This is a genomic window from Pollutimonas subterranea, assembly GCF_002849655.1.
GTDB lineage: Bacteria > Pseudomonadota > Gammaproteobacteria > Burkholderiales > Burkholderiaceae_B > Pollutimonas > Pollutimonas subterranea.
The window spans coordinates 115343-156889 of record NZ_PDNW01000012.1 but is presented as its reverse complement, the minus strand read 5'-3'; the positions used below and the strand labels follow the sequence as shown (position 1 = coordinate 156889).

The window sequence follows — 41547 nt, the reverse complement described above, 5'->3', positions numbered from 1 at the left end:
GTAGGGGAAATTGCGTCCGCAGCGCTGAAAATCTCCTCCAACGCCGCCCCCAAGCAGACCGGCGCAGCACTCGGTCAGATCAAGGCGCAAAAATCACTCCCGCAAGCCTCATGGTGAAAAGTCCGGGTTAGGTCATCTTTCGAAGTGCCACCCGTTTCTCCAGGCTTACCGGCCGGGCGTCCACCGCCACCTACGTCGTTATCAGGGACTTTGCTGATTTCCCCAGGTGGCTCGCGTTTCAGAGGGTCGGTGTCCGGTATTGGCTTTGTCATCACTATCTCCTGGGGGATGATGGCGTGGCTGCTGCCATCGCCATGTCTGGAATGCAAAAAACCTCTGGAGAGCGCATGTGTCGCGTCCTGCTGCTTTTCATCTCGGGCGGAATTGGTTGGCCTTGGCCGGGATCGTCCGGATCTGGGGAGTTTGTGCCCGGCAGGTCGGGATTCTCTGGGTTGGGCAAAGGCTGCCCTGGCTTTGGTGGCACGCCGATGTCCGGATTTTGCGGGTGGTCTGGGCGATGATTGGCGAGCGGTTGCATGGAATCCTCCTTTGCGGTGCCTGCCGGCCGCGGGCTGAGGTCACCATTAAATATTACTTAATGGTTATTCAGCAAGGCGCGTACCTACAAGAAGGGGCTTATGAAGAGGCCGCGGCCGCTACATGGCCAGGACGACGTTGGTGGCTTGGGCCGCACGAATGAGCCCACCAACATTGCCGTTTCGGCCAAAAAAACCCCATCCCTTGGCTCCGGTACCCTCCCGCTTAGCAAGATAAATTCTCAGTTTTCTAAAAGATGTCACTATTCGGTATAGGACTACGGATCTTTCACGATCGGCAGTCCGGGCGGGTACTGGTTCCCCGTAGCCCTCTTTATACAGAACAAAGGAGTTGCCATGGCCGCTGCACAACCAAAAGTCAACTGGAAGACAACGATACTGATGCCGGTATTTATACCGTCAGTCATCCTTATTCTGCTGCTGGTGGTGGCAACTGTTAGCAATCCGGAGGGGGCTGGCAATGTGTTTTCCGCCACCTTAGCCTACGTCACGCGCAACTTTGGCTGGTTTTACATGTTGTCGGTTGCGGTCTTTCTGGTATTCATCGTACTGGTCGCGACCACCAAATGGGGCAACATCAAGCTGGGGCCGGATCATTCCGAACCTCAATATAGTTTTGTCTCCTGGTTCGCAATGCTATTTTCGGCTGGCTACGGCATTGCGCTGCTATTTTTTGGTGTGGCCGAACCGGTATTGCACTATGCCATGCCTCCCCAAGGCGCCGGGCAAACGCTTGACGCTGCGAAGCAGGCCATGCAAATTACATTTTTTCACTGGGGCTTTCACATCTGGGCGATTTATGGTCTGGTAGGACTCGTGCTGGCGTATTTTGCGTTTCGCCACGGCCTGCCGCTGTCGATGCGGTCTGCGCTCTATCCTTTGATCGGAAAGCGCATCCACGGGCCCATTGGCCACACCGTCGACATTGTTGCCATCCTGGGTACTATGTTCGGCTTGGCCACCTCGCTGGGGCTGTCGGTTATGCAGATCAACACAGGTCTGAACTATCTGTGGCCATCGATTCCTATTAACAACACCGTCCAAGTTATCGCCATTGCAGCCATCACAGGCTTGGCGCTGTTTTCGGTGGTGGCCGGTCTGGACAAAGGCGTGAAGAACCTGTCCATCTTGAACATGGTGCTGGCGACAGCGTTGATGCTGTTTGTGTTCATCGTGGGGCCAACTCTTTTCATTCTCGAAACGTTTTTGCAGAACACCGGCGCGTACCTGAATAATATTATCGAACGCACGTTCAATCTGCAGGCGTATACGCGCAGCGATTGGATAGGCAACTGGACACTGTTCATTTTCGGATGGACGATCGCATGGTCGCCTTTCGTCGGTCTGTTTATCGCCAAGATCAGCCGTGGTCGCACAATTCGTCAGTTCGTGTTTGGCGTCATGCTGGTTCCCACGATCTTCACCTTCTTCTGGTTCTCGGTGTTCGGCGAAACAGCACTCTACGCGATTATGAACCAGGGCTACACCTCTCTAATTTCTGAAGTACAGAACAACAACGCCATTGCACTGTTCAAGTTGCTGGAACATCTGCCGTTAACTTCGATTGTCTCCTTCCTCACGGTGATATTGATCATCACTTTTTTTGTCACGTCATCTGACTCGGCATCCTTGGTTATTGACTCACTGGCGGCAGGTGGTATTGCTAATACACCAGCAACTCAACGCGCCTTCTGGGCCATTCTGGAGGGTGTCGTAGCTGCTGTGCTGTTACTGGCGGGAGGCCTGCACGCGCTGCAAAGCATGACTATCATCAGTGCGCTACCGTTCTCGATCATTCTGCTTATTTCTGCGGTCGGAATGTGGCGTGCATTGGCAATCGAAACGCACCGTGACAAAAGCCTGGAGCAACAAAAACAGCATCGCCCGACAGGTGGGCCGGTCAATGCCTGGAAAAAGCGTTTGGCTGGAATTGTGGACTACCCCGACCTCAATCACGTAAAGACCTATATCACTGAAGATGTAATGAGCACCATGAAACGCCTGGCACAAGGCCTGGATGAACAGGGCTGGCCCGCCAAGGCAGTGTTGGAAAGCGATTCATGTCGTGCCTACCTCGAAGTCGAAGTGCATAAGCCAGATCAACTAGACTTTTTATATGAAGTGCGCCTGCGCGACTACGAGATGCCCGCCTTCGCATCGCCCAGTTTTGGAAGCTCGAACAATGTAGACGGCATCGGCAGTACAGATGCCGCGACCCACGAGTCAAGCGCGCTTTACTATCGCGCAGAGGTGTTTTTACAGCGTGGCGGACTCGAGTATGACGTCTATGGTTACACACAGCAGGAACTGATCAGCGATATCCTGGATCATTTCGAAAGATATCTCAGCTTTCTACAGATCTCACCCGGTGTGCTGCCATGGAAGATGGCTGAACATGATGAAATGCTGCACGAAAAGCCCGATGACGAGGCGGCTGCTCAAACTTCAAAAAGGTGACGCCGTAGGAGTGGGGGCTCGCACGCAAGGCATGACCTGTTCATTGGACGCCAGCTCCCTGTTCGTGCAGCCCGAACACCTGCACCGAAGTGCGCTGCAGGTCTGTTACTTGCTGAATGCACGGCTTACTATCGCTTTATGTCAGAAAGGGTTAGTGCCGATGTCATCAGGAGGCGCAGGAGAAAACGTTGCGCACCGAGGCTTGTGCTTATGCGCGCATTCTGAGGTACTCGACCGTACAGGAGCACTGTCATGATGCCCAGGTGGCGTTGGTTGCTTTTGCAGTTCAGCCGGAAATTATGGTTGCGAGCGTCTTTTTTTGTTGTTGCGGGGGTTGTGTCGGCCGTCGCCAGTCTTATTCTGGCCCCTTACATTCCCTACGACTTTCCAGGAAAGATAGGCAGTGACGCGGTCGTCGACGTGCTTAAGATCATGGCTTCAAGCATGTTAGCGGTGACGACTTTCTCATTGGGGGTCATGGTTCAGGCATATTCTGCCGCTACCAACAATGTCACCCCGCGTGCAACCAAGCTGATTATGGAGGATCACACCACTCAGAACGTCTTGGGTACCTTCATTGGATCTTTCCTGTTCAGTCTGGTGGGAATCATTGCGTTGAGCACCGGTTACTTTGGTGTGCAGGCCCGGCTGATTTTGTTCGGTGTCACCATATTGGTGGTCGCGCTAATCGTGATCACATTGTTGCGCTGGATAGAATATTTGTCTCGACTTGGAAGGGTGGCAGAGACGTCGCAACGAGTTGAGGAAGCGGTTCTGAACGCTTTGAATGACCGCATTGATGCTCCTTGCCTGGGCGGGCGTCCCTTGCAGGATCCACACTGTTTGCCGCCAGAAGCCTATTTGGTGAAGGCTTCCAGAACCGGATATGTACAGCACCTCGACATAAAGGCTCTGCAGATTTGCGCAGACGAACAGCAAGCCGAAATTTTCGTTATTGCATTGCCGGGAACGTTTATTCATTCAGGCAAATTGATAGCTGCGGTCGTGCCGGGGCCCGATGGACAGCGTGTCTCGTCGGAGAAGATAGAAGAGGCCTATACCGTGGGGAATGAGCGTTCTTTTGATCAGGATCCTCGTTTCGGCCTTTCGGTATTGACTGAGATCGGCTCGCGGGCACTGTCTCCCGCCCTCAATGACTCGGGTACTGCCATAGACATCATAGGCAGATTGACCCGCGTGCTCATGGCGTGGGCGGGACGGGATCGTGGAATCGCGGCAGACCACATACTTTACCAGCGAGTATATGTCCCGCCACTTCGGGACGAAGATCTTCTGGACGATGCATTCCGACCGTTGATACGGGACGGCGTTGCTCTATTGGAAATCCAGTTGCGTCTTCAGAAGGCGTTAGCGGCATTAGCTTCAATAACCAATGGGGAACTTCGCGCGGCAGCATCCCGATTGGCCCTCACCGCGCATGAAGCCGCTTCGAGTGCGATGGTGCTGCCTGAGGACACGGAAAGGCTACGGGTGGAATACCGGGCGGTGTGGCAACCCGCCGAACGGACGCCCAATAAGTCGAGTACTGCTTGACAGGTTGAGTCGGTGGGTCGTTGTCCGTATTCTTTGAGTGTCGATCCCCCTTTAATGGGGAAGAGCCAAAAAAAAACCCAACCGATTAAGGTTGGGTTTTGAATACTGGTGGAGTCGGCGGGAATTGAACCCGCGTCCGCAAGCCCTCTGCAGGCAGTTCTACATGCTTATTCGGTTCATTTTGAGTTTTAACCTTGGATCATGCCAACCGACAGGCCCTTCCTTGGCGATTCACATTAATTTAAGATCAGGCTGAGTGACCCAACAAGATCCGATTCTTTGTAAATGACGCTGCTGTAGGTTTTACCCTACCTAACCCAAAGACAAATTAGTGCAGCGGCTTACCGCACTAGGCGGCTAAAGCGAAACGCTCGTCGTTGGCGTTTGTAGTGTTCCAGTGGATTTACGAGCTTACTGGTGCTCGGCATGCCCTACTCTGTTTCGCGACCCACGTCGAAGCCGGATCGACCCCAGAAGACTAATTGTACAGTTATTTCTAGCCAGTGACCAGCGTGATGACGATGGTAAAATTGCCGATGGCCTGTTTGAGCACTTTTTAGCCACATTGAGCCAAGCCCTGACGCTATTTCAGTGTGTTGTCGGCCGTCAAGCGCGCAAGAATGACACGGCCAGGCAAGTGAGTGACACGTTTATCTATGCGAGCCGCAGGCTTGTTTCTGGAGTTGTAATGAGTCGTAGCCTCATGAGGAAAAATCCGCTAGTGCAGTTCGCCAGCAGCGGCAGACTGGTGACGCAAATCCTGGTGGGATTGGTATTGGGGGTGCTACTGGCATACTTTTTCCCTGCCGCCGCCAAATACGTCGAATTGCTGGGCCAGTTGTTCATCAATGCGTTGAAATCGGTCGCTCCCATTCTGGTGTTTGTATTGGTGGCGGCATCTATCGCCAATCACAAGCGAGGCGAAAAAACCCGTATCGGGTCGATCCTGATCTTGTACATCTTCGGCACTTTCGCAGCGGCCCTGGTGGCGGTGATTGCCAGTTTCCTGTTTCCGTTGACGCTACAGTTAAAAACCGAGGTCGGTGAGCTGAGTCCGCCGGGCAGCATTGCGGATGTGCTCACCACCTTGCTCATGAACATCGTGGACAATCCCATCCGGGCATTGGCCAACGGTAACTATATCGGCATTCTGGCTTGGGCGATCGCATTGGGGATTGCCTTGCGCCATGCGCATGGCGCCACCAAGAACGTTATTGCCGACTTGTCGCTGAGCATATCCTTTATCGTTAAAATCGTTATCCGGATGGCACCTATCGGCATTTTTGGGCTGGTGGCTTCTACGATCGCCAATACCGGCTTTGGCGCGTTGCTGGATTATGCACGGCTGCTGGCGCTGTTGCTGGGATGCATGGTTTTCGTGGCGCTGGTCGTCAACCCCCTGATCGTCTTTGCCAAGCTGCGTCGCAATCCTTATCCTCTTGTGTTCACCTGCCTGCGTGAAAGCGGAATAACGGCGTTTTTCACACGCAGCTCCGCCGCCAACATTCCCGTCAATATGGCCTTGTGCAAGCGCCTGGGCCTGAACGAAGATACGTATTCGGTTTCCATACCGCTGGGCGCCACCATAAATATGGCCGGAGCGGCCGTTACCATTACGGTGCTCACGCTTGCGGCGGTGAACACGCTGGGTATCGTGGTGGATTTGCCAACGGCGCTTTTGCTAAGCGTTGTCGCAGCCGTCTGCGCATGTGGCGCATCGGGCGTGGCTGGCGGCTCATTGTTGCTGATACCGCTGGCATGCAGCCTGTTCGGGATTTCCGACGACCTTGCCATTCAGGTCGTGGGCGTCGGGTTCATAATCGGGGTACTTCAAGACTCGGCCGAGACCGCCTTGAACTCGTCCACCGATGTGCTATTTACTGCGGCAGGTTCGTACTCTTCCAAAGATGAACCTGTCACGGTAACCCAGTCCTGATGACTTCCAGCCAGGGCGGCCGTCGGCAGCCGTTGATGCTATGCCTTGCCTATTGGACAGCCCACTGCTGAATGGCCGGCCAAATGTCATGCGGCGATTCGGCTATGGCGTCGGCCTGCCATGTTTTGAGGGCGGTTTCCTTGCCGCAATATCCGTAGGCCGCCACAATGGTCGCCATGCCTGCCGCCTTTCCGGCGATGATATCGCGCTCGTCATCGCCCACGTAAATGCAGTCGGCCGGTGCGAAGCCGGCTTCCTTGGCGGCGTGAAGCAGCGGCGCCGGGTGTGGTTTGGCGTGAGTGGTGGTGTCGCCGCCCACGGTAACCGCGCATTCGGTAAACAGGCCCAGGTGCACCACTAGTGGTATCGCCAGATATTCCATCTTGTTGGTGACGATCCCCCAGGCGTAGCCTTTATCTTTCAATGTGGCAAGAAGCTCTTTCACCCCGGCGAAGAGGGTAGTGAGGGTGGTCATGTCTTGCTCGTAGTCTTCCAGGAATTGCTGGCGACAGGTCTCGTAGTCCGGGTCGCCAGGGCCGATATCGAGCGCCAGCTTGAGCAAGCCACGCGCGCCGTGCGAAGCATAAGGCCGGAATGTCTCGTAGGGCAGGGGAGGGAGCCCTTTACGCTTACGCTGTTTATTGGCGGCTGCAGCCAGATCCAGAGCGGTATCGGCCAGTGTTCCGTCGAAATCGAACAAGACAAGTTTTTGCATAAGGATCAGTTTTCGCGGCGGCTGGCCATGAGGTAATTGACGGAGGTATCTCGGGATATCTTGTAGAGGTCGGTGATGGGGTTGTACTCGAGGCCGGCCAGGTCGGTAGTAGACAGGCCGGCCTGTCGAACCGCAGCGGCAAGCTCGCTGGGTTTGATGAAGTTTTCGTAGCTATGCGTACCGCGCGGGAGTAGTCTTAACAGGTATTCGGCACCCACGATTGCAAACAGGAAAGACTTCGGATTGCGATTGAGCGTGGAAAAGAAAACCCATCCGCCTGGTTTCACCAAGGTGGCGCAAGCATGAACGATGGATGCCGGGTCGGGCACGTGTTCAAGCATTTCCATGCAGGTGACGATATCGAATTCACCGGCGTGCTCGGCGGCCATTTGTTCAGCGCTGATGGCCTGGTAGGTAACCGGTATGCCTGATTCCAGCCCGTGCAGTCGTGCCACCGTCAGTGATTTCTCCGCCAGATCAATGCCTGTAACCTGGGCTCCCGCCTTGGCCATGCTTTCGGCCAGGATGCCACCTCCACAACCAACATCCAGCACCTTTCTGTCATTCAGTGCGCCGGTATGCTGCTGAATCCAGTCCAGACGTAGCGGGTTTATGGCATGCAGGGGTTTGAATTCGCTTTCGGGATCCCACCAGCGCGATGCCAGTGCACTGAACTTATCGAGTTCGGCCTGGTCTACGTTGGGAGCGTGTGTTGTTGAAGAGCTTGCAGTGGCGTTCATGAGCAATCCGAAGCGTGCATTAAAAAGGTTGGACAGCGGCGGCGCTGGCATGCGGACAGGCGGCCGCAATGAATAAGGGCTCCGCAGTAATGCGGAGCCCTTATTGTAGCGTTTAACGCCAGCAAGTATTACACAGAGGTATTACTTACGGACGCCAACGATTTCGATCTCTACGCGACGGTTCTGTGCGCGGCCTTCACGAGTCTTGTTGTCGGCAACAGGGCTGGATTCGCCTTTGCCTTCAGCATAGATACGGTCGGCAGGAATGCCTTTGGTAACCAGGTAGTTCTTGACCGTGTTGGCACGGCGCTCGGACAAGCCTTGGTTGTACTTCTCGGTACCGATGGAGTCGGTGTGGCCAGTTGCGATCAGTGTTTCCAGATTGATCGTGTCGGCTTGTGCAGCGACTTGATCAAGAATCTGGCGACCTTCCGGTTTCAGTGTGGCTTTGTCGAAATCGAAGAAGGTGTCAGCATTCAACACAACTTTGGTTGAGGTAGGAGCAACCACTGGAGCCTGAGCTTGCGCAACTGGTACGCCGTCGCAACCGGGGATACCGGTAGCTGGGGTCCAGAAATTGTCACGCCAGCACAATTCGTTAGTGCCGTTTTTCCAAACGTCGCCAAACGGATTTTGCCAGTTATCGACAGTTTGCGCAGATACTGCACCAGAAGCCGAAGTGGCTGCAATGGCGAGTGCTAGTGCGATTTTGGAGGGTTTGTTCATGTTTCTCCTCGTTGAGCTTAATGCTGGTAAGTGACCGCAGCGAACCCCCGCCGCATATCAAGAAAACGGAGCCAGTATAGCAACGCTATGGGTTAATAGTATTGCGCTGGGTTTCATGCGTGTTAGGGCGAATCTTACGGCATTTCTGGGCGGTTAGTTAAGCCTGCGCTACGCATAAGGCTCAGATATCGGGATTTCTACGCTATCTCCCCTTTTAATGTTGGTTTTTGCCAACATTGCCTGGGGCGCGGGCACATTGCGACCGCTATATGCTGCAAGCATCAATTTTTGACAAATGAGAGTCTGGCGGACATTGCATTGTCACTAAGGCGTAGCCATAGGCGCAAGTGTTAGAATTTCCCATTCGCCCGTCATCGGTCCAGTTTCACGATTTTTAAGTTTTAGACAATCTATGGATTCCTTTGCCAAGGAGACCCTTCCAATATCGTTGGAAGAGGAAATGCGCCGCAGTTATCTTGATTACGCGATGAGCGTGATTGTGGGGCGAGCCCTTCCGGACGTCCGGGATGGTTTGAAGCCGGTGCACCGGCGCGTGTTGTTCGCCATGCACGAACTTAACAATGACTGGAACCGGGCCTATAAGAAGTCGGCGCGTATCGTCGGTGACGTAATCGGTAAGTATCACCCTCATGGCGACTCCGCCGTCTACGACACTATTGTGCGCATGGCCCAGGACTTCTCGCTGCGCTACATGCTTGTCGACGGCCAGGGTAACTTCGGTTCCATCGACGGCGATAACGCGGCGGCGATGCGCTACACCGAAATCCGCCTGGCCAAGATCGCACACGAACTTCTTGCCGATATCGACCAGGAAACCGTCGATTTCGGCCCTAACTACGATGGCAGCGAACAAGAGCCACTGTTGTTGCCGTCGCGTTTGCCTAATCTATTGGTCAATGGCAGTTCGGGCATTGCCGTGGGCATGGCGACCAATATTCCTCCGCACAATTTGTCCGAGGTAATAGAAGGGTGTCTGTATTGCCTTCGCAATCCGGCCTGCACAATAGACGAGCTCATTGAACTGATACCCGCGCCCGATTTCCCCACGGGCGGCATCATCTACGGCATGTCCGGGGTGCGCGAAGGCTATCGGACCGGCCGCGGCCGCGTCATCATGCGCGCCAAGACACATTTCGAAGACATGGAAAAGGGCAACCGCCAATCCATTGTCATCGATGCCCTTCCTTACCAGGTCAACAAGAAGACCTTGCAGGAGCGCATTGCCGAGCTGGTCAATGAAAAGAAAATCGAAGGCATTTCCGATATTCGCGACGAGTCCGACAAAGACGGCATGCGCCTGGTCATTGAACTCAAGCGTGGCGAGGTGCCGGAAGTCATACTGAATAATCTGTACAAGCACACGCAGCTTCAGGACACCTTTGGCATGAATATGGTGTCGCTGGTCGATGGCCAGCCGCGCCTGCTTAACTTGAAGCAAATGGTGGAGTACTTCCTGTTCCACCGCCGCGAGGTTGTCACACGGCGCACTATTTTCCAGTTGCGCAAGGCACGAGAGCGCGGCCACGTGCTGGAAGGCCTGGCCGTGGCATTGGCCAATATCGATGACTTCATCGCCATCATCAAGGCTGCGCCTACGCCACCGGTGGCACGCCAGGACCTTATGGCGCGTACTTGGGATTCCTCGTTGGTGCGAGAAATGTTGTCGCGCGCGGACCAAGGCGACACCCCGGGCGGCCAGGCAGCGTATCGGCCTGAAACGCTGCCCGACGGGTTCGGTCTGCAGGCCGACGGTTTCTATCGTCTCAGCGATGTGCAGGCCCAGGAAATCCTGAACATGCGGCTGCAGCGCTTGACCGGCCTTGAGCAGGACAAGATCGTAGCCGAGTACAAAGACATCATGGCGACGATCGCCGATCTGCTCGATATCCTGGCCCGTCCCGAGCGCGTTACCACCATCATCAGTGATGAACTGATTGCCATCAGGCTCGAGTTCTCGACCAACACCAAGGATTCCCGTCGCTCCGAGATCGAGCACAACGCGACCGAGCTCGACACCGAAGACCTGATCACCCCGATGGACATGGTGGTCACCTTGTCGCAGTCGGGATACATCAAGAGTCAGCCCTTGTCCGAATACCGTTCGCAAAAACGCGGCGGCCGGGGCAAGCAGGCAACCACCATGAAAGAGAACGACTGGATAGACCAGCTGTTCATTGCCAATACGCATGACTATCTGCTTTGCTTCTCCGACCGCGGACGTCTCTATTGGCTCAAAGTCTGGGAAGTTCCGCAAGGCTCGCGGGGTTCCCGCGGCCGTCCCATCGTCAATATGTTCCCCTTGGTCGACGGCGAGAAAATCACGGTGGTCCTGGCTGTCAAGGAATTCAGCGATGATCACTACGTGTTCATGGCAACGTCGCGCGGTACGGTCAAGAAGACACCTCTGTCCGATTTCTCCAATCCTCGCAAGGCAGGCATTATTGCTGTCGCCCTGGACGATGGCGACTATCTGATCGGCGCAGACCTTACCGATGGCAAGCACGACGTCATGCTCTTTTCGGATTCGGGCAAGGCCGTGCGTTTCGACGAAAACGATGTGCGGCCAATGGGACGCACCGCACGCGGCGTGCGGGGCATGATGCTGGAAGAAAGCCAGTCGGTCATTGCCATGCTGGTGGCGGGTGATGAAACGCAAAGCGTGCTCACGGCTACCGAGAACGGCTTCGGCAAACGGACGTCCATTACGGAATACACCCGTCATGGCCGCGGCACCAAGGGCATGATCGCCATCCAGACTTCCGCCCGCAATGGCAAGGTGGTCGGGGCCGTGCTGGTTGAACCATCCGACGAAATCATGCTGATTACTACTGGTGGCGTGCTGGTCCGTACCCGTGTCTCCGAAATTCGTGAAATGGGCCGTGCCACGCAAGGCGTGACCCTTATCAGCGTCGACGACAACACCGTATTGCAAGGTGTGCGACGTGTTGTTGAAAGCGACGCCGATACGGACGACGAATCGGCGGATCTCGATGATGCTGATGTGGTCAACGGTACGCCAGGCGGCGAGCCGGCTGCCACCGGCGATGCGGCGGCTGACGATGTCGGCGCTGATGCCGATGAATCAGGCGATTCCGATTCGAATGATGACAACGAGACCAAGGACGACAATTGATGCGCCCGTGGAATTTTTCGGCAGGCCCGTCGGCCTTGCCGCTGGAAGTGCTGCAGCAAGCGGCTGCGGAAATGACCGATTGGCATGGCAGCGGCATGTCGGTCATGGAAATGAGCCATCGGGGCAAGCAGTTTACCCAGATACGCGACGAAGCCGAGGCCGACCTGCGCGAGCTGCTGGCCATACCCGAAGACTACGAAGTCTTGTTCATGCAGGGTGGGGCAACCGCCGAGAATGCGATTGTGCCTTTGAACCTGATAGGCCGGGGCAAAACGGGCAAGGCCGACTATCTGCTTTCAGGCATTTGGTCCAACAAGTCCCACAAGGAAGCGCAGCGCTATGGCGATATTGCCGTAGCGGCTTCCAGCGGTAGCGAAACAGCGCTGGATGGCGCGACGCAAGCGCCATGGACCTGGTTTCCGGGCATCGATACATGGAAAGTCCGACCCGACGCGTCCTACCTGCATTTGTGCAGCAACGAAACCATAGGCGGTGTCGAGTTTTCCGACTGGCCTGACATGGCCTCGGTGGGCGCGCCCGATGTCCCATTGGTGGTCGATGCCTCTTCGCACTTTCTGTCCCGCTCCATCGACTTTTCCAGGGCGGCCATTGTGTATGCGGGCGCCCAGAAGAATGCGGGACCGGCAGGCGTGACCATGGTCATCGTTCGCAAAGACCTCCTGGGGCATGCCTTGCCTGTTTGTCCTTCCGCCTTTGACTACAGTAATGTCGCGGCCGCGGATTCCATGTTCAATACGCCGCCGACCTATGCCATATACGTGGCCGGGCTCGTATTCAAGTGGCTGAAGAAGCAAGGCGGTGTGGCGGCCATGGAGTCAGTCAACGTCGCCAAGGCACAGGCGCTGTACTCGTATCTGGATACCGCGGACTTTTATCTGAGCACCGTGCACGCCGCATCTCGTTCACGCATGAACGTCCCGTTTTTCCTGCGCGACGAGTCTTTGAACAGCGAATTCCTGGCCCAGGCGGATGCCGCGGGGCTGATGCAGCTCAAGGGGCACAAGAGTGTCGGGGGCATGCGTGCTTCCATTTATAACGCGGTTCCCATGGAAGGCGTTCAAGCCCTCATTTCATTCATGCAGAATTTTGCCCAACGACATGGATAATTCCTTACAAGCCCGTTTGTTGCCTTTGCGCCAGCAGATCGATTCGCTGGATGAGCAAATCCTGGATCTGCTGAACCAGCGTGCCAGGGCGGCGCAGGAAGTCGGCAAGATCAAGGAAGATTTTGATCTTGAAGGACCGGTACTCAAGCCTGAGCGCGAGGCGATGGTTATCCGCCGTCTGCAGGCACTGAACAAGGGGCCGTTCACCGAGCAGGCCATCGATGCGGTCTGGACCCAGGTTATTTCCACCTGTCGCGGGCTCGAAAGCGTACTTACGGTCGCGTATCTGGGGCCGCAAGGTTCGTTTTCCGAGCAGGCAGCGCTTGAGCACTTCGGCCACGCGGTGACCCGCTTGCGATGCGATTCCTTCGATGAGGTCTTTCGTGCTGTCGAGGCGGGCCAGGCAGACGTAGGCATGGTGCCGGTCGAGAACTCCACCGAAGGCGCCGTCAACCGCACGCTCGATCTTTTGTTGAATTCGCCCTTGAAAGTGCTGGGCGAGCGTTCCATAAAAATCCATCACAATCTGATGTCGCGATCGGGTTCGCTCGAAGGCGTCACGCGCGTCATGGCGCATCCCCAGGCGTTGGCGCAGTGCCAGGCATGGTTGACGCAACACTATCCCAAGCTCGCGCGCGACGCCGCCTCCAGTAATGGCGAAGCGGCTCGCATCGCGTCGCAGGACGCGACGGTGGCGGCCATTGCCGGCGCCGGCGCCGCGCAGGCGTGGGACCTGCAGATAGTGGCTTCGGGCATACAGGACGATCCGCAGAACCGGACCCGTTTCCTCGCCGTCGGCGCTATCGAGACGCTGCCCAGCGATAAGGACAAAACCAGCATTATCCTGGCGGTCCCGAATCGTGCGGGCGCGGTGTACGACATGCTTGCGCCGCTGGCGGCCAACAAAGTCTCCATGACGCGCCTTGAGTCCAGGCCGGCGCGCACTGGCCAATGGGAATACTACTTTTACGTTGACTTGCAAGGCCATCGCAATGAGCCGGCAGTGGCCCAGGCTTTGTCCGACCTGAAGAAGCAGGTCGCCTTTTTCAAAGTTCTGGGTTCATATCCCAGCCAGTAAAGGCCTTCGCATGATTATTGACATCCTCCATCGCGCAGGCGAACTGTCGGTCGGCAAGGTCTTTCAGCGCTCATGAGTGCTGCTTCCGTCGTCCATGCCGCGCCGTTGGTTCCTGTGCTCGCTATTGTGGGCGTCGGCCTTATCGGCGGCTCGTTCGCGGCGGCACTGCGCGATGGTGGCGCTGTAGGCCGTGTGCTTGGCGTTGGCCGTCAACCTTCATCGCTGGCGCGAGCCCGTGAGCTGGGACTGATCGATGAGGCCGTCACGCTGGAGCAGGCCGCGCAGCAGGCAGACATTATTTTTCTCTCCACGCCCGTCGGCGCTACCGAGACTATCCTGTCACGCCTGAAGCCTACTCTGCGCCCTGGCACCATTGTGACCGATGCCGGCAGCACCAAAGCTGACGTGGTCGAGGCGGCCCGGGCCGCCTTGGGCGGGCATATCGGGCAATTCATACCTGGCCATCCGATAGCGGGCGCCGAAAGCACGGGTCCGGAAGCCGCCGATGCTTCCCTTTATCGGGGCCGCACGGTAGTACTGACTCCGTTGGATGAAAATACGAGCGAGGCAAAAACCCGGCTCACACGGATATGGGAGTCTTGCGGTGCCCGAGTCATGGTCATGGACCCGCAGGTGCACGACACGGTACTGGCATCGGTAAGCCACGTGCCGCATCTGCTTTCTTCTGTGTTCATGTGGCAGGTTGCCACGGCGCACGACTCCGATATACGCATGGCGCTGGCGGGTAGCGGTTTCCGGGATTTCACACGGATCGCCGCGGGCTCGCCTGAAGTCTGGCGCGATATATTCCTTGCAAACCGTTCCGCCGTACTGGCTGAACTGCAAGAGGTCAAGGCGGCATTGAACCGGGCGGAACAGGCGCTGCAGGATGCCGATGGCGAGGAACTTGAAAATTTTCTGGAACGCGCGGCGCTGGCCCGACGATTCTGGGGCAGCAGGAGTGGTTTGACATGACAAGTCCGAGTTTGCATCTGACACCGGTCACACTGGCAACGGGTCGGCTGAATTTGCCGGGATCGAAAAGTATTTCGAACCGCGTTCTCTTGCTGGCGGCGCTGGCTGAGGGGACCAGTCAATTGAACGGCCTGCTCGACTCCGACGATACGCGCGTTATGTTGGCCGCTTTGCGCCAGTTGGGCGTCGAGGTCAAGGAAACGGGCTTGGCCCAGATAGAGGTTCAAGGCGGCAGTCCTTTTCCTGTTGGGCAGGCTGATCTGTTCCTGGGCAATGCCGGCACCGCATTCCGGCCACTGACCGCGGCCCTGGCGCTGATGGGCGGCCAATACCGCTTGTCGGGGGTAGCACGCATGCATGAAAGGCCCATCGGCGATCTCGTCGATGCCTTGCTCAGCCTTGGCGCCGATGTCCAATACGAGGGAAACGTCGGCTATCCGCCGTTGCGAATCGGACAAGGCACGATTGATGGTGGCAAACCGGTGGCGGTCAAAGGCTCGGTATCCAGTCAGTTCCTGACGGCACTGCTGCTTGCCGCCCCTTTATATGCCGCCCAGGCATCCGACGACATGCACATCGACGTGGAAGGCGAGCTGATTTCCAAGCCTTACATCCTGATCACGCTGAACCTGATGGCGCAATTCGGCGTGCAAGTTCAACGGCAGGACTGGGCCCGGTTCACCATTCCGGCGGGCTCGCGATATCGGGCACCCGGCCGGGTGGAGATCGAAGGAGATGCCTCCACGGCCTCGTATTTCATGGCGCTTGGCGCCATAGGCGGTGGGCCCATCCATATCAACGGCGCGGGTTCGCAAAGCATACAGGGCGATATGGCATTTGCCGATGTTATCGAAGCCATGGGCGCCACAGTTGTTCGCCACCCACAGTCGATCGAAGTTCGAGGCGTCCACGTGGCGCGCGGCGACAAGCTCAAGGCTTTCGACCGTGATTTCAATCTTATACCTGATGCGGCCATGACTGCAGCGATGCTGGCCTTGTATGCCGACGGCCCTTGCACGCTGCGCAATATTGGCAGCTGGCGCGTCAAGGAGACCGACCGGATTCACGCCATGCATACCGAGCTGGAGAAGCTGGGCGCCTCGGTGGAGTCGGGTGCCGACTGGATACGGGTCCACCCCATGGAGCCGACGCGCTGGAGGTCTGCCAGTATCGAAACCTATGACGATCATCGCATGGCCATGTGTTTCGCAATGGCGGCTTTCGGTCCGGTCCCGGTCACCATCCTCGATCCCGGCTGCGTCAGCAAGACATTCCCGGAATTTTTCTCCGTCTTCCACGATTTGGTACAGGCATGAGTACATCGTCGACCCGCATCCCGGTCATCACCATCGATGGCCCTACGGCTTCCGGCAAGGGCACGATTGCCCATCGTGTGGCCGAGGCCCTGGGCTGGGCTGTCCTGGACAGCGGCGCGCTATACCGGCTGACCGCGCTTGCGGTCCAGCAACAAGGGGTTGATCCCGACGACGAGATTGCCGTGGCGCAGGTTGCGCAGGGCCTGGATGTTGCCTTCCAGGGCGACCAGGTAATATTGTCCGGAATCGACGTAGCCAGCCTGATCCGGCAGGAAAGCGTCGGGAACCTGGCCTCGAAGATTGCGGCCTACCCGCCATTGCGGCAGGCCTTGCTCGATCGCCAGCGGGCATTCCGCCTTGCACCTGGGCTGGTGGCCGATGGGCGCGATATGGGCACCGTCGTCTTTCCCGATGCGCCTCTGAAAATATTTTTGGAAGCCGACGTCCGTGCCCGCGCGGAAAGGCGTTGTAAGCAGTTGAAGGAAAAGGGGTTTTCTGCTAACCTTATGCGCTTGTTGGAAGACATGCGGGAGCGCGACGAGCGCGACCGCACACGGGCCAATGCGCCGCTAGTCGCGGCGCCTGATGCCAAAACGATCGATTCGTCAGCATTAAGTATCGATGAAACGGTCAATGTAGTGCTCGATCACTGGTCGAGTTTGGGGTTCCCGGCAGCACAATAGCAGCATTGCCATATCTGCGGCCTGGAATTATTTTTTACTCCACTGGGGTCTTTTGCCCTGGTGTGTTTTTAACAGCCATCCTGGCTTATGGATTTCATTTAATGTCCACCATTCCCACCTCTGCCGCCGCCGGCGGTGAAAGCTTTGCAGACCTTTTTGCCGAAAGTATCAAGAACCAGGACATGAAGTCCGGTGAGGTCATTTCCGCAGAGGTCGTACGCATCGATCACAATTTTGTGGTGGTCAATGCCGGCCTCAAGTCCGAGGCATTGATCCCTCTTGAAGAATTCCTGAACGACCAAGGCGAGCTCGAAGTCCAACCTGGCGATTTTGTATCCGTTGCCATTGATTCGCTCGAAAACGGTTATGGCGACACCATCCTGTCGCGTGACCGCGCCAAGCGCCTTTCGGCCTGGCTGCAACTTGAACAAGCCCTCGAATCGGGTGAAATGGTTACCGGCACCATCACTGGCAAGGTAAAAGGCGGCCTGACGGTCATGACCAACGGCATCCGCGCGTTCCTTCCTGGTTCGCTGGTTGACCTGCGTCCCGTTAAGGACACCACGCCCTACGAGGGCAAGACCATGGAATTCAAGGTCATCAAGCTCGACCGCAAGCGCAACAACGTTGTGTTGTCGCGTCGCTCGGTGCTTGAAGCCAGCATGGGCGAAGAGCGTCAGAAACTGCTCGAAACCCTCAGCGAAGGCGCTGTGGTCAAGGGCGTAGTCAAGAACATCACCGACTACGGCGCTTTCGTCGACCTCGGCGGTATCGATGGCTTGCTGCACATCACCGACATGGCATGGCGCCGTGTTCGCCACCCTTCGGAAGTTCTGCAGGTAGGCCAGGAAGTCGAAGCCAAGGTACTCAAGTTCGATCAAGAAAAGAGCCGTGTCTCGCTGGGCGTCAAGCAGCTGGGCGAAGACCCATGGGTCGGTCTTGCTCGTCGCTACCCGCAAGGTACGCGTTTGTTCGGCAAGGTCACGAACCTCACCGATTACGGTGCATTCGTTGAAGTCGAAGCCGGTATCGAAGGCCTCGTGCACGTTTCCGAAATGGACTGGACCAACAAGAACGTCGATCCACGCAAGGTTGTCACCTTGGGCGAAGAAGTCGAAGTCATGGTCCTGGAAATCGACGAAGACCGTCGCCGTATCTCCCTGGGCATGAAGCAGTGCCGTGCCAATCCTTGGGAAGAGTTCTCCATCAACTTCAAGCGCGGCGACAAAGTTCGTGGCGCCATCAAGTCCATTACCGACTTCGGCGTGTTTGTCGGCTTGCCGGGTGGCATCGACGGCCTGGTTCACCTGTCCGACTTGTCCTGGACTGAAACTGGTGAAGAAGCGGTTCGCAACTTCAAGAAGGGCGACGAAATCGACGCCGTGGTTCTGGGTATCGACACCGACAAAGAGCGCATCTCGCTGGGCATCAAGCAGCTTGAAGGCGATCCGTTCAACAACTTCGTGGCCACTTACGACAAGGGCGCCGTTGTTCCTGGCGTGGTCAAGTCGGTTGAAGCCAAGGGTGCAGTTGTAACGCTGTCGCTGGATGTTGAAGGCTACCTGCGTGCCTCCGAGATCTCCACGGGCCGCGTCGAAGATGCAACAACGGCGCTCAAGGCTGGTGAAAACATCGAAACCATGATCGTCAATATCGACCGCAAGACACGTTCGATTCAATTGTCGATCAAGGCTCGCGATACAGCCGATACCGCTGAGACCATCCAGCGCATGTCGGATGCCAGCGCTTCGTCGGGTACGACCAACTTGGGAGCCTTGCTCAAAGCCAAGCTTGACCAAGCACGCGACGACGGTTAATTGATGTGACCAAGTCTGAACTGATAGCGATCCTTGCTAATCGTTACCCGCAATTGGCTGTACGCGACACGGATTACGCTGTCAAGACAGTGCTCGAAGCGATGACCCAGGCTTTGGCCGGGGGTCAGCGCATCGAGATTCGGGGTTTCGGAAGCTTTTCCTTGTCCGAACGGTCGCCGCGCGTAGGCCGCAATCCGAAGTCTGGTGAAAAAGTGTTGGTGCCTGGAAAACAGGTGCCGCACTTCAAGGCCGGCAAAGAGTTGCGGGAACGCGTGGACTCTGCCTACGACGAAGAAGTCAAGGCGGCAGCAAACGAATCGTCCGTGGCGTTAGGGCAGTTCGATACGCGCATCATGCACGGGTAGATCGGTTTAGTCGGTTTGCATTACGCAATTCGACCGGCATTTACGGGCTCTCAATTTCGAGAGCCCGTTTTTTATGGGTCGCCACCGGGCATTGCCTTCGATTCCCCTTACAATTGTCAAAATCCCGGTTTATTGGAGTGTTCGTTATGCGCTATCTCGTTTGGATATTGCGGCTGGTGGTATTTGTTGTCGTTCTAATGTTCGCGCTCAAAAATACGGGGCCTGTGGACGTCAATTTCTTTGCTGATCATGTTGTGACGGGTGTGCCGCTGATCGTGGTGATGCTGTCTGTATTCGTGTTGGGCGTGGTGCTTGGCCTATTGATCGCGGCGCCCTCCATCATGCGCCGCCGTCGCGAAGCCAATAAGCTTCGGCGCGACGTGGCACGCCTGGAAGACAAGTTGAAGTATCCCAATGTTCCCGGTGAAGCCGTGGCCCCTGAAACGGTCGCGCCCCTGGCACCTCTCTAAACTACCGAGGTTGTGAATAGTGGATTTCGAACCCTGGTGGTTGATTTTTCTGCCCTTGCTCTTTGCGCTCGGCTGGATCGCGGCGCGTGTCGACATCCGGCAAATGCTGTCCGAGACCCGCAGCCTGCCGAACTCTTATTTCAAGGGCCTGAATTTCCTGCTCAATGAAGAGCCTGACCGCGCTATCGATGCCTTCGTCGAGGTAGCCAAACTGGATCCCGAGACAACGGAATTGCATTTTGCGTTGGGTAGCCTGTTTCGCCGCCGGGGCGAGATGGAGCGTGCCATACGGGTGCACCAAAGCCTGCTGTCGCGGGCCGATCTCGCGCAAGCCGATCGGGAAAACGCCCAGCATGAACTGGCGCAGGATTTTCTTAAGGCCGGAATGCTGGATCGGGCCGAGCAGGCTTTTGAACAGGTTCTCGACAGCCGTTTTGCGGTGCCTGCCGTCAGGGCGTTGATCCGGATCTATGAGTCCGAACACGATTGGCCTCGTGCCATCGAAGCGGTGAAGCGGCTGCGCGCGCTGGTGGATGAGCCTGTGCCGCAGTTGGTCCACTATCAGTGCGAGCGAGCAGTCGCTGCCATGGCCATGAAGCCGCCCGATATTCCCGCCGCCGAAGAAGCGCTCGACGCGGCGGACAACGCGGCGGTCGCGTTGGGTGGGAAAGTCAGTGGTCAGGCCTCGGAGGCGCGCATTGCCATGGAGCGAGCGCATCTGGCGAGACTCAGCAATAAGCCCGAGCGCGAGCGCAGCTACCTGGTCTCGATCTTGAACATTGCGCCGGAATATGCCAGCCTGGTGGCGGCCGAGATACTGGAAAGCTATCGACGCGTCGGCCAGCAGGCCGAAGGTTTGCAGTTGCTGCGCAACCACTATATGCGTTATCCCTCCCTGGATACATTCAACGTGGTATTTCGCGAGCTTCGTGCGCAGGAAGGGCATAGGCTGGCCTGGACATTCGCGCGCGAGGCCTTGCGCGCGCATCCTTCCTTGCTGGGCCTGGATCGCCTGCTTGAGGCAGAGCTTGCCAGCAGCGGCTCACCGGACCAGCGCGCGGCATTGCCGGGGCTCGATGCCGGCGCTTCGTCAGCGGGGGAAGCGCTCGCTTCATTGGTTCCCGCCAACGAAATTGCAGCGGGTGCCGATCTTAGCTTGCTGCGTTCCCTTATTCATAAACATACTCAGCGTCTCGACCGCTACTCATGCCGGGTATGCGGCTTCGAAGCGCGCAATTTCTATTGGCAATGCCCAGGGTGCAACTCTTGGGAAACCTACGAGCCGCGTCGCCTGGAGGAAACGAAATGACGCCATTTCCCGTACAGGCGGCAAGCCGTGTAAAAATTCTGGTGGCCGGCGACGTCATGCTGGATCGCTACTGGTTCGGCGAGGTCGAGCGGATTTCACCGGAGGCGCCGGTGCCGGTTGTGCGCGTTGCCCGGCGCGAAGACCGTCTGGGTGGCGCAGCCAACGTGGCGCGCAATATCGTAGCCTTGGGTGCCCAGGCCAGCCTGCTGGGCCTGGTTGGTAACGACGAAGCAGGCAACAAGGTCCAGGCGCTGGTCCACGAGGCCGGCATTCGTCCTTGCCTGGTCATCGATCGCCAGGCGCCGACAACCCTTAAAATGCGCGTCCTGGGACGGCAGCAACAATTGCTTCGGGTTGATTTCGAGGAAGCTCCCGGCACGCAAGGTGTCGCTGATTTCGATGCGCGGGCACGCGAGATCATAGGCCAGCACGATATCCTGGTTTTGTCTGATTACGCCAAGGGCGCGCTGTCGCAGGTCGGCTCGCTGATACGCATGGCACGCGAAGCCGGTATTCCGGTTCTGGTCGACCCCAAGGGCCATTTGTATCAACGTTATAGCGGTGCGACCATGATTACCCCGAATCGCGCCGAGATGCAGGAGGCCGTTGGTCGTTGGCATTCTGAGCAGGAGCTCGAGGATCGCGCCCAGAAGCTGCGGGCCGAACTGAATCTCGAAGCCTTGCTGGTGACCCGGTCTGAACAGGGAATGACCTTGTTTACCGACCATGGGCGTCAGCATACCGATGCGCATGCCCATGAAGTGTTTGACGTATCCGGTGCCGGTGATACGGTATTGGCCACGCTGGCCGTTACCCGGGCGGCAGGACTTGCCTGGTTCGATGCCGTCCTGTGGGCCAATCGAGCGGGTGGTGTCGTGGTGGGCAAGCTGGGTACATCAATCGTTACCGCGGAGGAATTAGCATGCTAGTAGTGACCGGAGGAGCCGGCTTCATCGGAAGCAATCTCGTACGCGGTTTGAACCGCCGCGGCCATACCGATATTCTCGTGGTCGACGACCTGACCGAAGGCGACAAGTTCGTGAATCTGGTCAAAGGGCAGATCGCCGACTACATGCACAAGGACGAATTCCGCAGGCGTATTGCGCAAGGCCAGCTGGGCAAGGTCGAGGCCATCCTGCATCAGGGGGCATGTTCAGACACGACTGAGCGCAACGGCCATTACATGCTCGATAACAATTATCGGGTCACACTGGAATTGTTCGAATATTGCCAGGCAGGCAAGATTCCGATGCTGTATGCATCATCGGCCGCGGTCTATGGTGCGGGGCCTGTATATGCGGAAGACATCCAGTACGAATCGCCGCTGAACGTCTACGGTTATTCCAAATTCCTGTTCGACCAGGTGTTGCGCCGCCATTTGCCGTCACTGACGGCGCCGGTCGTGGGTCTACGCTATTTCAATGTCTACGGACCGCAGGAGCAGCACAAAGGCCGCATGGCTTCCGTGGCGTTTCATAACATGAACCAGTTCAAGGCCGAAGGCCATGTGCGCCTGTTCGGCGGCTGGGACGGGTATGTCGATGGCGGCCAGTCGCGCGATTTCATCTATGTGGACGACGTCGTCGACGTGAACCTGTTCTTTCTTGATCACCCGGAAAAATCCGGCGTGTTCAACTGTGGTACGGGCAGGGCACAGCCATTCAACGACGTGGCGCGAACGGTGGTCAATACAATGCGTGCCCATGCCGGCATGCCCGAGTTGACACTGGAAGAGCTGGTGTCGCAAGGCCTGCTGCGGTATATCCCGTTCCCGGACGACCTCAAGGGACGCTACCAGAGCCATACCGAGGCCGACCTGAGTCAACTGCGCGCCGCGGGCTACGATAGGCCATTCAGCAATGTGCAGACAGGCGTTGCCGCCTATGTGAATACCCTGTTGGCCCGCTAGGACCATAGCGTGCCGGGTAGCTCTACGCATGGACTATATGCAGCTGGCCGGCTGTCCGTGAGTTCATAATGCAAGGATCATTGCAGTTCTGATAATTTTCTCGGAGACTGCAATGAATCCTTTCACCCACTCCACGGTGGCGCGTCCCCTGGCGCATGGCGAGCCGGACTCTCCTGGAGCAATGGCTGCGCCACCCTCGCTCGCTGCGGGCGCCCGCCAAACCAGGCGCCGATCATTGGTCGGATTGACACTGGGCGCCATGAGTCTCGCCACCGGCCTGGGGCTGCCCGCGGCAGGCGCATTGCCGGCAGCAACGAGCGTCTTTCTGGCGCGTGCCGGTCTCCTGGCCGGTTCCGCAGCGCCGGGGCTTGCTCTGGCCATCGACGTCAATAACGCGACTCAGCAACAGTTGCAGGATGTGCGTGGCATCGGCCCCCGGACGGCGCAAGTCATCATCGATGAACGCAAGCGCGGTGGCCGGTACGAGTCCTTCGAAGATCTGTCCGATCGCGTCAAGGGCATAGGGCCCAAAAAGGCGGCGTCTTTGAAAGCTGCCGGGCTGACTTTGGGCGGCAATGCAACGGGTGGGCTGCAAGGTGTGCCGCAGAACTCGTCGCAGAAGAAATGAGCAAGGCGTGGGCTTTTATTCAATGGCAAGCATGATCGGTGTATTATTTCGAGCATGAAATCGTATTCCACTATCGAAGACACCATAGGCGCGACGCCCCTGGTTCGCCTGCAACGTATCCCTGGCGAGGCTGGCGAGCAACGCGGCAACGTCATTCTGGCAAAGCTGGAAGGAAACAATCCGGCCGGCTCGGTCAAGGACCGCGCCGCCAGCGCCATGATCCGGAAAGCTGAAGAGCGCGGCGACATCAAGCCGGGCGACACGCTTATCGAGGCGACCAGCGGCAATACAGGTATCGCCCTGGCCATGGTGGCAGCAATTCGCGGTTATAAAATGATCCTGATCATGCCCGATAACCTGTCGGTTGAGCGGCGCGCCGCCATGGCCGCATACGGCGCCCAATTCATCCTGACGCCCGCCAATCAGGGGGGAATGGAATACGCGCGCGACCTGGCCAATACGATGCAGGCCGAAGGCAAGGGCAAGGTTCTTGATCAGTTCGCCAATGCCGATAACCCAAACGCTCATTTCGAGACCACGGGTCCCGAGTTGTGGCAGCAAACCGAAGGGCGGATAAGCCATTTTGTCAGCGCCATGGGCACCACCGGTACGATCATGGGCGTGGCGGCATATTTGCGTACGCAAAATCCTGAAGTCCAGATCATTGGCGCCCAACCGGCCGAAGGCGCCCAGATCCCCGGCATACGCAAGTGGCCCGAGGCTTACCAGCCTTCCATCTACAAAGCCGATGCCGTCGACACATTCGAGGCAATAGGCCAGGCAGAGGCGGAAGAGATGGCGCGTCGCCTTGCCGCCGAGGAAGGGATATTCGGTGGCATCTCTGCCGCCGGAGCCCTCGTGGCCGCAATGCGAGTCGCGCGCCGGGTACGCAACTCAACCATTGTGTTCATCGTGTGCGACCGGGGCGACCGGTATTTGTCCACAGGCGTTTTCAACTGACGGTAGTCTAGTTCGGGCCGCCATACCCCACGCGGTCTGCCAGGGCCTGGGCCAGGTCGGCGACCGAAGTGGCATAGAAATAGCTGCGGTTGTAGTGCGTTATCGCAAAGAAATTCGGTGTGCCGGTACGGTATTCCGCCGTGCTGCGCGGTTCGTCCAGCAGGTCTACAACGCCCAGCTTATGGCCTTTCCAGTCAGGCACCGGCACGTCTGTCGGCGAGGCACTGGCAACGAGTGTTTCGCGCTTTATCTGATTGCCGGCAGATGGCCTGACTTTGGCGCCTTGGTTCTGCAGTGTCGTCCAGTCAATCGTGGGATAGAGGCCGCCCACGACCAGTTTTTGAGGGTTGTCGGGCAGAATCAACGGTGCAAAGACAGGCAGGCCGGGCTGCCAGCCATGCATTCTCAAAAAACGAGCTACCGAGACGATGGCGTCGTCAACGCTATATAGCAGGTCGATGCGCCCGTCCTTGTCACCGTCCGCGGCATAGCGCATCAGGCTTCCCGGCATGAATTGCGGCAAACCCATTGCTCCCGCAAACGAACCCTCGACCGTACGTGCATCGAGCTTCTTCTCGTAATCCAGTTGTATGAGGTCTGCCAACTGGTCGCGGAATAGCTGGCTGCGTTCGGGCCGGCTGCTGTCTGGATAGCGAAAGCCGAGGGTCGCCAGTGCATCGAGGACCCGAAAATTACCTGTGTTGCGACCATAAACGGTTTCCACGCCAATAATGGCCACAATGATCGATGGCGGTACGCCGTACTCCCGTGCCGTTCTGTCGAGTGTCGACTTGTGCTCCGACCAGAATTCCACGCCGCGATTGATGCGCACCGGTTCGACAAAGCGATTGCGGTAGGTGACCCAACTGCGACGTATGCGGGTTTTGCCGGGCGCCATCAGTCGGGACGCGGTGGCGTTGTACTGGGCCGTTTTAAGGATGTCCACCACATGCGTCAAGGGTACGTGCCGCACTTGTGATACTTCGCGGGCGTAGGCCTGGATATCTGGCGTGAGTTCTCCGCCAGCTTGCAGGAAACCATCAGTGCCTGCTGTGGAGGAACCTGCCTTGATCGATGCACCGGCAAGCGAAGGGGTGGCAGGCTGGCCCGGTGTAACGGTTGCAACCGTTACCGGCGTCGTTGCCGTGGCCGGCAGCATCTGCGCGGGTGTAAGCGCTGTGGTTTGCGTGGTACCGCAACCGGCCATCAACAGGAAAACAGAAGTAGCTTGCAAAATACGAGCAGGTTTGAACATAATCGTCCTTATGGAGACTCTATATATTACTCATCCCGCGTGCCGTCTGCATGAAATGGGAAATTGGCATCCCGAATGCCCGCAAAGGCTTGATGCCATTAATGACCAGTTGCTGGCCAGCGGGGTGATGCCGTTGCTGACCGAAGAGCATGCTCCGCCTGCATCCGACATCGACATACTGCGTGTGCACACCCCCGAATATCTTGCCCACCTGCGCGCCAGCGTGCCGGCGCAAGGGTATTTTGCCATCGATCCCGATACCCTGATGAATCCACATACGCTCGAAGCGGCGATGGTGGCTGCCGGCTCCGGCATTGCGGCGGTGGACGCAATCATGGAAAAGAAATCGCAGACGGCATTTTGCGCGGTACGTCCGCCTGGCCATCATGCGCGTCCCGGGCTGGCCATGGGCTTCTGTTTTTTCAATAACATCGCCATTGCCGCGGCATACGCGATGGAAAGGTATGGGCTGGAGCGTGTCGCCATCATCGACTTCGACGTGCATCACGGCAACGGTACCGAGGAAATGTTCTCGGGAGATCCCCGTGTCTTGATGTGCAGCTTTTTCCAGTACCCGTTCTTTCCGAATATCCGCCAGGACGATCCGGCGGAAAACATGGTAAACATACCGGTCGAGGCTTACACCCAGAGCGATGACCTGCGCCAGTTGGTAAGCGACGTATGGATGCCCAGGCTCGAGGCGTTCAAACCGGAATTCGTGTTTATCTCTGCCGGCTTTGATGGCCACCGGGAAGACGACATGGGGCAATTGGGCCTTGTCGAGTCGGACTATGCGTGGATCACAGAGCAAATGGTGACACTGGCCAAGAACTCGGCGCAAGGCCGGGTGGTCAGTTTCCTGGAAGGCGGTTACAACTTGTCGGCCCTGGGACGCAGCGCCGTTGCCCATATCAGGGCACTCGCAACGTTGTAGAATAAGAAAGTTTACGTGAATTATTGTCTGGCGGGGTAGGCCGGGGCCAACGAGCAGCAGGTTCGACAGTCCGCTTACCGCGCTGGGTAGCACCATTTTTTTTCTATTCTTGGAGAATGCTCGATGAAGGTATTGGTACCTGTCAAGCGTGTGGTTGATTACAACGTCAAAGTACGCGTTAAATCCGATCAAAGCGGCGTGGATATCGCGAACGTCAAAATGTCGATGAACCCTTTCGATGAAATAGCCGTTGAAGAGGCTACGCGTCTTAAGGAAAAAGGGGTCGCGACCGAAGTGATTGCCGTTACCTGCGGGGTCGCCCAATCCCAGGAAACCTTGCGTACCGCCATGGCCATCGGCGCCGATCGCGCGGCGCTGATCCAAACCGACGTCGAGTTGCAGCCCTTGGCGGTCGCCAAGCTGCTCAAGGCTCTTGTCGACAAGGAGCAGCCCCAATTGGTCATATTGGGCAAGCAGGCAATCGACGACGATTCCAATCAAACCGGCCAGATGCTCGCCGCGTTGCTGGACTGGCCACAAGCTACATTTGCAAGCAAAGTCGAGGTGTCAGGTGATTCGGTGTCCGTCACGCGCGAAGTGGACGGCGGCCTTGAAACCTTGTCGCTCAAATTGCCGGCCATCATCACCACCGACTTGCGCCTGAACGAGCCGCGCTATGTCACTTTGCCCAATATCATGAAGGCCAAGAAAAAGACGCTCGACGTCATCACGCCTGAAGAGCTCGGCGTGGACGTTGCCCCGCGCCTGAAGACACTCAAGGTTTCCGAGCCACCCGCACGTTCGGCTGGCATCATGGTTCCCGATGTGGCTACGCTGGTCGACAAATTGAAGAATGAAGCGAAGGTGGTTTAAATGACGATTCTAGTAATTGCAGAACACGATAATTCGCACCTGAAGGGTGCCACCCTGAACGCCATTGCCGCAGCATCGAAGCTGGGTGACGACGTACATGTATTGGTCGCCGGCAACGGTGCGCAGGCGGTGGCCGATCAAGCCGCCAAAGCGGCTGGTGTAGGCAAAGTCTTGCTTGCGGACGGTCCGGCGCTGGCCGAAGGCCTGGCCGAGAATGTAGCCGCCCAGGTCCTGTCGATTGCCCAAGGCTATAGCCATATCTTGTTTCCCGCTACCGCGGCAGGCAAGAACGTGGCGCCGCGTGTGGCGGCCAAGCTCGACGTCGCCCAGATTTCCGACATTATTTCGGTCGAGGCAACAGACACGTTCACACGTCCCATCTATGCCGGCAATGCCATTGCCACCGTACAGTCCGCCGATACCATCAAGATCATTACCGTGCGTACTACGGCGTTCGATGGCGTCGCAGCTGAAGGCGGAAGCGCAACGGTAGAGTCCGTAGCGGTCGTGGCCGATTCCGGCTTGTCGTCCTTCGTGGGCCGCGAAGTTGCCGCCAGCGATCGGCCTGAACTGGCTGGCGCGAAAATCGTGGTGTCCGGAGGCCGAGGCCTGGGCAGCGCCGAGAATTTCAAGATTCTCGATCCGCTGGCCGACAAGCTCGGTGCCGCATTGGGCGCATCGCGCGCCGCCGTCGATGCGGGCTACGCGCCCAACGACTGGCAGGTCGGTCAAACCGGCAAGATCGTTGCGCCTCAACTGTATGTGGCGGTGGGTATCTCGGGGGCCATCCAGCATTTGGCCGGCATGAAAGACTCCAAGGTCATCGTTGCCATCAACAAAGACGCCGAGGCGCCGATATTCGGCGTAGCCGACTATGGCCTGGTGGCAGACTTGTTCCAGGCAGTGCCAGAGCTGGTCCAGGCGCTGTAGTCATACAGGCTTGCCAAGGGCAGGGAATAAGGGCCTGGCGGTTTCACGGCAGGCCCTTATTAATGGCGCGTCCATCGTAGATCGGATTAGCACCGTAGAAAGGTAAACCGATGGGGTCGCCGAGGCGCCAATCGCTTCGGAAAAGAATCAATACAGTACTCGGCAACCCAGCCAACGCTGTTCCAATACCAACTGCTTGATTAGCCCTTTGCACAGACTGATGACTTTGCCGACGGCCGGCGTAAGCGGCAGGCTTTCGCTGGAGCACAGTACGATTTCCCTGGAGAGTTCAACATCCATGGAGTGCGAGGTAATCGTACCGTTGGCGATCTCGGGCTGCGCAGCTGAATACGGCAATATGGTGGCGGCCAGCCCTTCGCGTACAGCGGGTATCAGAATGGCCGATGTGCTCGCTTCCGCAAACAGGTTGTAGGTCAATCGCGCTGCCAAGAAAACATGGTCGACCCGCGCTCTGAGCTTGTTTGGCAAGCTTGGCAGTATTAACGGCAAAGTCGATATATTCTTGATTGCGATGTTTCTCTCTGGCAGCTTCAGGCTGGCATGGGTAAGCAGGAACAAGTCTTCAACCAGTAGCGGCGTCAAGGAAATGCCTTTGATAGGCTGTTGGTCGGGCGAAAGCGAGAAATCGACTCTGCCCTGGAGTACCAGGCGAGTCAGGTCAGCACTGGGAATATCGACGATTTCCAGCACGATGCCCGGCACTTCCTGCTTGACCAATTTCATCAGTGGTAGTGCAATCATGCGTGCGGTGCTTGATGCCAGACCGATGGATACGGTGCCGGCCATCTGTTCGTCTGTTTTGGCCAAGAGACTACGTGTGCTATCGACCTGCCTGAGTATGGTCTGGGCGTGCCGGTAAAGAAGAACGCCCTCGGCAGTCGCATGGACCCCCTTAGAGCCACGCACTAGCAAACGCACCCCAAGATCCTCTTCCAGCAAGGCAATTTGCTGACTCAGCGCGGGTTGTGCGAGGTATAGGCTCTCCGCAGCCCTCGTCATGTTTTGCATTTCAAATACACGAACAAAATACTGAAGCTGACGCAAGTTCATGTCTCATCCCTTGTTCATTTTTTTAATGAAATAAGTTTATCTTATGGCGCCATTGTTAAAAAGTATTTTTATTAAAAGGAATCTATACCTAGAATCAAAGTTACTTAAAAAGGAGACGTTCAAGATGAGCCTTCCATTATCTGGGTTGAAGGTGCTGGATTTAACCCGAGCCTTGTCTGGGCCCTTCAGCACAATGATTTTGGCGGATCTGGGGGCTGAAGTCGTTAAGGTAGAGCCTACGCCGGCAGGCGATATGGTACGCCAGTGGGGGCCTTTCGACGAAGATATAAGTGTTTATTATCTTAGTGCCAATCGGAATAAAAAAGGCATAGGAATTGATTTTCGCAGCCCAGAAGGGCTGGCCCTGATCAAGCAAATGGCGCTTAAGTCGGACATCGTGGTGGAAAATTTCAAAGTGGGCACGATGGAAAACATGGGCCTGGGCTACGACGAGCTGTCTAAAGAAAAGCCCGGACTCATCATGGCTTCCATCTCGGGCTTCGGCAGCAAGGGGCCAGCAAAGAACTGGGCGGGTTTTGACCAGATCGCCCAGGGCTATTCCGGCTTTATGAGCCTGACCGGTACCAACGAATCGGGGCCTACACGGGTGGGTACCGCTATCGGCGACCTTACCGCGGGTATGTGGATAGTCATCGGCATATTGGCTGCCGTGGTCGAGCACAAGAATAGCGGCCGTGGCCAGCATGTGGAAACGTCTCTTCTGGCTAGCCTGATGGGCTTGCTTAGCGTGCAAGGGCAGCGTTATCTAAGCGTCCAGGAAGTACCGGAGCCTTGCGGCAACGTGCATCCGGTTATTGCGCCGTACGGTACCTTCGATACCGCTGACGGTCCGCTGAACCTAGCGCCCGCAACTCAGGCTATGTGGGGCAAGCTTTGTTCGATACTTGATCTGGAAGCGCTGACCTCCGACCCTCGTTTTCTGACCAATGCCGATCGCATGCAGAATCGCCATGTGCTTAAAGAGCTGCTGGAAGGAAGCTTGAAGCGCCGCTCCCGGATGGAGTGGACGCCCGTGATGATAGAAAACGGTATCCCGGCCGGCCCCATCAATAAATTGAACGACGTGTTTAGCGACCCTCAGGTAGTGGCCTGCAAGCTGGTTCAGACGGTGATGCATCCAGTTCTGGGCGAACTTAAACAGGTAGGGCTGCCGATAAGCATGACCCACATGGAAGAAGGTACATCCGTACGGACTGCGCCGCCCTTATTTGGCCAGCACACCAGCGATGTATTTGCGGACTATGGCTTCTCATCAACGGAAATTGAACGCTTGCTTGAGCAAAAGGTAATTCATCAGGCAGGCTGATCACGCCGCCGGCTTAAGCTGGAATAAATAACTAAAACTATTGGTAGGCAAAAATGTCAGACGCAAGCAGCGCCCCAGACACATTGAAGGATGCAGCTAAGCCAGAACTTACTATTTACGGTTCTATTGCGACGATCCGGTTTCGCAAGCCTGAATACGCAAATCGCTTAAGTCCCGATGATTTGCTAACGCTGCGGGAATACATCGCGACGGTCAACCGGACCAAAGAGGTTTTGGTGTTGCGGTTTGTCGGAGACGGTAAGTATTTTTGCAGCGGATACGACATTTCATCGCTCGCTGCGGAAAATGCACCCAGTTCCCTCTTCTTTGGGGAAACGATAGACCTGATAGAAAGCGCACGGCCCGTTACGATTGCGGCGATCAATGGCGGCGCTTATGGCGGGGGCACAGACCTTTGCCTGGCTTGTGACTTCCGTATCGGCGTGCCGGCAGCAAATATGTTTATGCCCGCAGCCAAGCTCGGACTGCATTTTTATCCTGGCGGTATGGCCAGATATATATCCAGGCTAGGCCTGAATCAGGCTAAGCGGCTTTTCCTAACGGCCGAAAAAATAGACGCTGAAGAAATGTTGCGTATAGGTTTCTTGACGGAAATTGTCCAGGGCGACCAGTTGGCTGCGCGTCTTGACGAGCTTAGCCAATTGCTTGCCGGCATGGCGCCTATTGCTCTGCTAGGCATAAAGAAGCACTTGAATCTGATCGCAAGAGCGCAGGTCGAAAGCCAGGATATCGAAGAGGGAGTGCGTTGTTCCGAAAGTTCCAGCGATATTTCGGAAGGCGCATTGGCCTGGAAGGAAAAACGCTTGCCGCAATTCAATGGCACTTGAAAACTGAATGAATACGAGGAGACAGTAATGATGAAAAAAATGATGAAACTGAGTTTGGCTTGTATCGCTTTGGGTGTCGTGGCAACGGCCCAGGGGGCAGAAAGTTATCCTGCCAAGCCCATTACATTAGTGATGGGGTTTCCCCCCGGTGGTGGCGCAGATAACGTGGGCCGGGTTTATGCGAATAACCTGTCCAAGCTATTAAAGCATCCAGTTGTTGTCGAGAACCGGCCTGGCGCAGGGTCAACGATAGGGGCGGCCCAGGTGGCGAAAGCCAAGCCCGATGGCTACACCCTCTATCTTGGCAATTCTAGTGTCATGGGCAGCGATAGCATTCTTTACAACGTAAGCTATACGCCCGATGACTTCATGCCAGTGGCGCGGCTTACCATCGCTCCCATGATATTGATTGCAAGTAAGGCGTCGGGCATAAGCAGCGTGAAAGATCTGCTGGAACGGGCAAAAAAATCGCCCGGCACGATTAACGTCGCATCGTCGGGTAATGGTGTGATCACTCATCTGGCTGCGGTAGAGTTCATGGACGTCAGCCATACTAAATTCATGCACATACCCTTTAAGGGTGGTGCGCCGGCGACACAATCCGTTGCTGCCGGCGATACAGACATTTCTTTTGCAACAGCGCCTTCCGCACGAGCCGCCATTGATACGGGTAAAGCCATAGGTCTGGGAATAACGACCGCCAAGCCATCTGGCCTTATTCCCCAATATCAGCCTATTTCGGATCTGGGTGTTCCAGGCTACAACATTGCCAATTGGTGGGGCATTTTTGTTCCCAAGGGGACGTCGAAAGAGGTCATAGACGTGTTGTTCAACGCCACGAATAAGGTGCTGGCCGACGAAGGCGTTCGGCAAAGCCTGGCGTCCAACTACGAAGAAGTTGCTCCATCCGCTTCTGTTGAGGAGTTCGTCAAGTTCGCCCGGAAAGAAGGGGAGCAAGGCCTGCGGCTGGCTAAAGCAAGCCGTGAGACGGCCAATTAGATTTTGTATGGGCCGTTTTTAGCCCATAGCCAGCCCTCTTCACAGAATAACGACAACATTCCTATACAGGAGATATATCTTGGGTAATTTATCGCAAGCGGCTATTGCTGCAGCATCCTTGGCTAAACGTTTGTCGGGACACCATCTTATTGATGGCCGGTTTGCGCCGGCGCTTTCAGATACCAGTTTTCCCGTCGTAAATCCCGCAACGGGTAAGGAAATAGGGTACGCAGCAAACGGCGCGGCGGATGACGTGAATGTGGCGGTTGCCGCAGCAAGCAAGGCTCAAGTCGCTTGGGCCCAGACATCGGCACGCGAGCGGGGTAAAGCCTTGCATGAATGTGCCCGGCGCCTATTGGAGCATTCCGAAGAAATCGCGCAGCTGCTTGCGCTGGAGACGGGCAAGGCTATTCGTACCGAAAGCCGGGTGGAGGCGAAACTGGTAGCAGAGTGCTTTAGTTTTTACGGCGGCCTGACTAGCGAGCTCAAGGGCGAAACAGTGCCCTTTGACCCTAAAATGCTTACGCTGACGCAGCGGGAACCCATAGGCGTGGTGGCCGCTATTATTCCCTGGAATGTTCCGTTAATGCTGATGGCATTCAAGATCGCGCCAGCGATTGCGGCGGGAAATACAGTTGTGGTCAAGTCCGCCGAAGAGGCACCTTTGGCTGCCCTACGGGTAATCGAGATCGTGAACGAAGTATTGCCGGCGGGAGTGGCTAATATTTTGTCCGGGGACGGCCCGACTTGTGGCGCACCACTGGTTGCTCACCCACGGGTGGGTAAAGTGACGTTCACCGGGTCGGTCGAAACGGGCAAGCATATTGCACGAGCAGCCGCTGAAAAGCTCATTCCGGTCACCTTGGAGCTAGGCGGGAAAAGCCCCATGATAGTGATGGATGATGCCGATCTTGACAAAGCGGTGGCTGGCGCCGTGTCGGGGATGCGCTTTACACGCCAAGGCCAAAGCTGCACAGCGGCTTCGCGGATGTTTGTCCATGAATCTATCGTTGATATCTTTGTGGAGAAGGTCAAGGAAAAGGTCAATGCCATGAAAATGGGTGACCCGCTCGACGAATCTACCGATATAGGCACCATTATTTCGCGTGCGCAGTTTGAGCGCGTGCATTCATATATAAGCCTTGGCGAGCAAGTCCCGGGGGCAAAGTCTCATCGGCTATCTGTTGTCCCTGAAGACCCAGCCTTGAAAGACGGCCTCTTTGTTCAACCCGTTATGTTTACGGGTATTTCAAATGATCATCAGGTTGCCCGCGAAGAGATTTTCGGCCCGGTCACTTGCGTTATCGCTTTCAAAGACTATGAAGACGCTATTCGGCAAGCCAATGACTCGGACTTCGCATTAGCCGCAACCATCTGGACCAGCAACATCAAGCTGGCAATGGATGCAACACAGCGCTTGCAGGCTGGTTTTGTCCAGGTTAATCAGAACATCGTCGCGCAGCCTGGGCTGTCGTATGGTGGCATAAAGCAGTCTGGCCTTGGAAAAGAAGCATCATTGGAGGCGATGCTGGAACACTTCACCAATAAGAAAACCATCATTATTAATTTAGCCTGACCACAGGCATAAAAGGACGGAGACAACACATGAAAAAGACCATTATGGCGATTGGGCTGGCTGCATGCTTTTCTGCACCGCTTGCTTTTGCCGCCGGCGATGTAATACGTATTGGCGTCTTGAATGACCAGTCCGGGCTGTATTCTGACTTTGGCGGTGTAACGTCCGTCGTCGCCGCCAAAATGGCGGTGGAAGACTTTGGCGGCACCTTGCTGGGCAAGAAGATTGAAGTGCTTTCAGCCGATCACCAAAATAAAACCGATATCGCCACCTCGACCGCGCGCAAGTGGTTCGATGTCGACAATGTTGAAGTTATTGCGGATCTGACCAATTCTGCGGTTGCCCTTGCGGTACAGGGGTTGGCCAAAGAGCGTGGAAAAATAACGCTTGCTTCCGGCCCGTTCTCAACCAAGCTGACCAACGAAAATTGTTCTCCTACTGGTTTTCACTGGACATTTGATACCTATGCCTCATCGGTGGGTACCGCCCGCGGCGTGCTTCAAGATGGCGGGAAAGAGTGGTTCATTCTTGCTGCGGACTATGCATTTGGCGCACAGATGGCGGCAGACCTGACAAAAACGGTCGTCGCGAACGGCGGCAAAGTACTAGGTCAGGTTAATCATCCCGTTAATACGTCAGATTTCGCGTCATTCCTGCTGCAAGCGCAGTCGTCCAAAGCCAAGATAGTCGGCTTGGCCAATGGCGGCACGGATACGGTCAATTCCATCAAGCAGGCAGCTGATTTTGGTTTGGTAGATCAAGGTCAGCGACTGGTGGCGCTGGCCCTGGTCATTAGCGATGTCAATGCTTTGGGGTTGGATAAGGCAAAAGGGCTTGTCGCCACAACTGCGTATTATTGGGATCGCGACGATGCGAGCCGGGAATTCGCCAAGAGATTTGAAGAACGGACCAAGCGTAAGCCGGGTATGGTGCAGGCGGGTGTGTACTCTTCGGTGATGCATTATCTGAAGGCCGCCAAAGCTGCTGGAACCGCAGATGGCAAGGTGGTTGCGGAAAAAATGCGCGAACTGCCGGTAAACGACTTTTTTGCCCAAAATGGCAAAGTTCGTGTTGATGGTCGTATGGAGCACGATATGTACCTGATCCAGGTTAAATCGCCAGCCGAATCAAAAGGGCCTTGGGACTATTACAAAATCCTTAGAACAATTCCAGCCGATCAAGTCACTATGCCGCTCTCTGAAAGCATGTGTGAGCTAGTCAAAAAAAGCTGAAAACCGCGGTCCCAAGGCTGAATGGCGGGCCGTTGGTCTGGTATTTAACCTTGGGAGGTACCTATTTACAGGAGTTGCATTATGTCGACGATTGCCTTTATTGGATTGGGCAACATGGGTTACCCGATGTCTAAAAACTTATTGAAAGCCGGGTATAACGTTATTGGTTTCGATCTTGTTGCTGAAAATTGTAATCGCCTGGTTAGTGTCGGCGGCCAGACGGCAGCTTCCATTGCCGACGCCGTAGCGGTAGCGGATATTGTCATTTCCATGGTCCCTACCGGGAAACATGTCCGTGCAGTCTACGAGGGGCCAGACGGGGTGTTGCAACATGCGCGCCCGGGTACGTTGCTGATAGATAGTTCGACTATTGACGTCGAGAATTCGCGTGCGGTTAGCCAAGCCGCTGAAGCGGCGGGTTTTGTTATGGTGGATGCCCCAGTTTCCGGAGCGGTGCCGGCTGCCGAGGCAGGAACGCTGGTATTCATGGTCGGCGGGACCAAGGAGGCCTTCGATCGCGTGGTTCCGACCTTGACGTGCATGGGAACTTCCCTGGTCCATGTGGGCGCTGCAGGTTGTGGCCAGGCAATGAAAATCTGCAACAATATGATGGCTGGCATGAGCATGGTTGCGCTCAGCGAAGCGCTTACCTTGGCTGAGCGTTTGGGCCTGGATTACCAGACTGTGTACGATGTCGTGACAAAAGGGTCCGGCAATTGCTGGGCCTTACAGGCTTATTGTCCGGTGCCTGGTCCGGTGCCTGCCTCGCCCGCCAATCGCGATTATGCCGCCGGGTTCTCCATGGCCATGATGCTCAAAGACATGCTGCTGTCTCAAAGTGCCGCCGCTGATGTCTCCACTTCTACTCCCACTGCCGCAAGCGCTGCTGCGCTTTATCAAAAAGCGGTCGACAACGGTTACGCAGCCAAGGATTTTAGTTTTATTTTTAATCTGGTCTCAGGCCGCACAGGGGTTTCGAATGAAAATGCCTCCGATTAAGGCCATACGCACAACTCGGCCCGGCGGGGCCGAAGTCCTGGAGCCGGTTTTCCAGGAATTGGATGCGCCGCGCAGCGGGGAGGTGTTGCTTCGGCAAACGGCCATCGGCGTTAATCTGATTGATGTCTATCATCGGACGGCAATCAGTGGGCAATACGCCATAGACCATCCTGCAATCTTAGGGGTCGAGGCGGCGGGTGTTGTCGAGGAGGTTGGACCAGGCGTCAGTGGTTTCCATACAGGCGATCGGGTTGCCTATTGGATGGTTCGAGGAGCTTATGCGCAAAAGCGGCTTATTGACGCGTCTCGCCTGGTAAAGCTTCCTGATTTTGTTTCCGACGAGATAGCCGCTGCCTGTTTGGTAAAGGGGACCACGGCACAGTATTTACTGCACAGAATTTATGCCGTTAAACAAGGCGATGTGGTGCTTGTTCATTCGGCAGCGGGCGGCGTTGGGCAATTGCTTTGTCAATGGGCCAAGTATCTGGGTGCCATGGTTATAGGTACTGTTGGGTCTATAGAAAAAATGCCGATTGCCAAGGCAATGGGATGCGATCATGTAATTTTGTATCGTGATACCGACTTTGCCGGGCATGTCAGGCAGCTTACGGCAGGGCGAGGTGTTGATGTCGTTTATGACTCTATTGGCAAGGATACGTTTGCGGGTTCGCTGGATGCTCTGCGGCCCTTGGGAACCATGGTCAGCTTTGGCCAAGCGAGCGGCCCGGTTGATGCAATAGACATAAGCGTGCTGGCTCAAAAAGGGTCGATTTTTCTTGCCAAGCCTACTCTCGCTACTTTTATCCAAGAACGCTCGGACATTGAGTCGCTTGCGGAAGGCTTGTTCGAGGTGCTTGCTAGCGGCGCAGTCAAAGTAGATATAAAGCACCGTGTGCCGCTTGAGGATGTTGCATTAATGCATGAGGCACTGGAGTCTCGGAATACTACGGGATCAATCATATTGATTCCTTGATTTCTCTCTATTGCATTACGTTCGGGCCAGTGTGAAAGTATGGCAAAATGATCCGCAGACATTGTTCATGAAATCAATAACGATGGTTCGAATAAAACCGCGACTGTTTACATTGTGGAGATCAAGTGAGTTATCGCGCACCAACCCAAGATATTCGTTTTGTCCTTAAAGAGCTGGCGGGCCTGAAAAGTGTGTTGGCCTTGCCGGGTTTTGAAGAAGTTTCGGAGGACCTGGTCGATGCGGTGCTGGAAGAGAACGCCAGATTCGTGGAGCAGGCCATTGCCCCGCTGAATCGGGCCGGTGATACTTCACCTTCCCAATGGACAGACGGACAAGTGACTACCTCGCCGGGATTCAAGAACGCTTTTCATGAATTCGCACAAGGTGGCTGGCAAGGTTTGCAGCACGAGCAAGAATGGGGCGGGCAGGGCTTGCCCAAGCTAGTCGGCGCTCCTGCCAGTGAAAACATGAACGCGGCCAGCCTGGCGTTTTCATTGTGCCCCCTGCTTACCGATGGCGTCATCGAAGCCTTGACGGCCGTGGGCACGCACGATCAGCAATCACGCTTCATCCCGCCCATGCTCGAGGGCCGCTGGACCGGAACGATGAATCTTACCGAGCCTCAGGCGGGCTCGGACCTGGCTCAGATTGCCACCAGGGCGGTAAGGCAGGACGATGGGAGCTACCGCTTGTCCGGGCAGAAAATCTTCATCACCTACGGCGAACACGATATGGCGGAAAATATCGTGCACTTGGTGCTGGCGCGTACGCCGGATGCGCCTAAAGGCGTAAAAGGGATTTCACTGTTCATTGTGCCCAAGTTTCTGGTCAATGAAGATGGCACGCTGGGGCAGCGCAACGACGTCTGGTGTGCATCGCTCGAACATAAGCTGGGCATACACGGAAGCCCGACAGCGGTTCTGCTGTATGGCTCCGGCAAGGGCGACGTTGGGGAAGGCGCTATCGGCTATGTAGTCGGAGAAGAAAACCGTGGGCTCGAGTACATGTTCATCATGATGAACGCTGCGCGATATGCGGTAGGAGTCCAGGGTATTGCAGTATCGGAACGGGCTTTGCAACATGCGGTGGCTTATGCCGACGAGCGCCGTCAAGGCCAGGCACTAGAGGGCTCGGCGGGCCCCGTTGCTATTTCAGATCACCCTGATGTGCAACGCATGCTACTGAGCATGCGGGCGCTGACGGAGGGCGGCCGAGCCTTGGCGTACGTGGCCGCGGCAGCGTGCGACTCCTCGCGCCGTCATTCCGACGCCGCCGTCAGGGCGCAGAACAAGGCTCTATACGAATATCTGGTCCCGATAGTCAAAGGCTTTTCCACCGAGTCTTCCATCGAGGTTGCCTCCCTGGGCGTGCAAGTCCATGGCGGAATGGGCTTCATCGAAGAGACCGGGGCTGCCCAGTTTTACCGTGATGCCCGCATCCTGCCCATTTACGAAGGCACCACGGCGATCCAGGCCAATGATTTTGTGGGGCGAAAAATAATTCGCGATGGCGGCGCCGTTGCAAAGGCGCTGTCCAGCGAGATGCGGTCGGTGGTTGCTCAGTTGGAAGATGCCTGCGCCAAGGTGGCTACGGATGCGGACGGTTTGGCCTTGATAGCCCGGCGCCTGAACGCCGCCATAGACGCTTACGATAAGGCGACGGCATTTACGTTGGCCAATGCGCAATCATCGATTCGCGCTGTTTTCCTGGGCAGCGTGCCTTACCTGATGCTGGCAGGTACGGTTCATGCCGGCTGGCAATTGGCACGTGCGGCACTGGTTTGCAGTCAAAAGGCCGATGCGGGGCAGGGCACGGCGTTTTATACTCAAAAGCTTGCTACCAGTATTTTCTATGCTGCGCATATTCTTCCTCGGGCCGAGTCGCTGTCGGCTTCCATCGTGGAAGGAAACGTTGCGAGTCGGTATGCTGCTACGGCAGGCACGGCATAAGTATATGTTTAGGGGTTATTTCCTTTAGCGTTCTTATGCTGCCACAATATATGGCATACCTTTTCCTTTTGTTCTACGACCAAGAGAGCCATTATGTCAACTTTGCGTTTGGGCGATACCGCCCCTGATTTCGAACAGGATTCTTCCATCGGAAAGATCCGTTTACACGAGTATCTAGGTGACAGCTGGGGTGTGTTGTTTTCGCACCCCGCCGATTTCACGCCGGTATGTACAACAGAACTCGGCTACACGGCCATTGTGTCTGGCGAATTCGCCAAGCGCAACGTCAAGGTACTTGCCGTATCGGTGGACGATGCCGAGTCACACAAAAAATGGATCGAAGATATCAACGATACGCAAAACACCAAGGTGGAATTTCCCATCTTGGCGGATGCGGATCGCAAGGTATCGGCGCTCTACGACATGATCCACCCGAATGCCAGTACGACCGCTACGGTCCGTTCGGTATTCATTATTGATCCTGCCAAGAAAATCCGCCTGACCCTGACCTATCCGGCCAGCACAGGGCGCAACTTCAATGAAATCCTTCGTGTGATCGATTCCCTGCAGCTGACGGACAGCCATAGCGTTGCCACGCCAGTAAATTGGCAGGATGGTGACGATGTCATCATCGTTCCCTCGCTCAAAGACGAAGCGGTACTGAAAGAGAAATTCCCTAAAGGCTATACGGAAGTACGCCCCTACCTGCGTGTCACGCCCCAGCCCAATAAGTGATTACGACGTAATACCGCCTCAACCCGCCACCTGGCGGGTTTTTTTTCGACTGTCATTCCTTTACCTTTGGCAAAAAGGCGGAAAGGGAAAGCGGCTGGAACGGGGGTTGTCAGTTTATTGCCGCATAAGGCAAATTAACGCTTGCAAATAATACTGTTGTTTTATACAGTTCTATTTACGCGATAGCTGTTTTTTTAAACAGTGCTCAGCGTCGTGTTGCACTGCCTGGTGTAGCAGGCGCTTGCAGTGAACCTCATTGTCGCGGCCATTTCTGGAGACAACCCCATGCAAACGTATCAACCAAAAAAACAGCCATCCAAATGGCCCTTCCATTCACGGCCCAGCCGGGGCAAGTGCTCGTACCTTACACGGGGTACCATGGTGGCTGATATCTGCCTGGTCGCAGCATGGGGCGCAACAATACCTGGGCTTATGTGGCTCGGGGCCGCAGGCGGCTTTTAATATAAGGCTTTTGCCTGTACAATAATCGGCTTTGCTAACTCATCCTCTGCCTGGCTTGCTACATATCAAAAATTAGCCCGTGTCATGATGAAATCAGGAGCTTTACCGTGAATTTGATTGAAATTCTTGAACAAGAAGAAATTGCGCGCCTTACCGGCGGCGCAGAAATGCCCACATTCGGCCCTGGCGATACTGTTATCGTCAACGTAAACGTGGTCGAAGGCGCGCGCAAACGCGTCCAGGCTTACGAAGGCGTGGTCATTGCCCGCCGCAATCGTGGTCTGAATTCAGCCTTTATCGTTCGCAAGATTTCCTCTGGCGAAGCTGTTGAACGTACGTTCCAGCTCTATTCCCCGCAAATCGCAAGCATCGAAGTAAAACGTCGCGGTGATGTTCGTCGTGCTAAACTTTATTACTTGCGCAGCCGTTCGGGTAAGGCTGCTCGTATCAAAGAAAAGCTGGTTCGCAACCCCAAGAAAGCAGCCGCTAAATAAGCAGCGTTTTTCCGGTTTAAACCAGCAAAGGCACCCCATGGGTGCCTTTGCTTTATTTATTTTATGTCTCAGAACACCGTTATTCCTAGAAACAGGCGTGTGATTCTACCGGGCTTCGACCCCCTGGTCCAACCCGTCATTTCGAGCGAAATATTGCCACCTCTCTCCAAGGCGTCGATTCAGCTCGATTTCATTTCTTCCGCATTCGCGGTTCCCGTTGAATGGCGAGTCGAACCTATTTTTGTCGACTCTTTCCAGGCCGATGTCATCGGGCACCATGGTGTTATCAAGGCCGCGGTCTTTGTTGCGCTGGTGCAGCGTCCCTCTGGCGTACACGTGGTGTTTACGCGCAGGGCCTCGCATCTGTATGATCACGCAGGGCAAATATGTTTTCCGGGCGGGCGCATTGAATCC

At 56.1% G+C, this 41547-nt stretch carries 36 protein-coding genes and 1 other RNA gene (1 of these 37 running past the window's edge); 31 read left to right on the top strand and 6 right to left on the bottom strand.

What is annotated here, in order from left to right:
• Nucleotides 1-893 precede the first annotated feature (893 nt).
• Both CR159_RS14645 and CR159_RS14640 read left to right on the top strand, forming a co-directional pair.
• Nucleotides 894-3014: a BCCT family transporter gene (locus CR159_RS14645; RefSeq protein WP_102074698.1), complete on the top strand. Its 2121-nt coding sequence runs from the start codon at nt 894-896 to the stop codon at nt 3012-3014.
• A 252-nt stretch (nt 3015-3266) separates the two neighbouring features.
• Complete coding sequence (locus CR159_RS14640) at nt 3267-4568, top strand: DUF2254 domain-containing protein (protein ID WP_102074697.1); 1302 nt, start codon at nt 3267-3269, stop codon at nt 4566-4568.
• Between the two features lie 106 nt (nt 4569-4674).
• On the opposite strand, the gene ssrA is transcribed toward CR159_RS14640, so the two are convergent.
• Nucleotides 4675-5040, bottom strand: a transfer-messenger RNA (tmRNA) gene (ssrA, locus tag CR159_RS14635).
• A 216-nt stretch (nt 5041-5256) separates the two neighbouring features.
• Between ssrA and sstT the strand changes: the two genes are divergently transcribed.
• Nucleotides 5257-6504: a serine/threonine transporter SstT gene (sstT, locus tag CR159_RS14630; RefSeq protein WP_233208330.1), complete on the top strand. Its 1248-nt coding sequence runs from the start codon at nt 5257-5259 to the stop codon at nt 6502-6504.
• Between the two features lie 49 nt (nt 6505-6553).
• On the opposite strand, the gene CR159_RS14625 is transcribed toward sstT, so the two are convergent.
• The 3 genes from CR159_RS14625 to ompA form a co-directional block, all read right to left on the bottom strand.
• A complete protein-coding gene (locus CR159_RS14625; RefSeq protein WP_102074695.1) occupies nt 6554-7219 on the bottom strand; it encodes an HAD family hydrolase in 666 nt (221 codons plus the stop codon).
• A 5-nt stretch (nt 7220-7224) separates the two neighbouring features.
• Nucleotides 7225-7959 (bottom strand): bifunctional 2-polyprenyl-6-hydroxyphenol methylase/3-demethylubiquinol 3-O-methyltransferase UbiG, encoded by a 735-nt coding sequence (gene ubiG, locus CR159_RS14620; protein ID WP_102074714.1) that lies wholly within the window; start codon nt 7957-7959, stop codon nt 7225-7227.
• A gap of 141 nt (nt 7960-8100) precedes the next feature.
• Entirely contained in the window at nt 8101-8685 is a 585-nt protein-coding gene (gene ompA, locus CR159_RS14615; RefSeq protein WP_102074694.1) for an outer membrane protein OmpA, read from the bottom strand.
• Between the two features lie 412 nt (nt 8686-9097).
• Here ompA and gyrA point away from each other — a divergent pair, with 412 nt between their 5' ends.
• The 14 genes from gyrA to cysM all read left to right on the top strand — a co-directional run bounded on the left by gyrA (nt 9098) and on the right by cysM (nt 24476).
• On the top strand, nt 9098-11839 hold the full coding sequence (gene gyrA / locus CR159_RS14610) for a DNA gyrase subunit A (RefSeq protein WP_102074693.1): 2742 nt from the start codon (nt 9098-9100) through the stop codon (nt 11837-11839).
• Nucleotides 11839-12966: a 3-phosphoserine/phosphohydroxythreonine transaminase gene (gene serC / locus CR159_RS14605; protein ID WP_102074692.1), complete on the top strand. Its 1128-nt coding sequence runs from the start codon at nt 11839-11841 to the stop codon at nt 12964-12966. The genes gyrA and serC overlap by 1 nt, the downstream gene beginning before the upstream one ends.
• On the top strand, nt 12959-14044 hold the full coding sequence (gene pheA, locus CR159_RS14600; RefSeq protein ID WP_102074691.1) for a prephenate dehydratase: 1086 nt from the start codon (nt 12959-12961) through the stop codon (nt 14042-14044). The genes serC and pheA overlap by 8 nt, the downstream gene beginning before the upstream one ends.
• A gap of 72 nt (nt 14045-14116) precedes the next feature.
• A complete protein-coding gene (locus tag CR159_RS14595; RefSeq protein WP_102074690.1) occupies nt 14117-15019 on the top strand; it encodes a prephenate dehydrogenase in 903 nt (300 codons plus the stop codon).
• Nucleotides 15016-16335: a 3-phosphoshikimate 1-carboxyvinyltransferase gene (gene aroA / locus CR159_RS14590; RefSeq protein WP_102074689.1), complete on the top strand. Its 1320-nt coding sequence runs from the start codon at nt 15016-15018 to the stop codon at nt 16333-16335. The genes CR159_RS14595 and aroA overlap by 4 nt, the downstream gene beginning before the upstream one ends.
• Nucleotides 16332-17018, top strand: a complete 687-nt coding sequence (gene cmk / locus CR159_RS14585) for a (d)CMP kinase (protein WP_102074688.1) — start codon at nt 16332-16334, stop codon at nt 17016-17018. The genes aroA and cmk overlap by 4 nt, the downstream gene beginning before the upstream one ends.
• Before the next feature lie 101 nt (nt 17019-17119).
• On the top strand, nt 17120-18835 hold the full coding sequence (gene rpsA / locus CR159_RS14580; RefSeq protein ID WP_102069030.1) for a 30S ribosomal protein S1: 1716 nt from the start codon (nt 17120-17122) through the stop codon (nt 18833-18835).
• A 5-nt stretch (nt 18836-18840) separates the two neighbouring features.
• Nucleotides 18841-19200, top strand: coding sequence for an integration host factor subunit beta (locus CR159_RS14575; RefSeq protein WP_102074687.1), 360 nt, complete (start codon nt 18841-18843; stop codon nt 19198-19200).
• A 146-nt stretch (nt 19201-19346) separates the two neighbouring features.
• The gene (locus tag CR159_RS14570; protein WP_102074686.1) at nt 19347-19670 is read left to right on the top strand and encodes a LapA family protein; all 324 of its coding nucleotides are present in this window, start codon (nt 19347-19349) and stop codon (nt 19668-19670) included.
• 19 nt (nt 19671-19689) lie between these two features.
• Nucleotides 19690-20979, top strand: coding sequence for a lipopolysaccharide assembly protein LapB (gene lapB / locus CR159_RS14565; RefSeq protein ID WP_102074685.1), 1290 nt, complete (start codon nt 19690-19692; stop codon nt 20977-20979).
• A complete protein-coding gene (rfaE1, locus tag CR159_RS14560) occupies nt 20976-21908 on the top strand; it encodes a D-glycero-beta-D-manno-heptose-7-phosphate kinase (protein ID WP_102074684.1) in 933 nt (310 codons plus the stop codon). Before lapB ends, rfaE1 begins: the two co-directional genes overlap by 4 nt.
• The gene (gene rfaD / locus CR159_RS14555; RefSeq protein ID WP_102074683.1) at nt 21902-22888 is read left to right on the top strand and encodes an ADP-glyceromanno-heptose 6-epimerase; all 987 of its coding nucleotides are present in this window, start codon (nt 21902-21904) and stop codon (nt 22886-22888) included. Before rfaE1 ends, rfaD begins: the two co-directional genes overlap by 7 nt.
• Nucleotides 22889-23000: 112 nt before the next feature.
• Entirely contained in the window at nt 23001-23516 is a 516-nt protein-coding gene (locus tag CR159_RS14550) for a ComEA family DNA-binding protein (protein WP_233208329.1), read from the top strand.
• A gap of 54 nt (nt 23517-23570) precedes the next feature.
• On the top strand, nt 23571-24476 hold the full coding sequence (gene cysM, locus CR159_RS14545; protein ID WP_102074682.1) for a cysteine synthase CysM: 906 nt from the start codon (nt 23571-23573) through the stop codon (nt 24474-24476).
• A gap of 7 nt (nt 24477-24483) precedes the next feature.
• Here cysM and mltB read toward each other — a convergent pair whose 3' ends face one another.
• Nucleotides 24484-25731, bottom strand: coding sequence for a lytic murein transglycosylase B (gene mltB, locus CR159_RS14540; protein ID WP_102074681.1), 1248 nt, complete (start codon nt 25729-25731; stop codon nt 24484-24486).
• Between the two features lie 10 nt (nt 25732-25741).
• Between mltB and CR159_RS14535 the strand changes: the two genes are divergently transcribed.
• The 3 genes from CR159_RS14535 (at nt 25742) to CR159_RS14525 (ending at nt 28468) form a co-directional block, all read left to right on the top strand.
• A complete protein-coding gene (locus CR159_RS14535) occupies nt 25742-26665 on the top strand; it encodes a histone deacetylase family protein (protein ID WP_102074712.1) in 924 nt (307 codons plus the stop codon).
• A 123-nt stretch (nt 26666-26788) separates the two neighbouring features.
• Nucleotides 26789-27538: an electron transfer flavoprotein subunit beta/FixA family protein gene (locus CR159_RS14530; RefSeq protein ID WP_102074680.1), complete on the top strand. Its 750-nt coding sequence runs from the start codon at nt 26789-26791 to the stop codon at nt 27536-27538.
• Nucleotides 27539-28468, top strand: coding sequence for an electron transfer flavoprotein subunit alpha/FixB family protein (locus CR159_RS14525; protein ID WP_102074679.1), 930 nt, complete (start codon nt 27539-27541; stop codon nt 28466-28468).
• 147 nt (nt 28469-28615) lie between these two features.
• Here CR159_RS14525 and CR159_RS14520 read toward each other — a convergent pair whose 3' ends face one another.
• The gene (locus CR159_RS14520) at nt 28616-29539 is read right to left on the bottom strand and encodes a LysR substrate-binding domain-containing protein (RefSeq protein WP_102074678.1); all 924 of its coding nucleotides are present in this window, start codon (nt 29537-29539) and stop codon (nt 28616-28618) included.
• 124 nt (nt 29540-29663) lie between these two features.
• On the opposite strand from CR159_RS14520, the gene CR159_RS14515 reads away from it, so the two are divergent.
• The 11 genes from CR159_RS14515 to CR159_RS14465 all read left to right on the top strand — a co-directional run.
• Complete coding sequence (locus CR159_RS14515; RefSeq protein WP_102074677.1) at nt 29664-30866, top strand: CaiB/BaiF CoA transferase family protein; 1203 nt, start codon at nt 29664-29666, stop codon at nt 30864-30866.
• 53 nt (nt 30867-30919) lie between these two features.
• On the top strand, nt 30920-31714 hold the full coding sequence (locus CR159_RS14510; RefSeq protein WP_102074676.1) for an enoyl-CoA hydratase/isomerase family protein: 795 nt from the start codon (nt 30920-30922) through the stop codon (nt 31712-31714).
• A 27-nt stretch (nt 31715-31741) separates the two neighbouring features.
• On the top strand, nt 31742-32713 hold the full coding sequence (locus tag CR159_RS14505) for a Bug family tripartite tricarboxylate transporter substrate binding protein (protein WP_102074675.1): 972 nt from the start codon (nt 31742-31744) through the stop codon (nt 32711-32713).
• Between the two features lie 79 nt (nt 32714-32792).
• Nucleotides 32793-34289 (top strand): aldehyde dehydrogenase family protein, encoded by a 1497-nt coding sequence (locus tag CR159_RS14500; protein WP_102074674.1) that lies wholly within the window; start codon nt 32793-32795, stop codon nt 34287-34289.
• 29 nt (nt 34290-34318) lie between these two features.
• Nucleotides 34319-35521, top strand: a complete 1203-nt coding sequence (locus tag CR159_RS14495; RefSeq protein WP_102074673.1) for an ABC transporter substrate-binding protein — start codon at nt 34319-34321, stop codon at nt 35519-35521.
• Nucleotides 35522-35602: 81 nt separating this feature from the next.
• Nucleotides 35603-36520, top strand: coding sequence for a 3-hydroxyisobutyrate dehydrogenase (gene mmsB / locus CR159_RS14490; protein WP_102074672.1), 918 nt, complete (start codon nt 35603-35605; stop codon nt 36518-36520).
• Nucleotides 36501-37493 (top strand): quinone oxidoreductase family protein, encoded by a 993-nt coding sequence (locus CR159_RS14485; protein ID WP_439650547.1) that lies wholly within the window; start codon nt 36501-36503, stop codon nt 37491-37493. Before mmsB ends, CR159_RS14485 begins: the two co-directional genes overlap by 20 nt.
• 125 nt (nt 37494-37618) lie before the next feature.
• A complete protein-coding gene (locus CR159_RS14480) occupies nt 37619-39442 on the top strand; it encodes an acyl-CoA dehydrogenase (protein WP_102074669.1) in 1824 nt (607 codons plus the stop codon).
• Between the two features lie 93 nt (nt 39443-39535).
• Nucleotides 39536-40177 carry a peroxiredoxin gene (locus CR159_RS14475; RefSeq protein ID WP_102074668.1) on the top strand — a complete coding sequence of 214 codons (642 nt, stop codon included), beginning with the start codon at nt 39536-39538 and terminating at the stop codon, nt 40175-40177.
• Between the two features lie 569 nt (nt 40178-40746).
• On the top strand, nt 40747-41133 hold the full coding sequence (gene rplS, locus CR159_RS14470) for a 50S ribosomal protein L19 (protein ID WP_102074667.1): 387 nt from the start codon (nt 40747-40749) through the stop codon (nt 41131-41133).
• A 99-nt stretch (nt 41134-41232) separates the two neighbouring features.
• Nucleotides 41233-41547, top strand: the start of a protein-coding gene (locus CR159_RS14465; protein WP_233208327.1) for an NUDIX hydrolase. Its footprint extends 381 nt past the window's final position; the window shows 315 of its 696 coding nt (coding positions 1-315); its start codon is at nt 41233-41235; its stop codon lies beyond the right edge, outside the window.

What these genes read in the sequence shown, in the direction of transcription:
- cmk (WP_102074688.1), top strand. Translation starts at nt 16,332, where the DNA reads ATGAGTACATCGTCGACCCGCATCCCGGTCATCACCATCGATGGCCCT.
- mmsB (WP_102074672.1), top strand. Translation starts at nt 35,603, where the DNA reads ATGTCGACGATTGCCTTTATTGGATTGGGCAACATGGGTTACCCGATG.
- serC (WP_102074692.1), top strand. Translation starts at nt 11,839, where the DNA reads ATGCGCCCGTGGAATTTTTCGGCAGGCCCGTCGGCCTTGCCGCTGGAA.
- CR159_RS14550 (WP_233208329.1), top strand. Translation starts at nt 23,001, where the DNA reads ATGAATCCTTTCACCCACTCCACGGTGGCGCGTCCCCTGGCGCATGGC.
- CR159_RS14485 (WP_439650547.1), top strand. Translation starts at nt 36,501, where the DNA reads ATGAAAATGCCTCCGATTAAGGCCATACGCACAACTCGGCCCGGCGGG.
- ompA (WP_102074694.1), bottom strand. Translation starts at nt 8,685, where the DNA reads ATGAACAAACCCTCCAAAATCGCACTAGCACTCGCCATTGCAGCCACT.
- CR159_RS14495 (WP_102074673.1), top strand. Translation starts at nt 34,319, where the DNA reads ATGAAAAAGACCATTATGGCGATTGGGCTGGCTGCATGCTTTTCTGCA.
- pheA (WP_102074691.1), top strand. Translation starts at nt 12,959, where the DNA reads ATGGATAATTCCTTACAAGCCCGTTTGTTGCCTTTGCGCCAGCAGATC.
- CR159_RS14505 (WP_102074675.1), top strand. Translation starts at nt 31,742, where the DNA reads ATGATGAAAAAAATGATGAAACTGAGTTTGGCTTGTATCGCTTTGGGT.
- rpsA (WP_102069030.1), top strand. Translation starts at nt 17,120, where the DNA reads ATGTCCACCATTCCCACCTCTGCCGCCGCCGGCGGTGAAAGCTTTGCA.
- CR159_RS14640 (WP_102074697.1), top strand. Translation starts at nt 3,267, where the DNA reads ATGATGCCCAGGTGGCGTTGGTTGCTTTTGCAGTTCAGCCGGAAATTA.
- CR159_RS14520 (WP_102074678.1), bottom strand. Translation starts at nt 29,539, where the DNA reads ATGAACTTGCGTCAGCTTCAGTATTTTGTTCGTGTATTTGAAATGCAA.
- rfaE1 (WP_102074684.1), top strand. Translation starts at nt 20,976, where the DNA reads ATGACGCCATTTCCCGTACAGGCGGCAAGCCGTGTAAAAATTCTGGTG.
- cysM (WP_102074682.1), top strand. Translation starts at nt 23,571, where the DNA reads ATGAAATCGTATTCCACTATCGAAGACACCATAGGCGCGACGCCCCTG.
- CR159_RS14595 (WP_102074690.1), top strand. Translation starts at nt 14,117, where the DNA reads ATGAGTGCTGCTTCCGTCGTCCATGCCGCGCCGTTGGTTCCTGTGCTC.
- CR159_RS14510 (WP_102074676.1), top strand. Translation starts at nt 30,920, where the DNA reads ATGTCAGACGCAAGCAGCGCCCCAGACACATTGAAGGATGCAGCTAAG.
- rfaD (WP_102074683.1), top strand. Translation starts at nt 21,902, where the DNA reads ATGCTAGTAGTGACCGGAGGAGCCGGCTTCATCGGAAGCAATCTCGTA.
- CR159_RS14645 (WP_102074698.1), top strand. Translation starts at nt 894, where the DNA reads ATGGCCGCTGCACAACCAAAAGTCAACTGGAAGACAACGATACTGATG.
- CR159_RS14570 (WP_102074686.1), top strand. Translation starts at nt 19,347, where the DNA reads ATGCGCTATCTCGTTTGGATATTGCGGCTGGTGGTATTTGTTGTCGTT.
- CR159_RS14625 (WP_102074695.1), bottom strand. Translation starts at nt 7,219, where the DNA reads ATGCAAAAACTTGTCTTGTTCGATTTCGACGGAACACTGGCCGATACC.
- CR159_RS14535 (WP_102074712.1), top strand. Translation starts at nt 25,742, where the DNA reads ATGGAGACTCTATATATTACTCATCCCGCGTGCCGTCTGCATGAAATG.
- CR159_RS14525 (WP_102074679.1), top strand. Translation starts at nt 27,539, where the DNA reads ATGACGATTCTAGTAATTGCAGAACACGATAATTCGCACCTGAAGGGT.
- CR159_RS14530 (WP_102074680.1), top strand. Translation starts at nt 26,789, where the DNA reads ATGAAGGTATTGGTACCTGTCAAGCGTGTGGTTGATTACAACGTCAAA.
- mltB (WP_102074681.1), bottom strand. Translation starts at nt 25,731, where the DNA reads ATGTTCAAACCTGCTCGTATTTTGCAAGCTACTTCTGTTTTCCTGTTG.
- sstT (WP_233208330.1), top strand. Translation starts at nt 5,257, where the DNA reads ATGAGTCGTAGCCTCATGAGGAAAAATCCGCTAGTGCAGTTCGCCAGC.
- ubiG (WP_102074714.1), bottom strand. Translation starts at nt 7,959, where the DNA reads ATGAACGCCACTGCAAGCTCTTCAACAACACACGCTCCCAACGTAGAC.
- gyrA (WP_102074693.1), top strand. Translation starts at nt 9,098, where the DNA reads ATGGATTCCTTTGCCAAGGAGACCCTTCCAATATCGTTGGAAGAGGAA.
- CR159_RS14515 (WP_102074677.1), top strand. Translation starts at nt 29,664, where the DNA reads ATGAGCCTTCCATTATCTGGGTTGAAGGTGCTGGATTTAACCCGAGCC.
- aroA (WP_102074689.1), top strand. Translation starts at nt 15,016, where the DNA reads ATGACAAGTCCGAGTTTGCATCTGACACCGGTCACACTGGCAACGGGT.
- CR159_RS14475 (WP_102074668.1), top strand. Translation starts at nt 39,536, where the DNA reads ATGTCAACTTTGCGTTTGGGCGATACCGCCCCTGATTTCGAACAGGAT.